General features: G+C 72.4%; 38 protein-coding genes and 1 riboswitch (2 of these 39 running past the window's edge). Of the genes, 10 read left to right on the top strand and 28 right to left on the bottom strand.

The window, feature by feature from the left end:
- The 13 genes from ABZ463_RS00705 to ABZ463_RS00645 all read right to left on the bottom strand — a co-directional run.
- Window positions 1–2,337: the 5' portion of a phosphoketolase family protein gene (locus tag ABZ463_RS00705; protein ID WP_352009187.1), read on the bottom strand. Its footprint begins 3 nt before the window's first position; 2,337 of the gene's 2,340 nt are visible here — the first part of the coding sequence; its start codon is at window positions 2,335–2,337; its stop codon lies off the left edge, out of view.
- Between the two features lie 226 nt (window positions 2,338–2,563).
- On the bottom strand, window positions 2,564–3,031 hold the full coding sequence (locus tag ABZ463_RS00700; RefSeq protein WP_352009186.1) for a PaaI family thioesterase: 468 nt from the start codon (window positions 3,029–3,031) through the stop codon (window positions 2,564–2,566).
- The gene (locus ABZ463_RS00695; protein ID WP_362771710.1) at window positions 3,028–4,704 is read right to left on the bottom strand and encodes a beta-ketoacyl synthase N-terminal-like domain-containing protein; all 1,677 of its coding nucleotides are present in this window, start codon (window positions 4,702–4,704) and stop codon (window positions 3,028–3,030) included. The genes ABZ463_RS00700 and ABZ463_RS00695 overlap by 4 nt, the downstream gene beginning before the upstream one ends.
- A gap of 2 nt (window positions 4,705–4,706) precedes the next feature.
- On the bottom strand, window positions 4,707–5,792 hold the full coding sequence (locus ABZ463_RS00690; RefSeq protein ID WP_352009184.1) for a branched-chain amino acid aminotransferase: 1,086 nt from the start codon (window positions 5,790–5,792) through the stop codon (window positions 4,707–4,709).
- 24 nt (window positions 5,793–5,816) lie between these two features.
- On the bottom strand, window positions 5,817–7,061 hold the full coding sequence (locus ABZ463_RS00685) for a beta-ketoacyl-ACP synthase II (protein ID WP_362771707.1): 1,245 nt from the start codon (window positions 7,059–7,061) through the stop codon (window positions 5,817–5,819).
- A complete protein-coding gene (locus ABZ463_RS00680) occupies window positions 7,054–9,132 on the bottom strand; it encodes an FAD-dependent oxidoreductase (protein ID WP_362771705.1) in 2,079 nt (692 codons plus the stop codon). Before ABZ463_RS00680 ends, ABZ463_RS00685 begins: the two co-directional genes overlap by 8 nt.
- Window positions 9,125–9,928 (bottom strand): SDR family oxidoreductase, encoded by an 804-nt coding sequence (locus ABZ463_RS00675; RefSeq protein WP_362771703.1) that lies wholly within the window; start codon window positions 9,926–9,928, stop codon window positions 9,125–9,127. Before ABZ463_RS00675 ends, ABZ463_RS00680 begins: the two co-directional genes overlap by 8 nt.
- Entirely contained in the window at window positions 9,925–11,070 is a 1,146-nt protein-coding gene (locus tag ABZ463_RS00670; RefSeq protein WP_352009180.1) for an acyl-CoA dehydrogenase family protein, read from the bottom strand. The genes ABZ463_RS00675 and ABZ463_RS00670 overlap by 4 nt, the downstream gene beginning before the upstream one ends.
- Window positions 11,070–14,051 (bottom strand): 3-phosphoshikimate 1-carboxyvinyltransferase, encoded by a 2,982-nt coding sequence (gene aroA, locus ABZ463_RS00665; protein WP_362771701.1) that lies wholly within the window; start codon window positions 14,049–14,051, stop codon window positions 11,070–11,072. Before aroA ends, ABZ463_RS00670 begins: the two co-directional genes overlap by 1 nt.
- Before the next feature lie 76 nt (window positions 14,052–14,127).
- Window positions 14,128–14,946: an enoyl-ACP reductase FabI gene (gene fabI, locus ABZ463_RS00660; protein ID WP_362771699.1), complete on the bottom strand. Its 819-nt coding sequence runs from the start codon at window positions 14,944–14,946 to the stop codon at window positions 14,128–14,130.
- A 65-nt stretch (window positions 14,947–15,011) separates the two neighbouring features.
- Complete coding sequence (locus tag ABZ463_RS00655; protein ID WP_352009177.1) at window positions 15,012–15,287, bottom strand: acyl carrier protein; 276 nt, start codon at window positions 15,285–15,287, stop codon at window positions 15,012–15,014.
- A gap of 34 nt (window positions 15,288–15,321) precedes the next feature.
- Window positions 15,322–16,470, bottom strand: coding sequence for a radical SAM protein (locus tag ABZ463_RS00650; protein WP_352009176.1), 1,149 nt, complete (start codon window positions 16,468–16,470; stop codon window positions 15,322–15,324).
- Window positions 16,471–16,472: 2 nt separating this feature from the next.
- Window positions 16,473–17,120 carry a Phenylacetic acid catabolic protein gene (locus ABZ463_RS00645; protein WP_352009175.1) on the bottom strand — a complete coding sequence of 216 codons (648 nt, stop codon included), beginning with the start codon at window positions 17,118–17,120 and terminating at the stop codon, window positions 16,473–16,475.
- Window positions 17,121–18,089: 969 nt separating this feature from the next.
- Here ABZ463_RS00645 and ABZ463_RS00640 point away from each other — a divergent pair.
- Entirely contained in the window at window positions 18,090–19,913 is a 1,824-nt protein-coding gene (locus tag ABZ463_RS00640; RefSeq protein ID WP_362771696.1) for an AMP-binding protein, read from the top strand.
- A 44-nt stretch (window positions 19,914–19,957) separates the two neighbouring features.
- On the opposite strand, the gene metE is transcribed toward ABZ463_RS00640, so the two are convergent.
- Entirely contained in the window at window positions 19,958–22,258 is a 2,301-nt protein-coding gene (metE, locus tag ABZ463_RS00635; protein ID WP_362771694.1) for a 5-methyltetrahydropteroyltriglutamate--homocysteine S-methyltransferase, read from the bottom strand.
- A 146-nt stretch (window positions 22,259–22,404) separates the two neighbouring features.
- Window positions 22,405–22,580: riboswitch (cobalamin riboswitch) on the bottom strand.
- Between the two features lie 386 nt (window positions 22,581–22,966).
- Here metE and ABZ463_RS00630 point away from each other — a divergent pair.
- Together ABZ463_RS00630 and ABZ463_RS00625 are read left to right on the top strand one after the other, a co-directional pair.
- Window positions 22,967–23,395 (top strand): hypothetical protein, encoded by a 429-nt coding sequence (locus ABZ463_RS00630; RefSeq protein WP_362771692.1) that lies wholly within the window; start codon window positions 22,967–22,969, stop codon window positions 23,393–23,395.
- 447 nt (window positions 23,396–23,842) lie between these two features.
- On the top strand, window positions 23,843–24,100 hold the full coding sequence (locus ABZ463_RS00625; protein ID WP_352009171.1) for a dsRBD fold-containing protein: 258 nt from the start codon (window positions 23,843–23,845) through the stop codon (window positions 24,098–24,100).
- A 67-nt stretch (window positions 24,101–24,167) separates the two neighbouring features.
- On the opposite strand, the gene ABZ463_RS00620 is transcribed toward ABZ463_RS00625, so the two are convergent.
- Window positions 24,168–24,602: a CBS domain-containing protein gene (locus ABZ463_RS00620; protein WP_352009170.1), complete on the bottom strand. Its 435-nt coding sequence runs from the start codon at window positions 24,600–24,602 to the stop codon at window positions 24,168–24,170.
- 146 nt (window positions 24,603–24,748) lie between these two features.
- Here ABZ463_RS00620 and ABZ463_RS00615 point away from each other — a divergent pair, with 146 nt between their 5' ends.
- Together ABZ463_RS00615 and ABZ463_RS00610 are read left to right on the top strand one after the other, a co-directional pair.
- Entirely contained in the window at window positions 24,749–25,306 is a 558-nt protein-coding gene (locus ABZ463_RS00615) for a hypothetical protein (protein WP_362771690.1), read from the top strand.
- A gap of 582 nt (window positions 25,307–25,888) precedes the next feature.
- Window positions 25,889–26,596: a sigma-70 family RNA polymerase sigma factor gene (locus ABZ463_RS00610; RefSeq protein ID WP_362771688.1), complete on the top strand. Its 708-nt coding sequence runs from the start codon at window positions 25,889–25,891 to the stop codon at window positions 26,594–26,596.
- A gap of 71 nt (window positions 26,597–26,667) precedes the next feature.
- On the opposite strand, the gene ABZ463_RS00605 is transcribed toward ABZ463_RS00610, so the two are convergent.
- Window positions 26,668–27,783 (bottom strand): serine hydrolase domain-containing protein, encoded by a 1,116-nt coding sequence (locus ABZ463_RS00605; RefSeq protein WP_362771686.1) that lies wholly within the window; start codon window positions 27,781–27,783, stop codon window positions 26,668–26,670.
- A 195-nt stretch (window positions 27,784–27,978) separates the two neighbouring features.
- Here ABZ463_RS00605 and ABZ463_RS00600 point away from each other — a divergent pair, with 195 nt between their 5' ends.
- Complete coding sequence (locus ABZ463_RS00600) at window positions 27,979–28,689, top strand: MarR family transcriptional regulator (RefSeq protein ID WP_352009166.1); 711 nt, start codon at window positions 27,979–27,981, stop codon at window positions 28,687–28,689.
- Between the two features lie 147 nt (window positions 28,690–28,836).
- Here ABZ463_RS00600 and ABZ463_RS00595 read toward each other — a convergent pair whose 3' ends face one another.
- Genes ABZ463_RS00595 through ABZ463_RS00585 form a run of 3 tightly spaced genes read right to left on the bottom strand, consistent with a single transcriptional unit; the run spans window position 28,837 to window position 31,459 of the window.
- Window positions 28,837–29,841: a zinc-binding dehydrogenase gene (locus tag ABZ463_RS00595; RefSeq protein ID WP_362771683.1), complete on the bottom strand. Its 1,005-nt coding sequence runs from the start codon at window positions 29,839–29,841 to the stop codon at window positions 28,837–28,839.
- The gene (locus ABZ463_RS00590; RefSeq protein WP_362771681.1) at window positions 29,838–30,839 is read right to left on the bottom strand and encodes a Gfo/Idh/MocA family oxidoreductase; all 1,002 of its coding nucleotides are present in this window, start codon (window positions 30,837–30,839) and stop codon (window positions 29,838–29,840) included. Before ABZ463_RS00590 ends, ABZ463_RS00595 begins: the two co-directional genes overlap by 4 nt.
- Window positions 30,836–31,459, bottom strand: a complete 624-nt coding sequence (locus ABZ463_RS00585) for a polysaccharide deacetylase family protein (RefSeq protein WP_362771679.1) — start codon at window positions 31,457–31,459, stop codon at window positions 30,836–30,838. The genes ABZ463_RS00590 and ABZ463_RS00585 overlap by 4 nt, the downstream gene beginning before the upstream one ends.
- Before the next feature lie 124 nt (window positions 31,460–31,583).
- Between ABZ463_RS00585 and ABZ463_RS00580 the strand changes: the two genes are divergently transcribed.
- From ABZ463_RS00580 to ABZ463_RS00565, 4 genes are read left to right on the top strand one after another with little or no spacing between them, the layout of a single operon-like run.
- Window positions 31,584–32,342 carry a GntR family transcriptional regulator gene (locus tag ABZ463_RS00580; RefSeq protein ID WP_362771677.1) on the top strand — a complete coding sequence of 253 codons (759 nt, stop codon included), beginning with the start codon at window positions 31,584–31,586 and terminating at the stop codon, window positions 32,340–32,342.
- Between the two features lie 10 nt (window positions 32,343–32,352).
- Complete coding sequence (locus ABZ463_RS00575; protein WP_352009161.1) at window positions 32,353–33,726, top strand: extracellular solute-binding protein; 1,374 nt, start codon at window positions 32,353–32,355, stop codon at window positions 33,724–33,726.
- Window positions 33,723–34,637: a sugar ABC transporter permease gene (locus tag ABZ463_RS00570; RefSeq protein WP_362771675.1), complete on the top strand. Its 915-nt coding sequence runs from the start codon at window positions 33,723–33,725 to the stop codon at window positions 34,635–34,637. The genes ABZ463_RS00575 and ABZ463_RS00570 overlap by 4 nt, the downstream gene beginning before the upstream one ends.
- A 4-nt stretch (window positions 34,638–34,641) precedes the next feature.
- Entirely contained in the window at window positions 34,642–35,673 is a 1,032-nt protein-coding gene (locus ABZ463_RS00565) for a carbohydrate ABC transporter permease (RefSeq protein ID WP_362771673.1), read from the top strand.
- Between the two features lie 39 nt (window positions 35,674–35,712).
- Here the strand turns inward: ABZ463_RS00565 and ABZ463_RS00560 are convergent, their stop codons facing one another.
- The 9 genes from ABZ463_RS00560 to ABZ463_RS00520 all read right to left on the bottom strand — a co-directional run.
- The gene (locus ABZ463_RS00560; protein WP_362771671.1) at window positions 35,713–36,492 is read right to left on the bottom strand and encodes a class I SAM-dependent methyltransferase; all 780 of its coding nucleotides are present in this window, start codon (window positions 36,490–36,492) and stop codon (window positions 35,713–35,715) included.
- Window positions 36,493–36,660: 168 nt separating this feature from the next.
- Window positions 36,661–37,956: a cytochrome P450 gene (locus ABZ463_RS00555; protein ID WP_362771669.1), complete on the bottom strand. Its 1,296-nt coding sequence runs from the start codon at window positions 37,954–37,956 to the stop codon at window positions 36,661–36,663.
- A 436-nt stretch (window positions 37,957–38,392) separates the two neighbouring features.
- The gene (locus ABZ463_RS00550) at window positions 38,393–39,448 is read right to left on the bottom strand and encodes an iron chelate uptake ABC transporter family permease subunit (RefSeq protein WP_362771667.1); all 1,056 of its coding nucleotides are present in this window, start codon (window positions 39,446–39,448) and stop codon (window positions 38,393–38,395) included.
- Window positions 39,445–40,509, bottom strand: a complete 1,065-nt coding sequence (locus ABZ463_RS00545; RefSeq protein ID WP_362771665.1) for an iron chelate uptake ABC transporter family permease subunit — start codon at window positions 40,507–40,509, stop codon at window positions 39,445–39,447. Before ABZ463_RS00545 ends, ABZ463_RS00550 begins: the two co-directional genes overlap by 4 nt.
- A gap of 110 nt (window positions 40,510–40,619) precedes the next feature.
- Window positions 40,620–41,588, bottom strand: a complete 969-nt coding sequence (locus tag ABZ463_RS00540; protein WP_362771663.1) for an ABC transporter substrate-binding protein — start codon at window positions 41,586–41,588, stop codon at window positions 40,620–40,622.
- Between the two features lie 109 nt (window positions 41,589–41,697).
- The gene (locus ABZ463_RS00535; protein WP_352009153.1) at window positions 41,698–43,374 is read right to left on the bottom strand and encodes an ABC transporter ATP-binding protein; all 1,677 of its coding nucleotides are present in this window, start codon (window positions 43,372–43,374) and stop codon (window positions 41,698–41,700) included.
- Window positions 43,367–45,022: an ABC transporter ATP-binding protein gene (locus tag ABZ463_RS00530; RefSeq protein ID WP_362771661.1), complete on the bottom strand. Its 1,656-nt coding sequence runs from the start codon at window positions 45,020–45,022 to the stop codon at window positions 43,367–43,369. The genes ABZ463_RS00535 and ABZ463_RS00530 overlap by 8 nt, the downstream gene beginning before the upstream one ends.
- Before the next feature lie 2 nt (window positions 45,023–45,024).
- Complete coding sequence (locus ABZ463_RS00525; protein WP_352009151.1) at window positions 45,025–45,234, bottom strand: MbtH family protein; 210 nt, start codon at window positions 45,232–45,234, stop codon at window positions 45,025–45,027.
- Window positions 45,231–57,671: the 3' portion of an amino acid adenylation domain-containing protein gene (locus ABZ463_RS00520; protein ID WP_362771659.1), read on the bottom strand. 2,988 nt of this gene lie beyond the right edge of the window; 12,441 of the gene's 15,429 nt are visible here — the last part of the coding sequence; the start codon falls outside the window, past its right edge — the gene reads right to left on this strand; its stop codon occupies window positions 45,231–45,233. The genes ABZ463_RS00525 and ABZ463_RS00520 overlap by 4 nt, the downstream gene beginning before the upstream one ends.

Here is a 57,671-nt window from a genome sequence, read left to right as displayed (position 1 = left end):
GTACGGCCAGGCCCAGTCACGCACCTCCGGCAGGTCCTCCCCGTACTCCCGCGTGTGGGCCCGCGCCCGCAGCCGGGTGTCGGCCATCCGCTGGCGCAGCCACGCGGCCCTGACCGCCAGCCCGGGAACCCGGTCGATCACGTCCATCACCAGGTGGTAGCGGTCGATGTCGTTGAGCATCGCCATGTCGAACGGGGTGGTCGTCGTGCCCTCCTCCTTGTAGCCCCGCACGTGCAGCCCGGCGTGGTTGGTACGCCGGTAGGTGAGCCGGTGGATCAGCCAGGGGTAACCGTGGAAGTTGAAGATCACCGGTTTGTCCGGGGTGAACAGCGCGTCGAACTCCGCGTCCGGCATCCCGTGCGGGTGCTCCGACGGCTGCTGCAGGCGCATCAGGTCGACCACGTTGACCACCCGGACCCTCAGCTCGGGCAGGTGCTCGCGCAGCAGCGCCGCCGCGGCCAGCGTCTCCAGGGTCGGCACGTCCCCGGCGCAGGCCAGCACCACGTCCGGCCCGGCCTCGGCGGCCGTGTCCTGCTGGGGCCGGTGCTCGGTGCCCGCCCACTCCAGGATGCCCAGCCCCCTGGTGCAGTGCGCGATCGCCTCGTCCATGGGGAACAGGTCGAGTACCGGCTGTTTGCCCGCCACGACCACGTTCACGTAGTCCCGCGAGCGCAGGCAGTGGTCGGCGACCGACAGCAGCGTGTTGGCGTCCGGCGGCAGGTAGACCCGCACCACCTCGGCCTTCTTGTTCACCACCACGTCGAGGAAGCCCGGGTCCTGGTGGCTGAACCCGTTGTGGTCCTGACGCCACACGTGCGAGGACAGCAGGTAGTTCAGCGACGCGACCGGCGCCCGCCAGCCGATCTTCCTGGACGACTCAAGCCACTTGGCGTGCTGGTTGAACATGGCGTCCACGATGTGGATGAACGCCTCGTAGCAGTTGAAGAGGCCGTGCCTGCCGGTCAGCAGATACCCTTCGAGCCAGCCCTGGCACAGGTGCTCGCTGAGCACCTCCATCACGCGTCCGCCGGGGGCCAGGTGCTCGTCCGTCGGCAGGATCTCGGCCTCCCAGACCTTGGCCGTGGTCTCGAACACCGCCGACAGCCGGTTGGAGGCCGTCTCGTCCGGCCCGAGCAGCCGGAAGGTCTCCGGGTTGGCGGCGATCACGTCGCGCAGCCACCCGCCGAGCACCCGGGTCGGCTCGGACGACTCGACGGCCGGGGACTTGACCTGCACCGCGTGGTCACGGAAGTCGGGCAGCGTCAGCGGGCGCAGCAGCACACCGCCGTTGGCGTGCGGGCTGGCGCTCATCCGCCGCTCGCCCTCCGGCACGGTGACGGTGATCTCGGCCACCGGACGGCCCAGCTCGTCGAACAGCTCCTCCGGCCGGTAGGAGCGCATCCACTCCTCAAGCATCGCCCGGTGCCCGGCGTCGTCGCGGACCGCGGCCAGCGGCACCTGGTGCGCCCGCCAGGTGCCCTCGACCGGCAGCCCGTCCACGACCGCGGGTCCGGTCCATCCCTTCGGGGAGCGCAGCACGATCATCGGCAGCCTGCCGCCCCGGTCCTCCTTGTAGGCGGCGATCTCGTCGAACACCGTCTCCATGGTCGCGGCCATCAGCTCGTGCATGGCGGCCGGGTCGTCCCCGGAGACCAGGTGCGGGCGGTAGCCGTACCCTTCGAGCAGCTTGACCAGGTCACTCTCGGGAATCCTGGCCAGGACCGTGGGGTTGGCGATCTTGTAGCCGTTCAGGTGCAGGATCGGCAGCACCACCCCGTCGCGGACGGGGTCGGTGAACTTGTTGGAGTGCCAGCTCGCGGCGAGCGGGCCGGTCTCGGCCTCGCCGTCCCCGATCACACAGGCCACCACCAGGTCCGGGTTGTCGAAGGCCGCGCCGTGGGCGTGGGCCAGGCTGTAGCCGAGTTCGCCACCCTCGTGGATCGAGCCGGGGGTCTCCGGGGCGACGTGGCTGGGGATGCCGCCGGGGAAGGAGAACTGGCGGAACAGCCGCCGCATCCCGGCCTCGTCACGGGTGACGGCCGGGTAGCGCTCGGTGTAGGTGCCTTCAAGCCAGGCGTGCGCCACCGCCGCAGGCCCCCCGTGCCCGGGTCCGGCGATGTAGATCATGTCCTGGTCCCTGCCGGTGATGATCCGGTTGAGGTGGGCGAAGCAGAAGTTCAGGCCGGGGGTCGTGCCCCAGTGCCCGAGCAGCCGGGGTTTGATGTGCTCCGGAGCCAGGGGCTCGGTCAGTAGGGGGTTGTCCAGCAGGTAGATCTGCCCGACCGACAGATAGTTCGCCGCCCGCCAGTACATGTCGACTTCCCGCAGCGTGTCCATGTCCATGAGCATTTCCGTCCTTCACGTGGTCGGCCAGGGACCTTGGTCCCCTCTTGCGCCCTCTTCCGTACCGCGCCCCTACCCCGTCATCCGGGTCGTACGGCCCTCGCGGGGAGATCCCCGTGGCCGGACGCACGACGACACCGGGCGGCCTGGGCCGCACACCGGTCGGGAAGGGCTGGAGCGGCTCGTCCGGAGCTCCGCCACCACGTCGGTCCGCGCCTCCTCAGGGACCGGGGCTGAGCACCTGCCGGGAGGGCAGCGCGAACTGCATGGTCGTCACGGCGATCAGCCCGCCCTCGGCGTCGCTGATCCGCCCGTTCGCCACCGCCGTCCGGCGGCCCAGCCTGACCACCTCGACGACGACCGTGAGCGGGCCGGGTTCCGCCGCTTCGAGCAGGCTGACGCTGCCGTGCGTCAGCACCCCGGTCAGTACCCTGCCCGCGTAGGCGTTTATCGCCAGGAAGGACGACAGGTCGGCCGCCTTGAAGATCGCCGGGCCGGACAGGGTGCCGCCCGGCCTGCACTCCAGCCCCTCCGGTCCCGCCGTGACGACCACCCGGTACGGCGAGACCTCGCTCACCCACAGCCCGGAGTCCGGCCAGAACTCCGTGACCAGCCCGCGCACCTCGTCGAGGGAGAGGCGCGGGCTCAGGGGCGCGTGCTCCCCCACCCGTTCCTGTGGCCGTGTCATGCCTGTCCCCCGTCCCTCTCGACGACGTGCCGGACGTGCTGCCAGGGATAGGACGGCAGCGACGCGACGACGCGCGCGCCGGCCGGGGCGGGCCACGGTGCCGGCTCGTCCTCGGCGAGCGGGCGCACGGCCGGATGGTCGAGGCCGTGCGCGAACGCCTCGGCGGCCTCGCACGCCGCCGCCGCCGAGTCCGCGCCGACCCACACCGTGCGGGCGTGGCGTGTCCTGCCGTGGGTCGCGGTGTGGGCGAAGGCCGGGTAGCCGTCCTCAGCGAGCCCCGCCAGGTGCTCGCCGTACCGGCCGGCGAGTTCCCCGAGCGCGGCCGGGGTGCGGGCGGAGATCGTGAACCCGGGCACGGGACCGGTGTCCCGGGCGGGGACCGGGCCGGGGGCGGGCGCCGCGGAGAGCACCGCGTAGGCGTTGGTTCCGCTCATGCCGTACGAGCAGACCGAGGCCCGCGCGCCCGCCTCCGGGCCCCAGGGCAGGGCCCGTCCCGGGACGACCACGCCTGTCCCCGTCAGGTCGATGCGCGGGTTGAGCGTCTCGAAGCCCGCCTGCGGGGGGATCAACCGGTTCTCCAGGCACAGGACGGCCTTGACCAGCCCCATCACCCCGGCTGCGGACTCGGTGTGGCCGAGGTTGGCCTTGACCGAGCCGACGTGGAGAACACCTCCGCCGGTGCGCAGCGCGGTGGTCACGGCCCGCATCTCGACCGGGTCGCCGAGCTGGGTCCCGGTGCCGTGCGCCTCGTGGTAGCCGATGTCCGCGCCGGTCAGGCCGATCCTGGCCAGCAGCGACCCGATGAGCCTGGCCTGGGAGTCGCCGTTGGGGGCGGTGAAGGTGGCCGAGCGGCCGTCCTGGTTGATCGCGCTGCCGTCGATCACCGCGTGGACGCGGTCACGGTCGCGGAGCGCGTCGTCCAGCCGTTTGAGGACGACCGCCCCGCACGCCTCACCGCGCACGAACCCGTTCGCGGCGGCGTCGAACGGCCGGGAGACACCGTCCGGGGACAGCGCCCCGGTCCTGCCGACCTCCCTGGTCGTGCGGGGGGACAGGACCAGGTTGACCCCGGCGGCGACGGCCAGGTCGCAGTCGCCCGCGGTGAGGGCCCGGCAGGCGGTGTGGATCGCGACGAGGGAGGAGGAGCAGGCGGTGTCCATGGCGACGGCGGGGCCGCCCAGGCCCAGCGTGTGCGCGATCCGCCCGGCGGAGAAGCTGTGGCCGTTGCCGACCGTCCAGTACGAGTTGGGCTCCCCGGACAGCCAGTGCCGGTAGTCCTGGCCGGTTATGCCCACGAACACACCGGTCTCCTCCGCCCCTGCGCCCGGCGGTGTGCCCGCGTCCTCGAACGCCTCCCAGACGACTTCGAGCAGCAGCCTGTGCTGGGGGTCCACCGTGCGGGCCTCACGCGGCGACATGCCGAAGAACCGTGCGTCGAAATCGAAGGGATTGTCCAGGTAACCACCTCGGGTCACCACGTCATCCCATTCGGCGCCGAAGGCCTCGCGACGGTCGGCCGGTAAGTCACCGGTCAGGTCGCGGGCCCGGACAATGGCGTCCCAATATGACGCGGTGTCCGTCACGCCACCCGGCGCGCGTATTCCGATCCCGATGACGGCGACACGTCCCGAGGGCGCATTCTCCGTTTCCCGGCCCGATAAGGCGGACGCCACCTTTAAATCACCCGGCGAAGCCAGTTGCGGGTGTCGGGGGCCAGGCCGTACTGAATGTTCAGAATGTGATTCCTCATACTTGTCGTCACTTCCCCGGGAACGCCGCCGCCGACGGTCTGCTCGTATTCTCTTCCCTTGAATCCGAGAATCGGGTTGATGACCGCGGCGGTTCCCGAGGCGAACATCTCGGTGATCGCCCCGCTCGCGCAGCCCTCACGCAGCTCGGCCAGGCCGACCTGCCGCTGCGCCGGCTTCAGGCCGTGCTCGTCGGCCAGTTCGAGCACGCTGTCCCTGGTGACGCCGTCGAGGATCGTGCCCAGGCCCGGCGTGACCAGCTCGCCGTCGGCGGTGACCAGGAAGAGGTTCATCGTGCCCGACTCCTCCAGGTAGCGCTCCTCGTCGTCACTGAGGTAGAGCACCTGGTCGCAGCCCTGCTCCTGGGCCTCGACCTGGGCGGCGAGGCTGGAGGCGTAGTTGCCGCCGCACTTGGCGGCGCCGGTGCCGCCCTTGCCCGCCCGCGCGTAGTTCTCGCTGACCCACAGCTTGACGCCGCTGAGACCGGAGGAGAAGTAGGAGGCCGCGGGGCAGGCGATGACGCCGTAGGTGACGTGCGCGGCCGGGCGCACCCCGAGGAAGGCCTCGGAGCCGAACATGAACGGCCGGAGGTACAGGCTCCGCCCGCCCTCGTACGGCGGCACCCACGCCTCGTCCGCGCGCACCAGCGCCTCGACGCTGGCGACGAAGAGCTCCTCGGACAGCACGGGCAGGGCCAGCCTCCTGGCCGAGTTCACGAAACGGCGCGCGTTCAGGTCGGGCCGGAAGAGCCAGATGCTCCCGTCGTCGTGCCTGAATGCCTTGAGGCCCTCGAAAATCTCCTGGGCGTAATGCAGGACGGCCGCGCCGGGGTGCATTGGAATTGGTTCGAGAGCGGTTACCCGAAAGTCATGCCAGCCGGTCTCCGGCGTCCACGTAGCGGAGGCCATGTGGTCGGTGAAGAAACGACCGAAACCCGGAGCAGCGAGGATTTCCTCCCGTTCGGCCGCGGGAAGGGGATGTGTTGTGCGAAGGAGCTGGAAACCATCGTTCATGAATGCCTCCTGTCGGGTGTCGACTTATTCTAGGCCGCTGAACACGGCCACGCAGTTCTGCCCCCCGAACCCGAAGGCGTTGGTGGCCGCGACGCGGACCGGTGTCCGCCGCGCGGCGCCTGGCACGTAGTCGAGGTCACAGGCGGGGTCGGGCACCTCCAGGTTGATGGTCGGCGGCACGACCCCGTCGCGGATCGCCATCGCGCACACCATCGCCCCCAGGGAGCCCGCCGCCCCGATGAGGTGGCCGACCATCGACTTGGGGGCGCTGACGGCGACCCGGTCCGCGGCCGAGCCGAGCGCCGTGCGGATGGCCCTGGTCTCGGTCGCGTCGTTGGCTGCGGTCGAGGTGCCGTGCGCGCAGACGTAGTCGAGGTCCCCCGGCTGGACCCCCGCGCGCCGCAGCGCCTGGCCGATCGCCTCCGCCGCGTGCCCGCCGTACGGGTCGGGCGCGCTGATGTGGAAGGCGTCGCAGGTCAGCGCCCCGCCCGCGACGGCGGCGTACGGTGTGACCCCACGTCCTGCGGCGTGCTCGGCCGACTCGACGACCATGATCACCGCCCCCTCCCCGAACACGAACCCGTCCCGGTCCGCGGAGAAGGGCCTGCTGGCGCCCCGGGGGTCGTCGTTGCGCTCCGACATCGCGCCCATGCCGACCAGGCCCGCGAACATCACCGGGGTGATCGCGGCGTCCGTCCCCCCGCAGACGACCGCGTCCGCCTCACCGGAGAGGATGAGCCGCCGCGCGTCGAGCAGGGCGTACAGGCCGCTGGCGCAGGCCAGCGCGCTGGCGTTGACCGGGCCGTGCGCGCCGAGGTCGATGGCCGTCTCGCAGGCGGGCATGTTCGTCAGCGAGGACGGGACGAAGTAGCTGTTGGGCGTGACCGGCGAGGGGGACAGCAACCCCCTGGTCGCCGTCTCGACCGTGTCGAACCCGGCGACGGCGGCGTTGACCACCACCCCGACCCTGGCGGCGTTGTCCCGGCCGATCTCCAGTTTCGCGTCGGCGACGGCCTCGCGCGCCGCGGCGACCGCGAACTGGGAGAAGCGGGCCGAGCGGCGGACCCGTTTGGCGTCGAGGTAGGCGGCCGGGTCGAAGCCCTTGACCTCCGCCGCGATCCTGGTCGGCAGCCCGCTCGCGTCGAACGCGGTGACGGGGCCGACGCCGGAACGCCCGGCCAGCAGGTTGCGCCAGGTCTCCTCCCTGCCGATCCCCACCGGGGTGACCGCGCCGATCCCGGTTATCACCACCTCGTGCCCGTTACCCATTGACAGTCCCTCCACGGTTTCCCGGACCGGCGGGCTCAAGCGCGCCCGGTCCCCGCTCGTCGAACTCGGCCGCGGCGGCGAACCCCTCGGCGAAGGCCCGCACCGCGTCGAGCCCTTCGGCGTCCCTCGCCCCGCCGGCGAGGCGGTGCCACACCCCGGCGTCCCCGGCGAGCGCGGGGACCGCCCGGTCGGTGACCTGGCCTGCGGCGACGACGACCGTCTCGGCCTCGACGAGCCGTTCGGCGCCGTCCGGCCCGGCGATCCACACCCCGGCCGGGGTGATCCGCAGGCAGGCCGTCTCACGCAGGACGCGCACGCCCTGTTCGCGCAGCTCCGCCAGCACCGCCCACCGGGTCGACCTGCCGGTGCGCCCGGCGGTGCGGGCGCCGCGCTGCACGAGGGTGACCTCGGCCCGCGCGGTGACCGGCACGGGACCGGCGGCCAGGCCGTGGCGGCGCAGGAAGCGCTCGTCCTCCCCCAGCGGGCCGTGGCCTCTGCTGAGGAGGTGGGCCAGGTCGGCGGCGACGCCGCCACCGCCGACGATCGCCACCCGCCCCTCCAGGCCCTCCCGGGCATGGCGGGCGAACGCCTCGGGGTAGGTGAGCACGTTCGGCAGGTCGGCGCCGGGGACGTCCACCCGGCGGGGGCGGGTGCCGCTGGCGACGATCACGCCGTCGTGGGAGCGCAGCAGGCCGAGGTCGGCGGCCCCGATCGCGCGGCCGAGGTGGACGCGGACGCCGAGCCGGGCCAGTTCCGCGGCGAAGTAGGCGATCGTCCCGCCGTAGTCGGCCTTGCCCGGCACCTGGCGCGCCATGCGGAACTGGCCGCCGAGGGCCTCGGCCGCCTCGTAGAGCTCGACCCGGTGCCCGGCCAGCGCCGCCCTCCTGGCGGCCTGCAGCCCGGCGGGCCCGCCGCCGACGACCGCGACGGTGCGAGGCCGTACCGGGCGGACGGACCACCGGGGGACGGACTCCCGGCCCGCCCTGGGGTTGACCATGCACGACACCTCGCGCTCGGTCAGCGAGTGGTCGACGCACGCCTGGTTGCAGGCCAGGCAGACGTTCACCGGCCGGCCCCGCCGCGCGGCGGAGACCAGGCCGGCGTCGGCGAGGAAGGGGCGGGCCATGGAGACCAGATCGATCGGGGTCCCCGCGAGGATCGCCTCGGCGGTCTCCAGGCGGTTCACCCGGTTGCCCGCGATGACCGGAAGGTCGCCGACGACCTCCTTCACCTGGACGGCGAACGGTGTCCACACCCCGGGCGGCACGACGGCCTGCACGCTGGGCACCGGGGACTCGTGCCAGCCGACGCCGACGTTGAGCGCGTCCGCCCCGGCCGCGGCGAGCGCCCTGGCGAAGGCCAGGACGTCCTCCTGCGGGGTGCCGCCGTCCATCAGGTCGATCCCGGTGAAACGGACGACGACCGGGAAGTCCTCCCCCACGGCCGTGCGGACCGCCCGGGTGACCTCGGCGCCGAAACGCCCGCGCCGTACGGCGTCGCCGCCCCACTCGTCGTCGCGGAGGTTGGTCAGCGGCGAGAGGAACTGGTCGACCAGGTATCCCTCGGACCCCATCACCTCGACGGCGTCGAACCCGAGGTCACGCGCGAGGGCGGCGCCGCGTGCGAAGTCCTCGACGGTCCCGCGGACCCGCTGCGGGGTCATGGCGTACGGCTCGCGCCCCGAGAAGCGGCTGTGCACGGCGGACGGCGCGACCGGCGGCGGCCCGGAGGGCGCGGGCCGCGCGTAACGGCCCGCGTGGAACAGCTGCAGCGCGATCAGCCCGCCCTCCCGGTGCACCCGCCGGGTGACCCGCCGCAGCCGGGCGTGGAAGGCGGCGTCGCCGAGCACGCCGTACCCGGGGCCTCCCGCGCCCTCGGCGCTCACCGCCGCGCCGCCGGTGACCATCAGCCCGGCGCCGCCCCTGGCCCGTTCGGCGTAGAACGCGGCCAGCGCGGCGCCGCCGTCGTCGCGCGCCTCGAAGCCGAGGTGCATCGCGCCCATGACGACGCGGTGCGGGAGTTCGAGCCGCCCGATCCGCCCCGGGGACAGGACGTGCCGCAGGTCAGTCATCCCAGGCCAGCGGGGGTGTCAGGTCCTCGTGGAAGGGCGGCGCGATCACCGAAAGGCCGCCGTCGACCACGAGGGTCTGCCCGGTGACGTACTCGGAGGCGGGCGAGAGCAGGAACGCGACGCAGTCGGCGACCTCCCGCGCGGTTCCCATCCGCGCCTTGGGGATCTTGGACAGCACTCCGGGCAGCGGCGCCATGCCGGGGATGTTGTAGAAGTACTCCGAGGAGTCGGACTCGATGATGCCGCCGTTGACCGCGTTGACGTTGACGCCCTTCGGCGCGAACTCCACCGCCATGTAGCGCACCCACGCCTCGATCGCCGCCTTGGCCGCGCCGAGGTTGGCGTAGGTCGGGTAGGCGCGGATGCTGCCGTAGCTGGACAGCGCGACGATCCGCCCGCCGCCGGTCATCAGCCGTACGGCGTGCTGCGCGCCGAGCACGAAGGAGCGCACGTTCATCGCGTAGGAGCGGTCGAGGTGGTGCTGCCTGAGGTCGGCGATGTTCTTGAACGCGCTGGCCGCCGCGTTGCACACGAAGTGGTCCAGCCTGCCGAAGGTCTCGCCGACCGTGCCGAAGAGCCTGTCGATCTCCTCCGGCTGCTCGACGTCGGCCCGCACGGCCAGCGCCCTGCCGCCCGCCTGCTCGATCTCCTTGCAGGTCTGCTCGGCCAGGGCGGTGTTCTTCTTGTAGTTGACCACGACGGTCGCGCCGCCCGCGGCGAGCGTGAGCGCCAGGGCCCGCCCGATGCCGCGCGAGCTTCCCGTGATCACGACGATCTTGTCCTGATAGATGCTCAATTTCCCGCCCTCAGTACGTCCCTGGCGATCACGGTCTTCTGGATCTCGTTGGTGCCCTCCTCGAACCGCTGGGCCCGGGCGTCCCGGTAGACCCGTTCGATGGGGCTCGACTCCCAGTACCCGATGCCGCCGTGCACCTGCAGCGCCTTGTCGGTGACCCTGGTCAGCATGTCGACCGCGGTGAGCTTGGCCATCGACGACAGCGTGCCCGCCCGTTCGTCGCCGTCCTCCCACCGGCGGGCCGCGTACAGGGTGAGCTGGCGGGCCGCCTCGATGTCGGCGGCGTTCTCGGCGAGGGCGAACGCGATCGCCTGCCGGGCGGCGAGGGGCTTGCCGAAGGTGTGGCGTTCCCGCGCGTGCTCGGCCGCCAGTTCCTGCGCCCTCCTCGCCAGCCCGACGCAGGTCGTCGCGACCGCGATCCTGCTGGGGGTGAGGAATCCGCCGAGCGCGACCTCCAGCCCCTGGCCCTCCTCGCCGAGCCGGTTGGCGACCGGGACCGGCGTGCGGTCGAAGGTCAGCCTGGCGTGGTCGGTGCCGCGCACGCCCATGGTGTCCGGCATGGCCTCGACCGTCACGCCCGGCGCCCCGCGCTCGACCAGCAGCGCGACCGTGCCCTCCTTGCCCGCGGTGCCCTCAAGGCGCGCGAACAGCAGCCAGTAGTCGCAGCTCACCCCGAAGGTGATCAGGTGCTTCCTGCCGGACAGGAAGTAGGTGTCCCCCTGCCTGGTCACACTGGCGCGCAGGTCCGCGCCGGTTCCCGCGTCCGGTTCGGTCAGCGTGAAGGCGACCCTGATGTCCCCGGCGATCTGCGGCAGCACGAACTCCTTGCGCTGCTCGTCGGTGGCGAAACGGTCCATGGACCGCCACACCCCGTTGCACACGTGCACGATCATCCGCACCGAGGCGTGCGACATGGAGATCAGTTCGAGGACCTCCAGGTAGCGGGAGAAGGGGACGCCGCGCCCGCCGTACTCCACCGGCGCGGCCAGGCGCAGGAAGCCGCGTTCGCGCAGGTCCTCCCAGAGCCGCGCGGGGACGGCGCGGGTCCGTTCGATCTCGGCCGCGTACTCCTCGCCCGGGCCGCGGACGAACGCCTCGGCCTCCCTGAGCAACGCCGGGAAGGCGCTCTCACCGCTCCACATCACCCATGCACCTCACTGTCGACACCGTCAAGCTGTCTCGCCCGTTCGCGCAGCAGGAACTTCTGCACCTTGCCCGCGGGGTTGCGGGGCAGTTCCCCGACGAGCTCAAGGCGTTCCGGCCAGTACTGCTTGGCCACCCGGCGTTCGTCGAGGAAGCGCCGCATCTCGCCGAGGTCCACCTCGCCGGTCGCCACGACGTAGGCGCAGGCCCGTTCGCCGAGCCGTTCGTCGGGCATCGCGACGATCGCCACGTCGCCGATCGCCGGGTGGGTGTGCAGCAGCTGCTCGATCTCGGCGACGGGCACCTTCTCCCCGCCCCGGTTGATCACGTCCTTGACCCGCCCGGTGATCCGGACGAACCCGGCCTCGTCGATCACGGCGAGGTCGCCGCTGCGGTACCACCCGTCGGGGGTCATGGCCTGCGCGGTCTGCTCCGGCTGGTCGAGGTAGCCCTCGAACAGGCATTTGCCGGTGACCTCGAAGTTGCCCTCCTGGCCGGGGCCGAGGACCCGGCCAGCGTCGTCGGTGACCCGGACGCGCACCCCGGTCAGGGCCCGTCCGTCGGTCCCCCACACCAGGGCCTCCTCGTCGCCGGGCGCCGACAGGGTGCCCAGGCCGGTCTCGGTCGTGCCCCACGCGCCGCACACCGCGGCGCCCAGCGTCCGGGTGGCCCGTTCCGCCAGCGCGCGCGGGACCGCGGCGCCGGTCGCCACGAAGATCCGCAGCGCCTCCGGGCGTCGTCCGGTCTCCTCGACCGCGCCCAGCAGGTCGCCGAGGAACGGGGTCGCCGCCTGGGTGAAGGTGCACTCCCAGCGGCACAGCGCGTCCAGCGCGGCCCGGCCGTCCCAGACGGGTTGCAGGACCTGCGGGACGCCCAGCGCCATCGCCAGCCACATGCCGTAGAGGAACCCGGTCTGGTGGGCCAGCGGGGAGGGGACGAAGACCCGGTCCCGCCGGGTGAGGCCAAGGTGCCTGACCTCCATCATGGCGGCCCTGGTCAGCGCGTCCATCCGGTGCAGCACCCCCTTGGGCGTGCCGGAGGTGCCCGAGGTGAACAGCAGCTGGGCCAGCGCGGTCGGCGCGGGCCCGCGCGCGTCGATCACGGCGCGGCCGGGGGAACGCCCGGCCGTCGCCTCCTCCCAGCGGTGCCACGCGGTCGTGCCCGTGCCGTACGGCAGGGGCCCCTCGCCACCGGCCACCACGACGTGGTCGAGCCGTGGCGCGCCCGGCAGCGCGAGCAGCCCGGCGATCTCGGCGGCGTGGTCACGCCCCCGGAACCGCTCCGCGACGACGAGGACCCTCGCCCGGGAGGCGCCCAGCATGAAGGACATCTCCCGCTCACGGAAGATCGGCATGAGCGGGCAGCACAGCGCCCCGACGCGGGCCGTCGCCAGGGCCAGGACGGGGAACTCCGCCCAGTTCGGCAGCTGCCAGGCGACCGGCTCGCCCGGTTCGACGCCGAGGTCGAGCAGCAGTGCGGCGGCGGCGTCGGCGCGCTCGTCGAGCTCCCGCCAGGTGAGGACGCGCTCCCCGCGGCCCTCCGAGGCGGTCTCGACCACGGCGACGTCGTCCGGCCGCTCCCCCGCCCTGCGGCGCACGAGCGCGCCGACGGTCGTGGCGGCCATCCTGCCGGGATCGACCCGGGGAGTCCGTGTCTCCTGTGTCCCCTGTGGCCCCCGTTCCGGGGCCTGCACCGTCATGGACATGCCGACCGTGTTCATCTCGTTGAGGAAGCGCGGGTAGGAGATCCGGTAGGCGTTGGGGTAGGTCAGCCTGCTCTCCCCGTCGGCCCTCGACGCGGCCACCGCCAGCGCCATCAGCACCCGGTGGTCGTTGAAGGAGGACAGGTCGGCCGCGGCGAGGCTCTCCACCCCGTGGCAGACCAGCCGTTCGCCGCGCAGCCCGAGCCGTGCCCCCATCCGGTTGAGCTGCAGCATCGCGGTCACCCGGTCGGACTCCTTGAGCCGCACGTGGGCCACGTTCTCCAGCACCGAGGTGCCCTCGGCGTGGCAGGCGAGGGCGCTCAGCACCGGCAGCGCGTCCGGGACCGTACGGCAGTCGACCGTGACGGGGGCAAGGCGCAGCCCGTCGTGACGCACCCGCACGAACCCGCTGTCCGGGTCGCGGAGCAACGGCACCCCCATGCGGGTGAGGATGTCCAGCAGGTCCGCCTCCGGGTGGTCGGTCTCCGCGGCGCTCGTCGTGCGCAGACCGCGCAGCAGCACGTCCGACGGGTGCAGCGCGGTGGCCGCGATCCCGAAGGCGGCCGAGCCGATGTCCGGCGGCAGGGTGACCGTCGCGGGACGCGCCCGCTGGCCCGGTTCGACGGCGAAGGCGCGGCCGTCGTCGCCGACCTCGACGGTCAGGCCGAAGGTCCGCATCATCGACACGGTCAGGTCCACGTAGGAGCGTTCGTTGAACGGCCCGGTGACCTCGATGAGGCTGGGGCCCGTCGCGAAGGGCGCCAGGAGCAGCAGGCCGGAGATCCACTGCGACAGCGTGCCCGGCACGCTCACCCGCCCTCCCGAGGGGCGGTGCGGCAGGACCGAGATGGGCGGGCAGCCCGTCGGCGCCTCGACGGTCACGCCGAGCGCGGCGAGCGCGGCGAGCAGCGGCCTGATCGGCCTGCGCCGGAAGTAGCGCTGCCCGGTGATCGTGACGGGCGCCTCGGCCAGGCAGGCCAGCGGGGTCAGGAAGTACAGGGTGGTGCCCGAGCTGCCGACCGAGACCACGCCGTCCCTCGGCCGGTACGGCCCGCCCTCGACGACGAAGGTGTCCCCCTCCACCCTGATGGACGTGCCGAGACTCCGCAGCGCGGCGACGGTGTGCCGGACGTGCCCCGCGTCGGTCAGGCCGTGGATGCGGCTGGTCCCCGGCGCCAGGGAGGCCAGGATGAGGGCGCGGTGCGCGTGATATTTCGAGACCGGGATGTCCAGCTCCCCGGCGAGCGGTCCGGCCGTTCCCTTGACGAGGAGACGCATGCCGACCTCCTTCAACCAGTCGTGGCGGCCGACGCCCCGCGACCGGTCGTCGGTGGCTTCGGCCCGTGTGCGGCGCTCACCGCCGCCCGGAGGGGTCCGCGGGGCCGGGGACGCCGACGCCGCCGGTCACCGCGTGCATCCCGCCGTCGGCGTACAGCACCTGTCCGGTCGTGTACCTGGCGAGGTCGGAGAGCAGGAACAGCACCGCGCCGACCACCCGCGACGGGTCGTTGCGGTCCCAGCCGAGCGGCGCCCACCGCTCGTAGTGGTCGGCCAGCCGCCCGAAGCTGCTCACCCCCGAGGCCGAGACCGTCTCGACCGGGCCCGCGGCGACCAGGTTCACCCGGATTCCCGACGGGCCGAGATAGAGGGCCAGGTACTGGGCGACGGACTCAAGGGCCGTCTTGTAGACGCCCATCCAGTCGTAGCCGGGCAGCGCCCTGCCGGTGTCCACGGTCATCCCGGCGATCGCGCCGCCGTTCTCCGCCCGTGCGAGCACGGGGGCCAGGGCCTGGGCGAGCTGCTGCAGGGAGTAGGCGGAGACGCGGAAACCGTCGAGCGCGCTGGCCGCCGGGGTGGTCAGGAAACCGGAGCCGAGCGCGTCGGCGGGCGCGTGGGCGACGCTGTGCAGCACACCGTCGAGGCGGTCCCACTCCGCGGCCTCCTCGGCGACCGCCTGGAAGTGCGTGTCGTCGGTCATGTCCAGTTCGAGGACGTCCGCGGGCGACGGCAGCAGGGCCGCCGCCTTGCGGGTGACGCGCAGGGCACGCCCGAAGGAGGTGAGCACGACGTCCGCGCCCTGCGCCTGCAGCGCGGCGGCGACGTGCCAGGCGATGGACTCCTCGTTGAGCACTCCGGTGATGAGGTACTTCCTGCCCGTGAAAAGTCCGGACACCTGCATGTCTCCGTTCGGGGGTTCTCGTTCTCCTGCGCGCCGCCGGTGTCCTCACCCGGTGCCGGTCACCCCGCCTCGGCGGCCTCCTGCACGGCCGCGGCCCGCTCGGAGACGACGCGGTCGACCAGCTGGCCGAGCGTGATCCCGACCAGGTCTCGGCGCGGGATCACGACGCCGTAGTCACGTTTGATCGACGTCATCAGGTCGGCGACGTCGAGGGAGTCGATGTCCAGTTCGTCGAACCTGGCGTCGGCGTCGAGCGCGTCCTCCTCGACCCCGAGGTCGACGAGTTCCTTGTTGATGAAGTCCCGGATGGCGGACGGGGCGGCCTCACTCGTCATGCCTGTCTTTCCCTTCTGTCTCACTGGGCCTGTCTCACTCGGCGGATGCGGATGCGGTACGGCGCGCGAAGTTCGGCGAGTGACGCTGCGACCAGTACCACTGCCGCCAGTAGGCCTCGGCCAGGCCGGTCCACGTCTCCAGCCGCTCGGGGCTGTCCAGGAACCGGTTGAGGCTGACGACCAGCCAGGTGTAGACGGCCTGGCTGTCGCGGCAGCCGCCGCAGTCTCCCGAGGTGCAGCAGAACTGCAGCGTCTTGTAGTCGGCGCCGTAGACCGCGAACCCGTCGATGACCGGGTGGCCGTTGCCGACCCGCGCGGCGTGCTCGGGCAGTTCGACGCTGATGCTCGGGCAGACGTCGTAGCCGAACCGGCCTCCCCAGTGGGTGCGCCCGGTGATGAGGGTCTCGATGAAGTAGGGGTGGGAGACCACGGTCTCCGGGAACAGCTCCTTGACCCGCAGCGCCTCGGCCAGGGTTCTCTTCTCGTTCTCGATGCGCAGCGGATGGTCCGTGCCGTGCGCGCTGTAGAAGTTGAAGGTGACCTGGTTGCCGTTGTCGGCGATGGCCCGCACGGTCGGTTCGACGTGGCGCAGGCCGTCCTCCGACAGCGCGAAGACGAACGTCACACGCGGGTCGTCCCGGTAGTGCCCGAGCGCCTTGTCGAAGAGGCCGGTGAACGTCGAGCCGTTGGGCCGGTGCGCGCGCAGGTCGTCGTCGAGCGGGCCGCCGCCGAAGAGGCTGATCGCGACGGCGACGTTCTCGAAGCCCTCCCTCGGCAGCGGGCGCAGCCCGTTGGTGGAGATGGTGATGTACGGCAGCAGCTCGACGAATGGCTGGACCCGGTTCAGCACCAGGGTCGGCTCGCCACCGATCAGCGTGGCCTGGGTCACCCCCGAGGCGTCGAGCCGTTCGACGAACGCCCTGATCAGGCCGATGTCGGAGGTCTCGGGCACGGCGGCGTCGAAACCGCCCTCGAAGTACCAGCACCCCTTGCAGCGGATGTTGCAGGTGGTGGTCAGGTGGACCTCGCAGGCGCGGACCCGGCGTCCCATCTCACGGATGGCCTGGACACGTTCGGCGAGGTCCGGCCGGTCGGCGAGCAGTTCGCGCAGCCGTACCTTGGCGGCGCGCCGTTCCGGCTCCGGAGGGTTGTAGGGAGCGAGGGTGAGCGGAACCGTGGCCATGGTCAGCCCGCCTGGGTCGTCGGTACGCGCAACCCGAGGTTGATCGCGCGGGCCGAGACGGTCTTGATCCACTGGTCGCGGGCCTCGGCGTTCGTGGTCTGGCGCAGGCCGTACCTGATGGCCAGTTCGGCGCGTTTGGAGTTGGGGTTGCCGAAGACGCCGATGAAGGTGGGCCACAGCCGGTCGAGCGCGGCCTGCAGCTGCTGCCTGCCCTCCTCGGTGGTGGCGAGGTTCCTGCACACCCGGGCGCCGTGGGCGATGTGCACCTTCTCGTCGAGGATGATGGTGCGCACCGCCTCCGCCCACGGTTTGTAGCTGCTCTCGGCGAACTCGCGGATCATCAGCAGCGCCGCCTCCTCGCCGATGTAGGAGAACACGCCCCGCTCGGCCCAGGTGGTGCAGGTGTGCAGTCCCTGGTCGGCGAACAGGTTGCGCTCGTCGAGCGACTGCTGCTCCATGTAGGTGGTGTCGACGCCGATCTCGGCGAGGATCCGCTTTCCGATCTTGTAGTGGTCGTACTCCTCGACCGCGCGCTCGGCGCAGACCTGGCGTTCCTCGGCGTTCGGCGCCAGCGGGAGGAAGACCATGGTGTAGTCGTCGCCGCCGGACAGCTCACCCTCTGTGTTGATCATGACCTGGCTGATCAGCATCTTCTGATAGTCGCCCGGCGCACGATGGAATTCTTCGGGTGTTCGCACCACAAGCAATTCGTCGTCCAGAACCGCGACTTTCCGGGTCACCGTCACCCTCCAATGCCGAAACAGGCCTGATGCTTTCTCCAGAAAAAGTACGCGAGCGGTAATTCTTACGACACAGGAAACCGAACCGACCAGCCGGCGTCCTCGCGGTCAACGGCCATAAAATTCCCTTACAGGCCTTTAGTCGGAGGAATGCTAACACACGGTCAAGACCGATACCAGGGAGCGCCCAAAACCGTCGTACGGTGCTCGATCCGTCACGGAATACCGAATCCATCAGGCCACTCTGGTAACACACGTTTCACAGGTAACACAAAAAGCCGGGGATTCCGGGACCCCTGGTTTCGGGCGGCTTTTTATTCCGATATTCGGCTCCGCCTTTTCCGGTCCGCCCCGGGACCGGAATTCCCGCCCCGCGGACCCGGACCCGGCGGGCGTCGGGTACGACGGGGTGTCAGGCGCGCGGCGGGCGCGCGATCGGGTTCGCCGGAACGGAGGAGGCCGGCGCAGGCGGGATAAGGACCCGCCGTGATCTCCGGCGAGAAGGGGTCGAAATCGCCGCCGAGCGGTGCCGTGGCCATTACCCCGTCCCAAGGTCGAAATGGTCCTCGTGTCGGCCCGTACCCCTGCTCCCCGGATTTCACCGGCCCGGCGTACCCCATGCGGAAAGAAAGAAACGAAAACCCGAATCAGCACCGCGGGAACTGTTCCGTCGTTGACAGCGGGCCGTTTCGGGCGCATTCTCCGAGGGCGGTGTGACACCGCCGCGAAGAACCACCGCACATGATCCCGGTTATCCGCGGATCATCGCGACGTCACTTCTGACCGTCCGTGGGGCGACGGATGGATATCACCGCGGGAGAGAAAAGGGGACCGGCGCGGCGGCAGAACGGTCCGTGAATTGAACGGAGGCGTTCTTCGGTGGCCACGACCGATCTTGAGGCGCGGGTGACCTCCATCTGCGCCGAGGCCCTCAACCGTTCCCGTCTCGGTCCCGACGACGACCTCATGGAAGCCGGGATGGACTCACTGGCCGCCGTGGAGATCGTGACGCGCCTCGAACTGTCCTTCGGCGCGGACGTCGTCGACGTCGTCTTCGAGACGCCCACGGTCAGCCACCTGTGCGCCGCCGTACGACGTGCCCTGCGGGAGGGGTCCCGGAGCGTCGCCCTGCCCGGACCCGCCCCGCCGGCCGTGACCGGGCCGTCCCTCCCCGCGGCGACGACCCTGCTCGGCCTCGTCACCTCGGCCGCCGCCAGGTACGGCGAGCGCCCCTACCTGCTGCCCGTCGAGCCGGAGAGCCGCGTCTTCTCCTTCGCGGACGTCCTGACCTTCACCAGGGGATGCGCGACCCTGTTCGAGGAACGCGGCGTCCCCGCCGGGGCGCGGGTGGCGACGGTCATGCACAACTCGTCGCTGGCGGCGCTGCTTTTCCTCGGCGTCGTCGCCTCAGGGCGGGTGCTGGTGCCGCTGAACCCGAAGGCGGGCGCCGCCGAACTCGAAACGCTCCTGACGCACTGCGGGCCCGCGCTCGTCCTCGGCCGCGAGGCCACGGCCGTGAAGCTGCGGCGACGCCCGGAGTGGATCGGCACCGACGACGAGGAGTCCCTGCTGACCGGCCTGCTCGCGCGGGGTGAGGCGTACGGCAGGCGGCCGATCCTCTCCGGCGGTGACGGCGCGGCCGACGCCGAGATCGTCTACACCTCCGGTTCCACCGGCACCCCGAAGGGGGTCGTCCTGTCGCACAGGAGCCTGCTGTCGGGCTCCCGGTCCCTGGCCGGATGGGCGCGGGCGGGCCAGGACGACGTCTTCCTCAACGTGGGCCCGCTCTTCCACGCCGGCGGGCAGGTCTTCCCGACGCTGACCCCGCTGTGGTGCGGCGGCCGTACCGTGTGCGTGCGCCCGGAGGCGGCGCTGGCGCGGTTCTGGACCTACGTCGACCGCTACGAGCCAACGTGGACGCTTGTGGTCAACGCCTACCTCGCCCACCTGGTCGAACGGCCGGAACGACCGGTCGCAGGCCGGTTGAAGGGGGTCCTCGCCGGAGGCTCCCCCCTCGCCGTCGAGCTGATCCACCGCTTCGAGGCCACCTTCGGCCTGCCCGTCCACCAGGTGTACGGCATGACCGAGACGGCCTCGATCGCCACGGTCGAACCACGCGGGAGAAAGAGCGGCGACCCCAGGAGCGCCGGGCTGCCCCTGGACTGCTCCCGGGTCCGCGTGGCCGGCCGGGACGGGCGGGACGTCGCGACCGGTGAGAGCGGCGAGGTGCTGCTGAGCGGGGACAACGTGTTCACCCGTTACCAGGACGCCCCCGGCCTCACCGGGGAGCGGATCGACGACGGCTGGATACGCACCGGCGACCTGGGACGCCTCGACGAACGCGGGGAGCTGTCGATCGTCGACCGCCTCGACGGCATGGTCGTCGTCAACGGCGAGAACCTCTACCCCGCCGAGGTCGAGAACGTCGTCCCGCACCTCGAAGGCGTCGAGGACGCCGTCCTGGTGGCGCTGCCGCACCCGGTGACGGGGGCCGAGCCGGTGCTCGTCTACACGCTGCTGCCCGGTGCCGTCGCCCGCGTCGACGGCTGGCGCGCGACGCTGCTGAGGTTCGTCAGCACCTTCAAGGTGCCGCGCAGGTTCGTCCCCGTCGAGGACCTGGGCCTGGACGCCTTCCCGAGAACCCCGCTGGGCAAGATCGTGCGGTCTGAGGTGCGGCGGCTCGCGGCCGAACGCCTGTCGTGACCGGGAGCCTCCGGGCCCGGCGCGCGCCGGGCCCGGAGGAGGGGTCAGCCGGCCTCCGCCCTGACCACCCGGGCCGCGGCGACCATGTTGTCCAGGGAGACACGGACCTCGCCCCAGCCACGGGTCTTCAGGCCGCAGTCGGGGTTGACCCACAGCCGCCCGGCCGGGACGCCGCCGAGTCCCTCGCGCAGCAGGGAGGCGACCTCCTCGACGTCCGGCACCCTCGGGGAGTGGATGTCGTAGACGCCCGGCCCCACCTCGCGGGGATACCCGGCCCCGGCCAGCTCGCCGGCGACCCGCATGTGGGAACGGGCGGCCTCCAGGCTGATCACGTCGGCGTCGAGGTCGTCGATGGCGGACAGGATCTCACCGAACTCGGCGTAGCACATGTGGGTGTGGATCTGGGTGTCGGCCCGCACCCCGCTCGTGGCCAGGCGGAAGGCCTCCGTCGCCCAGGCCAGGTAGGCGGGCCGGTCGGCCGCGCGCAGCGGCAGTGTCTCCCGCAGCGCGGGCTCGTCCACCTGGATGACGGCGATGCCCGAGGCCTCCAGGTCGGCGACCTCGTCGCGCAGGGCGAGGGCGACCTGGCGGGCGGTCTCGGCCTGCGGCTGGTCGTCGCGGACGAAGGACCAGGCGAGCATGGTGACCGGGCCGGTCAGCATGCCCTTGACCGGGCGCCCCGTCTGGGACTGGGCGTAGGTCGTCCAGCGCAGCGTCATCGGCCTGGGGCGGGAGACGTCCCCGGCCAGGATCGGCGGGCGCACGTAGCGGGTGCCGTACGACTGCACCCAGCCGTGCTGGGTGGCCAGGTAGCCGTTGAGCCGCTCGGCGAAGTACTGGACCATGTCGTTGCGTTCCGGCTCTCCGTGCACCAGGACGTCGATGCCCGCCCGCTCCTGGAAGACCAGGACCGAGCGGATCTCCGAGGCGATCAGCTCGTCGTAGGCGTCCTGGTCGATCCGCCCGGCGCGCAGGTCGGCGCGGGCCGCCCGCAGCCGCCCGGTCTGCGGGAAGGAGCCGATGGTGGTCGTGGGCAGCTCCGGCAGGCCGAGGCGGGCGCGCTGGGCCGCCGCCCGCTCACCGTACGGCTGGGGCCTGCGGGTGTCGGCGGGGGTGACCGCGGCGGCGCGGGCCCTGACCCCGGGGTCGTGGGTGAGCGTGGAGGCCTCGCGTGAGGCCAGGTCGGCCCGGTTGGCGGCCAGCCGTCCGGCGACGGCCCCGGTTCCCTCGCTGAGCCCGGTGGCCAGGGTGACGACCTCGGCGACCTTCTGCCTGGCGAAGGCGAGCCAGCGGCCGACCCGCGGGTCGAGGCCGTGTTCGAGCCCGAGGTCGACGGGGACGTGCAGCAGCGAGCAGGAGGGCGCGACGTCCACCCGGCCGGCCAGGCCGAGCAGGGTGGCCAGGGTCGCCAGCGACCCGCCCAGGTCGTTGATCCACACGTTGCGGCCGTCCACGACACCGGCGATCAGGCGCTTGCCGGGCAGACCGCCCGCGCGGGCCAGGTCCTCCAGGTTGGCCGCGGCCGGGCCGGTGAAGTCCAGTCCCAGGCCCTCGATCGGCGCCCTGGCCAGGACCGGCAGCGCGTCTGCGAGCCGGTCGAAGTAACCGGCGACGAGGATCTTCGGCCGGTCGGTCAGGGCGCCGAGCTCACGGTAGGCGTGGGCGGCGGCGTCGAGCACCGCCCGGTCGCGGTCCTGCGCCAGCGCGGGCTCGTCGAGCTGCACCCACTCGGCACCGGCCGCGCGCAGGGCGGCGAGCACCTCGGCGTAGACGGGCAGCAGCCGGTCGAGCAGGCCGATGGGTTCGAAGGCCGGGTCCGCGCCGGGGGCGGGCTTGGCCAGCAGCAGGTAGGTGACGGGGCCGACGAGCACGGGGCGCGCGGTGTGCCCGAGCGCGACGGCCTCGCGCAGTTCGCCGACCTGTTTTGCCGGGTCCGCGGCGAAGACGGTGTCAGGTCCCAGCTCCGGCACCAGGTAGTGGTAGTTGGTGTCGAACCACTTGGTCATCTCCAGCGGGGCGACCTCCTGGGTGCCCCGGGCCATGGCGAAGTATCCCGCCAGGGGGCCTTCCGTCTCCACGACGGCTCGGTGACGCGGGGGGACGGCGCCGACCATGACGGTGGTGTCGAGGACGTGGTCGTACAGCGAGAAGTCGCCGGTCGGCACCTCCCGCACCCCCGCCTCCGTCAGGTGCCGCCAGTTGCCTGCGCGCAGCCCGGCCGCGACGTCCAGCAGGTCACGCTCGGTCACCCGGCCCGCCCAGTGGCCCTCGATCGCCTTCTTCAGCTCACGGTCCGGCCCCTGACGGGGGTAGCCGTACACGGTGGGGGAGGAAGTCTCGGTCACGGAACTCTCCTTCGCGAGTCACGAAAGGACTCCGGTGCCCCGAGGGGAGAGACGAAGGAGAGGCGGGCGCACCAGGCCCGTCCCATGCCGCCGACCCACCCGCGAGGTCACCGAGGTCACCGCGTGCGTGGTCGCACGCGGGCAGTGGCAGGTCTTCGGACTCGCGGGCACGTCCGGGCCGTTGTCTCGCCCTGACACCTAGTGGCCGTCGCTTCCCGGACCCGATCTGCCGGATCCAGTGCGTTTGACGGCGGTCGTTCCCACTCACCGCTGCGGGGCAGTCCCGGAGTCACACCGGGTTCCCTCTTACGACGCGTCTGCCTGGCGGGCAGGGCGAACCGACTGCGTCCCCAACCCTACGCGCATCCGATGGCGGAGCGACAACCATATTCGGGCCCGCCGGCGGGTTCGCGGGATCGTTCTCCCATCGCCCCGGGCCGCCTGAAACCGTACGGGGGAATTCGCGGGTCGCGGGAAAGTCTCCGTCCCCCGCTTTGGCGACTCAACAACCGTGACCTAAGACCCCATTTCCTACAATTTCCGAAAGAAAAGGGCAGGCTATATTAGACCCGGCAAACCCCCCAGCCATCGGAGTTAACCATGTATCGGACTAAAGGGTCACATCTCCATCAAGGGCGTATACCAAGCGCCCTAACCGATGTCAAGTCGCGAGTCGCCGCCATTCTCCACCGGCGTTTCCCGGTCATCATGCGAGGGACGCTCGGCCTGGTGTTCCTGTGGTTCGGCGTGCTGAAGGTGGCGAACGTCAGCCCGGTCGGCGCCCTGGTCGCCGACACCCTGTCCTTCGTGCCGCTGCCCGCGTCGTTCGTGGTGCCCGCCCTGGGCGTGTTCGAGGTCGCGGTGGCCCTGGCGCTGTTCACCGGCCGGTGGCTGCGCCCGTTCCTGCCCGTGCTCCTGCTCCACCTCGTCGGCACGTTCCTGGTCCTGGTGCTCCACCCGGGTGTCGCGTTCAAGGACGGAAACCCGCTCATGCTCACAATGGAGGGCGAGTTCGTCGTCAAGAACGTCGTCCTGATCGCCGGGACATTGGTCGTCGCCGCGACCCTCCCCCGGCGCGAGGGGCACGAGGAACAGCGGGAGGAGTCCCGCCTGCCGGTTTCCACCACCTCGCGTTAGAGAACTCACGACGGGCCCGTCGCGGGCCCGTGGAGAACGAATGCCGGGAAACGGGAAACGGGATCGCCCCGTTTCCCGTTTTCCCAAGGGCACGACGCCCCGCCCAGGACCTGTTTTGTGGATCTTCGCCGTGGCGAGGATCGTCCAGGTGGATGCCCCGCGAGGCGGAGGAGGAGCTCATAACGGAGTTATGGGCGACAGATTCTCCCCGGGCCCCGCGGCAAACGCGGAGCGTTTTCGTGGGGTGGGGCGACAACGCGGCGGGGCGCCGCCTGGGCGACCGCGGCAGGCGGAAAGATCCGCAAAACGGGTCCTAGGGAAGCCCGTCCCCCAAGGGCGGGACCTTCGTCCCTGATGGTCACGCCGTACGGCTCCGACAATGGAGATGACGGCTTCGCGCCCGGAGAGCGGGCGCCGCCACCGTCACGAAGAACGGGGGTTCAGATCATGCGATCCAAGCAGTGGGACGTCCGGGTCTCCATCACCGAGGACGGCGACGAGACCTTCGCCAGGGCGGTCCTGCCCATCGCGGGTGCCGGGGAACTGGCGGGGATCGGCCGGGCACGCCGCAACCCGTCCGACGATCCGGTGGCCGAGATCGGCGACGAGCTCGCCGCCGCCAGAGCGCTGGCCGACCTGTCCGGCAGGCTGATGAGCGTCACCTCGGCGGACATCGCCCAGCTGACCGGCCCTACCTCGTGGTGAGGGGGCCCCGCGCACGGACCGGCCCGCCCGCCGTCGCCCTCACGGACTCCGGCGGACGGGCCCCGGTTCACCGCCGGCCGTAGACCTGGTGGACGAACTCGGCGAGCTTGTCGTCGGGCAGGCCCTTGGCCAGGTCGGCCTCACTGATCATGCCGACGATGCGGTGGTTCTCGATCACGGGCAGACGCTTGATCCGGTGCCGTTCCATCATGGTCAGCGCCTCGTCGACGCTGCCTTCGACGTCGATCCAGATCAGCCCCTGGGCGAGCTCACTCGCCGTCGTCTCGTCGAGGTTCCCGCCCTCTGCGCAGCACTTGATCACGATGTCACGGTCGGTGATGATCCCCTTGAGCCGGTCGTCGTCCCCGCAGACCGGCAGCGCGCCCACATCCAGGTCGCGCATCATCCGCGCGGCCGTACGCAGACTGTCGTGTTCACCGACGCACCGCGCGTCCGGGTGCATCAGGTCCCGGACCGTCCTGCCTGTCTCCGTTCTCGTCATCGTCACCCCTCCTGACGGTAGGTTTGTGGGCCTCTATAGCCCTATGCCCGATAAATTCGGATTCAGTGGGGCGATTCTGGAGAGAAAGGCTGTGATCCACGATCACGGCCTTCTCGGCGGGCCACCCGGATGTCAGGATGTCGGGTGTGACCCTCGCGGCGTCGGCGCTTCGCGTGCCACGTGCCATCGTCTTCGCGACGCTGTGCACCGTGGTCTCCGCGGGCGGCCACGCCCTGGCCGGAGGCGGTCTCGTCCCGCCGTTCCTCGGGATTCTCGGCGTCGTCGTCTCCTTCTGCGTCGCCTACCCGCTCGGCGGCCGTGAACGCGGCCCCGAGGTGGTGCTCACGGCCACCGGTGGCGTGCAGCTCCTGCTGCACGAGCTGTTCAGCCGGGCCGCGCACGGGCCGCACACCACGATCCTCGGCGACCACGGCCATCCCACCTCCGGCATGACCGTGGTCCACCTGGCCGTCGCGCTGGGCACCGGCTGGTGGCTGTACCGCGGTGAGAGCGCGGTGTGGCTGATGATCCGCCTGTACGGCCGCCGCCTGCCGGTGATCCGGCTGCTCCTCACCGTCCCCACCGAGGTGGTCGCCCCCGTCCGGCGGCCGGTGACCACCCATGAGGCCACGCCGTACGGCGGGCGGGACGTCCTTCCCGCGCTACGGCGCCGCGGCCCACCCCTGCCCGCCCCCACCGGCTGAGCCCCCACGGCCCCGGGCCTTCCCCCCTGTCACGACCGGAGTCCTCCCCCGACCGGAGGTTCTCCCGCCCTCTCATGACCGGCGCGCTCCCCGCTCCTTCGCGATCGGGTGTCCTCGCCGGCCCTTCGTGATCGGGCGCTTCCCCGGGCCCTCCGGGACCGGACGTCCTTCGGGGCCGGACGCGTTCCCCGGGTCCTCCGTGGCCAGGTGCCCCCCGGCTCCGTGACCGGGTGGCCCCGCTTCCCTCACCGAAGCCGCGGGGAGCCAGGGGGAGCCGGGGGGAGCCGACACCGCCGCCGAGCCCGTCCACGGCCCGGCCCACTCGTCACAGCCGGGTGCACGGCGCCCCGCGCGTCGTGCCCGGGCGTGTCCCCGCTCCCCGTGGCCGGGCGTGGCCGCGTCCGGGGTGCTCCCTGTCGCGCCTGGACGTGTCCGGGCACTTCACCGTGCCCGGACACGTCCGCCCCCGCCTCCGGCATGCCCTTTCACCCGGCCGGATCCCCCTAAGCCGTCGATCGGCCCGCCCGGCGAGCACGCCCTGACGCCCGCGGCTCCGTCTCGACCAGCGTCGAAGGAACCCCCATGCCTCCTGCCGTACCCGCCGTCTCCTCGATCTCAGCGGACCTCCCCGCCTCCCCCGCCTCTGTCGGCTTATCCGAACCCTCCGCCGCCTCCTGCCCTTCTGTCATCTCCGGTTCCCCCGGGCTCTCCGGGCTCTCCGGGCTCTCCGGGCTCTCCGGGCTCTCCGACGAGCAGGTGACGGCGCTCGCGCTGGCCGCGCGTGCGGGGGCGCCCGACACCGTCGAGGCCTTCGCCCGCGCCGTCTACCCGGACGTACTGCGCTTCGTCGCCCACCTGGCCGGAACCCACGCGGCGGAGGACCTGACGCAGGAGACCTTCGTACGGGCCCTGCTCGCCCTGCCCCGTTTCGCGGGCCGCTCCTCCGCCCGGACCTGGCTGCTGTCCATCGCCCGGCGGGTCGTCATCGACCGCTTCCGGTCCGCGGCCCGCCGTCCGCTCCTCGCCGACCTCACGGACTGGCAGTCGGCGGCCGAACGCCGTCAGCCCCTCGGGCTTCCCGGACGCGAGGACGGAGTCGCCCTGGCCGACCTGCTGTCCAGGGTCCCGCGTGAACGCCGCGAGGCCTTCGTGCTGACCCAGCTGGTCGGGGTGCCGTACGGCGAGGCCGCCGAACTGATCGGCTGCCCGGTCGGCACCGTACGCTCCCGCGTTGCCCGCGCCAGATCCCAGCTGATCGCCTCCCTGACCGCCGCCGACCGGGCCGCCTGACCCCCGCCCCGAACGATCGTCATGCCCTGACCTGCGCGAGAAGGCCAGATCCCCGGATGACGGCGGCGGGCTCACCGGGACCCGACCGGGCAGAACTCGGCCGACAGGACGTCGGCGAAGACGTTCAGCCCGCTCCAGTCGCCGTTGATCTCGGTGGCCAGCATGTGCCTGCCGTCTCGCCGCCCCATGGCGTACGTCCACGATCCGTAGGTGGCACCGGCGTTACCCCAGACCCACGTGCCGCACGACAGTCTCTGGGTGAAGACGCCGAGTCCGTAACGGGTGCCGGGGATCCAGGCGGGCCCGCCCTTGGTCTCGACGGTGGTGAACATCTCCTTCTGCTGGGCGGCGGGCAGTAATCGGCCGCCCAGCAGCGCGCCGAAGAACCGGTTGAGGTCACCGACCGTCGAGACCATCCCGCCGGCCGACCAGGCGGCGGACTGGTTCATGTCGCCGGCGTCGTAGATCGCCGGGTTGGGTTCCTGGGAGAACAGGGTGGAGTAGTGCACGGGGTGCGGACCTCGGATCCTCGCCTCCGTTCCGGGAAGGTATGTCCCGGTCAGGCGCAACGGCCGGATGATCCGCCGGGTCACCTCGTCACCGAAGGTCCTGCCTGTCGCCTTCTCCACGATCATGGCGGCCAGGATGTAGTTGGTGTTGGAGTAGGCGAAGCCCCCGCCGGGGGCGAAGTACGGTGGGTTGCGCAACGCGATCCCCACCAGTTCCTCCGGCGTGACGACGTCGTAGCGGTGCTCGAACCACGCGGCGCCCCGCCCCTTGGCGAAGAATTCGGGGTCGTTGCCGTAGTTGAAGATTCCGCTGGTGTGGTTGAGCAATTGCCGGACGGTGATCCTTCCGCCGTCGTATCCGTTGCCCCGCACCAGTCCGGGCAGCCAGTGCTGAATACGGTCGTCCAGGCTCAGCCTGCCCTCTCCGGCCAGTTGCAGTACCACGGCGGCGGTGAACGCCTTGGTGGCGCTGCCGATTCTGAAACGCTCGTTCGGGCGGCGCCCGCGAGCCGTTTCGGTGTTTGAGAACCCCGCCGAACCGAACCACCGTTTGTTCCCCTCGCGTACCTCGGCGGCGATGCCGGGTGCCCCGTTTTCGGATACGGCCCGATCGAGGGCGGGCTGTACCTGGGCAGGGCTCGCCACGAGCGCGGCGGCGAGAAGGAGGGATGCGATCACATCGAACTCCGATACACGAGACAGCGCGTATTTTACAGACACAAAAGCTAGTTTGCATTCAGGGCGCCGTCAATAAAATCCGAGACATTCACCCGGCATTTTGCAATGACAATGAAGGTGAATGCAAAATCCCTACTTGCAATGAGCTGCCAGCGAATGCAATATTTGTTTTCAACGGGAGGAGGCGCAGCGCCGATGCCAGGCGGCAGACTGACATACGAGGAACGCCGGGAAATCGCCAGGGGACTGGCCGAAGGGCTCACCTACACCGAGATCGCCAAATGCCTCGGACGCCCGATCTCCACCGTCACCCGCGAGGTCATCCGCAACGGCGGGGCCGGCGGTTACCAGGCCGACCGGGCCCACCACGCGACCGGGATCCGGGCCCACCGCAACAGGTCCGCCGAGTCCCAGCCGGCGCCGGCGGTCAGAGACGGGCAGGGACGGAATCCGGAGACGATCAGGCAACTGGAAGACGACTTCAGCACCATGCTGGTGGACACCGGACTGCCCCGCATGACCGCTCGGGTGCTCGCCTGCCTCTACACCACCGACAGCGGCAGCCTCACCGCCGCCGAACTCGTCCAGCGGCTCCAGGTCAGCCCGGCCTCCGTCTCGAAGGCCGTCACCCAACTTGAGCAGCAGCGGTTGATCCGGCGCGAACGCGATTCCCGGCGGCGTCGTGACCGCTACGTCATCGACGGCGACATCTGGCACCGGTCGTGGCTGGCCAGCGCCCGCAGGAACGCCCGACTCGCCGAGGTCGCCGACGGCGGTGCCGAGGTCCTCGGTCCGGCCACCCCCGCCGGTGCCCGGCTGAAAACCATGGGCGCGATCCTCAACCGGCTCAGCGACGACATGATCCGCGCGGCCGAGCGCCTACGCGGCGCCGGCGGCGATCAGTGAGCTCCGACCGCCGGCACCCGCCTCCTCCCCACCGCCGCCCGAGGCGTCGACGGACCCGGTCGCGGCCGGGCCGAACCGGGTTCACGCGCGAACGTCCGGCCCGGCCGAAGGGAAGGGACTCACCGCCGGCCGGTCACCGTTCCTCCTTCATGCCGTCCAGTCGAAGCAGAGCGCTCCAGCCGGTGCTCCGCCGTCTCGCAGGCGCGCGTAGACGGACTCCGCGTCCACGGGGGACACCCGTTCGGAGATCATCGCGGCGGTTCTGAACGTTCCCGAGGCGAGACGGCGGAAGTACAGCTCGGTCACCGCGTCACGGTTGAGCGGGCCCGCCGACGGGTCGTCGGAGACGAGGTCGGCGTGCGCCCCGAGGATGGTCAGCGAGTTGCTGACCACGCCGGGACCGAGCGTCTGCCGGGACGGTGTGGGCGTGTCACCGAGCAGGACGACACGGCCCAGCGTGCGCGCCAGCCGTACCGCCTGGGAGAGCACGGCGGGGTTGCCGGTGACGTCGAAGACCACGTCGGCGAACCGGCCGCCGGTCAGGTCGGCGACGGCGGAGAGGGCGTCGGCCGCGGTGCCCGCGAGCAGGTCACTCGCCCCGCTCGCCCGCGCCAGGTCGAGCCGCCTGGCGTCGGTGTCGACGGCGACGACGCGGGAGGCTCCGTGCGCGACCGCGTACTGCACGACCAGCTGGCCCACCGGGCCGAGCCCCAGCACCACGACGGTCTCGCCCATGGTGATCGCGGCTCTGGCGGCGCCCGCCGCCGCGGTCACGACGAGGGGGATCCACACCGCCTCCTCGTCCGTCACGCCGCCGGGCAGCGGCCGGGCCTCGCGCTCGGTGAGGGTGACCAGCTCCTGGTGGGGCGCGTAGCTCTGCACGCGGTCGCCAGGCCGCAACGTCGTGACGCCCTCGCCGACCGCCTCCACGACCCCGGCCATGCTGTAGCCGGGCCGGAACGGGTGACGCACCCACTCCTCCCAGTTGGTGCCCGGGTCGAACTCCCCGCGCAGGCAGGCCAGCTCGGTGCCGGGGCTGATCAGCGACAGCGTGGTACGGCACAGCACCTCGCCGGGGCCCGGAGGGGCGACGTCCTCATGCGCCACCCGCACCTCGCCCGGACCCGGGAACTCCACGAACAACGACCTCATCGGTCCCTCCCAAGATGTACGGTCCGCCCGTGGGCGGCGCTCTGGTACGCCGCTTCGATGATCCGCATCGAGGTGACGCCGTGCGACGCACCGGGGGTGGGGTCGGCCCCGGCCAGAGTGTCCAGGAACGCACGCATCTGGGCGTCGTATCTGCGCTGGAGCGCCGCTTCGGTGAGCTCGCCGGGAAAGGTCTCCGCGCCCGGCTGCCCGGCCCGTACCAGCGTGCCGGGGAAGGTCTGCGCGTACGCCTCGGTGCCGGACACGCGCACGCTCCCCGTCGGACCCGGCGTGTGCGGATGCCACCAGCCCGACTCCACGCCGGAGGTGACCCCGTTGTCCCAGACGATCGTGAGGATCGCGGTGTCGTCGACCGGCAGGTCGCGGTAGTGCGTCCCGCAGTGCGCGCTCACGCTGACGGGCTGGGGGTCGCCGAGGATGTGGCGGGTGACGTCGATGGCGTGGACGCCGAGGTCCATGAGCGCGCCGCCGCCCGCCAGCGCCGGGTCGGTGAACCAGCCCTCGGGGCCGAACCCGGCGTGGACGGCGTAGGCGGTGGTGTGGACGGGCCTGCCGAGTGTCCCGTCGCGCACCAGGTCGCGCAGCCAGCCGACCTGCTCGTCGAAACGCAGGCAGTGGGCGAGCATCACCCGGGCACGCGGGCCTTCCGCGGCGGCGATGGCCAGGGATTCGGCGACGCTCAGCGCCATCGGCTTCTCCAGCAGCACCGAGACCCCGGCCCGCAGCGCCTTGACCGCCTGCTCGGCGTGCAGGGAGTTGGGCGTGGCCACGATGAGGCCGTCCACGTCGCCGTCCGCCAGGAGACGGTCGAGGTCGAGGTAGCGGCGGGCGATGCCGTACCGCTGTGACAGGGCGTCGAGGGACTCCGGCCGGTGGTTGACCGCGGCGACCAGCACGGCGCCGGCGCCGGCGGCGGCGCGTGCGTGGTAGTCGGCGATGTAGCCGGTCCCGGCGATGGCCAGGCGCGGTGGGCGGTTCATGCGAGTTCGTCCATGCGAACGAGGCGGGCACCGGCGGCGCGCAGACCGTCGATGACCAGCGGCAGGGCACGGCCGGTGGCCTTGGTCCACGGATGGAGCAGCACCACGGCGCCGTCGCCGTGCGCGACGGCCTCCTCCACGACCAGGCGGGCGACGCCCGGCCCGGTGGCCTTGCCGCGCCAGTCGAACGGGTCCACGTGCCAGCTCGTCTCCCGGTAGCCGAGCCGGTCCAGCGCGGACCGGATCGCCGGGTCATCGCTGCCGTCGCCGAACGGGCAGCGGAACCAGGGGCTCGGGTCGTGGCCGGTGGCGCGGCGGATGGCGCGTTCGGCGAGCCGTACGTCCTGGTCGAAGGCCTTGGGCGACAGCCAGCTCATCGGCGCGTGGTGGTGGGAGTGGTTGCCGATCAGGTGACCGTGGGCGGCCAGGTCCTTGGCCAGCGCGGGGTTCGCCTGGGCCCAGCGCCCCTGGATGAACATGGTCCCCACGGCCTCGCGCTCGGTGAGCGTCTCAAGCACGTGCCGGGTGCCGTCCGGGTGGGCGGGATGGTCGCCGTGCTCGACGTCGAAGGTCAGCGCCACTCGCCAGGGCGCCGGTTGGGTTCGGGGTGACTCCGTCACGCCTTCTACCTGCCTCTGATTCGGGGGGTGCCGCCTTGACAGAGGTAGCGGCCGTGATCAGTATTGCTGACAACATTATAAGCAATCAACCGCTCGGCAGATTTCGGAAGGAAGCGAACTCCCGATGGCCCGCTATCGGCTCGAAGCCGGTCCGATCCCCCTCCACCACCAGGTCTACCTGGACCTGAGCGCCGCGCTCGACGAGGGGGAATGGCAGGCGGGAGACCGTCTGCCGCCGGAGAGAGAGCTTGCCCGCCGCTACGGATGCAGCCTCATCCCGGTACGGCGGGCCCTGGCCGAGCTGGCCCGCGAGGGCCGTCTGGAGCGCACCCGCGGGCGCGGCACGTTCGTCCAGCACTCCCGGCTCGAAGTCGATCTGGGCACCAGCCAGAGCTTCGCCGACCTGATGAACATGCACGGCCTGGACCCGGACACCAGACTGGTCGCCTCCGGGATCGAGATGCCGGGAGAGATGGTCGCCGCCGCGCTGGCCCTGGCCCCCGGCGCGCAGGTCGTCTATCTCGAACGTCTGCGCATCGCCAACGGCGAGCCGTTGATCCTGGAGCAGGTCTACCTACCGGCCGGCCGCTTCGCCGGGCTGCTCGACCACGATCTTGAGCGCAACTCCCTCTACAGCCTGCTCGGCGCGCACTACGGCGCCAGGGTCGTGCGCGCCCGCGAGGTCATCGAGCCGGTACGGCTGCGCGCCCACGAGGCGCGGCTGCTCGACCAGCCCGTGGAACGCCCCGCCATGCTCGTCGAGGGGGTCGCCTTCGGCCCCGGCGACGAGCCCATCGAGTTCACCCGCAGTTACGTGAGAGGTGACAGAGCCCGCCTCTCTTTTGAGCTCTCCATCACCCGCCCCCCGGACCCCCCAGCCTAGGGAGAGACACATGAATCGGTTATGGCACACCCTGGCCGCGATCTTATTGGCCACGACGCTGGCCGCCTGTGGAGCAGACGCCCCTCCCGGCGGTGACGACGCGGCTGTCGAGCTGCGCTGGTACTGCTGCCTCGGCACCGGTGAACAGGCCGAACAGGTCAAGGCGCAGCAGAAGGTGATCGAGAGGTTCAACGCCTCCCAGCGCCGGATCAAGGTCAAGCTGGAGGTCGTCACCTACGACTCCGCCCGCGACACGCTCGCCACCCAGATCGCCTCGGGCAACGTGCCCGACCTCGCCGGTCCCGTGGGGGTCGGCGGTGCGGCCGCCTTCCACGGCCAGTGGCTCGACCTGGCCCCGCTCATCAAGTCCAGCGGCTTCGACCTCAGCCCCTACGCCAAGGGCAGCGCCGACCTCTACCGGATCGGCTCCGTTCAGGAGGGCGTCCCGTTCGCGATCTACCCCTCGACCCTGTACTACAAGGCCGACATGTTCGAGGAGGCCGGCCTGGCCGAGCCGCCGCACAAGTACGGCGAGAAGTACACCTGGCCCGACGGCCGCCAGAGCGAGTGGAACTACGACACGCTCAGGGAGCTGGCCCTCAAGCTCACCGTCGACAAGAACGGCAAGGACGCGACCCAGGAGGGCTTCGACCCCGGCCAGATCGTGCAGTACGGCTTCGAACCGGCCCGTGACGACCTGCGCTACCAGGGCGCCGCCTTCGCCGCCGGATCACTGGACACGGGCGACGGCAAGACCGTGAAGATCCCCGACGCCTGGGCCGACTCCTGGCGCTTCTTCTACGACGGCATGTGGAAGGACCGGTTCATCATGACCGGCCCCGTCTTCCAGACCGAGCAGTTCAACGGGGACGGCGCCGCCTTCTTCTCCGGGCACGTCGCGATGAGCGTCAACTTCCTGTGGTCCACCTACGGCGTGGCAGGCGCGGGCGACGACTGGGACCTGGCGGCGATGCCCTCCTACAAGGGCAGGACCACCTCACCCACCAGCGCGGACACCTTCCGGATCCTGGCCGGCAGCAAGCACCCCGCCGAGGCCTTCGAGTTCCTGAGCTACCTGGTCGGCCCGGCCTCCCAGGAACTGCTCTCCGCGTACGGCGCGATGCCCGCCCGCACCGCCGACCAGGACGCCTTCTTCGCCAAGCTGGCCGGGCAGTTCCCCAACAAGGTCGACTGGCAGGTCGCCAAGGACAGCGTTGCCTTCGCCGACAACCCCCACTCGGAGTCGTACACGCCCAAGTACAACCAGACGCTCACCATCCTCGGCACCTACAGGAGCCGCTGGATGACCCAGGGCGGGCTCGACATGAACGCCCAGCTCAAGGCGATGCGCGAGGAGATCCAGGACGTGTGGAACCGCTCATGAGGAGCGAGACCACATCCTGGGTGGCCCGCAGGGAGGCCCGGTACGGGCTCCTGTTCGTCCTTCCGTGGATCATCGGGTTCCTCGCGTTCACGGCGGTCCCGATGGCGGCCACGTTCGTCTTCACCTTCCTCAACATCTCGCTGACCGAGCGGGAGCCGCTCATGTTCGTCGGCCTGGCGAACTACCAGCGGCTCTTCGCCGACCGGCAGGCGTGGGCCTCGCTGTGGGTGACCGCCCGCTTCGCCCTGCTCTGGCTGCCGCTGGTCGTCGTCCTGCCGTTCCTGCTCGCGGTCGCGGTCAACAGCAGGTACGTGCGCGGCACCGGGCTGTTGCGGGTGCTGTTGTTCATGCCGTACGTCGTGCCGTTCGTGGCCAGCGCGCTGATCTGGCAGAACATGCTGGTCGACGACGGATGGATCAACACCGCGCTGCGCGTGCTCGGCGTCGGCGACGCGCCGAGCTGGCTGAGCGACCCCAGCTGGGTGATCCCCGGACTCGTCATGATCGGCCTGTGGGGGCTCGGCTCGGGCATCATCATCAACCTGGCGGGGCTGCGCGGCATCCCCACCGAGTTGTACGACGCCGCCCGGCTCGACGGTGCCGGATGGTGGCGCCAGCTGTGGCACGTGACGGTCCCGATGATGTCGCCGGTGATCTTCTACACGATGATCCTCGCGGTCGTCGAGGTCATGCAGTACTTCCTCATCCCGCTGGTGCTCTTCGACGGCAGCGGCGACCCCGGCGGCGCGACCCGCTTCTTCAACCTCTACCTGTACCAGACCTTCTTCACCTACCAGGAGATGTCCTACGGCTCGACGCTGGCGTGGCTGCTGTTCGTCATCACCCTCGTCGTGACCCTGGTGCTGTTCCGGCTGTCCAGGCACTGGGTCCACTACACGAGTGAGAGGTGACCCGGTGACCCCGTACGCCGCCCGCCGCATCCGGACGGCGCTGATGACGATCGTGATGTTCGGCATCGTCGTGGCGTTCCTGTCGCCCCTCGTCCAGATGACGCTGTCGTCGCTGAAGAGCGAACGGCAGGTCAGCCAGGCGCACGCGCCGCTGCTGCCGTCCGACCCGCGCACCTTCACCCATGAGGGCCGGCAGTACGACGTGTACCGGGTGCCGCTCGACGGCGCGGTCCGCGAACTGGCCCTGGTGAAGAAGGGGCGCGCCGAGAGCGAGTTCCTCGACCCGGCGGCTCCCGAGAGGGGAACCGTCGTCTGGCGCGGCTCCTGGCGCACCCTGGAACCCAGCTGGGTCCTGGCGCCGCAGTGGTCGAACTACGCCGCGGTCTGGAGGCTGATCGACTTCCCCCGGCTGCTGCTCAACACCATCACGCTGGCGGTGATCAGCACGATCGGGACCGTCCTGTCGTGCACGCTGGTCGCCTACGGCTTCGCCCGGTTCCGCTTCCCCGGCCGCGGGCCGCTGTTCACCCTGCTCATCGCCACGATCTTCCTGCCAACCGCGGTGACGCTGATCCCGACATACACCATCTTCGTGCAGATCGGCTGGGTCGGCACCTGGCTGCCGCTGCTCGTACCGACCTTCTTCGCCAACGCCTACAGTGTCTTCCTGCTGAGGCAGTACTTCCTGACCATCCCGCGCGAGATGGACGAGGCGGCCTCGATCGACGGTGCCGGACCGCTGCGCACGCTGCGTTCGGTGATCGTGCCGCAGGCGTGGCCGGCGATCACCGCCGTCATCCTGTTCAACTTCGTCTACACCTGGAACGACTACTTCACCCCGCTCGTCTACCTTTCCGGGCGGCCCGAGCTCCAGCCGCTGCAGGTGGGCCTGGCCGCCTTCAACGGCCTGTACTCGACGAAACCCGCCTACATCCAGGCCGGCGCCATGATGACGATCGCCGTTCCGGTGATCCTCTTCATCTGTTTCCAGCGCACGTTCGTGCGCGGCATCATGAGCACCGGAGTGGAGAAGTGACCGTGGCGGCCGAGGGCCGGGGAGGCGGGTCGGCGGGGTTCAGCCGAGACGGCGGGCCGCGTACAGGATCCGGTCGTGACTCTCCTCGTCGGCCGGTTCCCGCGCCGAGGTCTCCACCAGTCCCCGGGTGGCGACGACGCGCAGCCCGGCCCGTTCGGCCGCCCGGCGTACCGTCCGGTCGGAGTGGTGCCGCTGCACGTGCCGCATCGAGACCCGCCGCCAGGTCGTCCCCGACCGCTCGAACAGGTCGAACCGGGTGACCACCACCGCGTCGGCCTCGATGGGCGGGGACTCCGCGAACCACGCCACGTACCGGTCCCCCCGGTCGACGACCGTGGGGGCGCCGAACGCGCGCCGATAGTAACCGATGGTGTTCATGTCGAAGACCAGCACCCCGCCCTCGGCGAGCTGGTCGCGCGCGGCCGCCATCGCCCGGCACAGCCGGTCCTCCGAGGTCAGGTAGGTCATCGGCACGTCCACGCAGGTGACCGCGTCGAAGCCGGTCAGACCCGGCGGGGGTTGCTGCAGCCGTCCCACCAGGAACCGGATCCCCTCGGCTCCTGGGCGGCGCCGGGCCGCGGCCACCATCGCCGGGGACAGGTCGTAGCCGGTCACCTCGAACCCCCGTTCGCGGAAGGCCACGCTGCTGCGGCCGGTTCCGCAGCCCGCGTCCAGCAGCCGCCGTCCGCCCGGGCCGTACCGGTCCACCATCTCGACGTAGCGCGCCACCAGCCCGGTGGTGTCCGTCCCCGCGTTCAGCTCGTCGTAGCGGGGCGCGATGCCCTCGTACGCCGCCAGCGTCTCGTCCACGTGTGACACGCGCGCCTCCGGTGAGCCGGGCCGGGAGGCCGCGCCGGACCGTCGGTCACGGCGCGGCCGGTGGGGGACCTACCAAACGCGCCACGCCTGCCGGTTGACCCGGCGGCCGGTGACCCGGCGCATCAGCTTCCTCATGGACTCACCTCCTCTTCTGGTGACCGTCGGCGGTCAGGGCCTGGTGGGGGTACGGCGCAGCCGGAATCCGGGAGGGGTGATGATGCCCGCGACGTGGGGACGTCCCCGGCCGCCGCGCACCTCAAGGCGGGCGCCGTCGGTCACGGCGGAGAGCAGGTCGACGGCCAGGGTCTGGGCGACGGAGGCCCCGGCGCAGGCGAACGGGCCGCCGCCGAAGGGCAGGTAGGGTCCGTGGGGGCCGGAGCCGTCCCAGCGGCCGGGCCGGAACCGGGTGGCCTGCGGCCAGTGCCGGTCGTCGCGGTGCAGCAGGTAGGAGCAGACCGACACGCTCTCCCCCGGTTCCAGGAGCACACCGCCGACCCGGTGGGCGCGGCGCACCGGGCGGCCCAGCAGCCACGCCACGGGCCACAGCCGCAGCGACTCCCGTACGGCCGACTCCGCGGGCACCTCCGCCAGGTCGACGCCCTCGGTCGCGGCCGCCAGCAGCGCCCAGGCGACGACGTGGCCGACCGGTGCCACCGAGGTCCGGAACAGCAGCAGGTAGACCTGGGCGACCTGGGTGGCGGGCGTGCCGGGCGGGGTGGCCCCGAGTACGGCGTCCAGCAGGTCGCCGGGCGGATCCGGCCGCCGCTCCGGCCGGGCCCGCCGGGCGCGCGCCTCGTCGGCGACCGCCCGCACCACGCGCGCCCACAGTGCCCGCTGCGCCGTACGTGCCAGCGGGCCGCCGAAGCGGATCAGGACGCCGCGCCGTACGACCCGCGTCATCAGTTCCCGCAGCGCCGCCGGGCTGTCCGGGCTCAGCAGCGCCTCGTCCAGGAACCGGTACGCGGCGACGCGCCCGGCCGAGGGCCACTCGCTGTCCTCCCCCAGCTCCGCCACGACGGCGGGCAGCCGTTCGCGGCCGGCGGTCAGGTGGGCGCGCAGCGTCGCGCGCGCCGCCCGCCCGATCGCGACCTGCGTCGCCCGTGGCCCCAACCGGCCGCCGCGGACGTGGAAGAAGTCGGACACCTCGTCGTAGTCGCCCTCGGGGTCGTGCAGGATGCGCCGGGCCTCGACCGGGTCGGCCACGCACAGCGACCCGTCGTCGGGAAGCCGGAACATCGGGCCCCGTTCGCGGGCCGCCCACTCGACGAACCCCAGCGGGTCCCGGCGGTACCACCGCGCCGCTCCGCCGGGCGGGCCCGGCGGCCGTCTCCCGTCCCGGGCGGACTGATCCGGTTCGCCGACCGCCGTCATTCCCACCTGCCCACGCCGTCCGTGATCTCGGATGTCCGCGCGGGTGGTGCCGTCCGCGCCCTGCCGGGAGAGCCGCGTCGCCTGCCATCCCACCGGGTCTACCGAACACGGCAAAGATGGAAAGACAACACCAAACCAGGAACAGTCGCAGTTTATACCCATAGATCACCCATATTGGTTGTTGAGTGAAAAATGAGAAATATCGATACTTGACGGAATGTCATGGCGGACATATCCCAGGAAAAGGTCACCCGATTCGAGCCGGAGAAAGACCCGGTGAGCCCAGGCAACGGGGCCCTTCCAGGGGTTTTCCGGCGACCGCCCGTCCCGGTCCGGCGCCGAGTGAACGAGTGGCTCAAGGATATGAGGCCGCGGATCGGACGCGTTTCCCGTCCGCCCCCGGGAAACGCCGGGAAACGCCGGGAAACCGGCCGTACGGGTGACTCCGGTGAGGGAGTGCCGGGCTTACCTGTGCGGCCCGCGCTTCGGACCCCCAGCCCTGGCGCGGGCCGCACAGGAGACCCGGCGGTCAGCGTTTGCGCCAGCCGGAGACGAGGACCCAGACCAGGTAGACACCGCCGAGGGAGCCGGTCATCACCCCGACGGGAAGCTGGGTCGGGGCCAGCAGGCGCTGGGCGGCCATGTCACCGGCGACCAGCAGCAGCGCGCCCATGAGGCCCGACAGGACCAGGACGGGGGCGGCGGACCTGGCGAGTCTTCGGGCCAGCTGGGGGGCGGCGAGCGCGACGAACGGGATGGGCCCCGAGGCGACCGTCGCCACGGCGGTGAGGGCGACCCCGAGCAGCATGAGCCAGAGCCGGGAGCTCTCCACCCGCACGCCCAGGGCGGTCGCCAGTTCGTCGCCGAGTTCCATCAACTTCAGCCGCCTGCCGAAGGCCAGCGTGACGGGGACGAGGACCAGGAGCGTGCCGACCAGCAGGTTCACATGACCCCAGCCGCGCCCGTTGAGGTTGCCGGTCATCCAGGTCGCCGCGACGTGGGCGTCGGCGAACTCGGCGCGGGCGATCAGGTAGATGTTGGTCGCCACCAGCCCCCCGTTGACGGCGATGCCGACCAGGATCAGCCGGTAGCCCTGTACCCCGTCCCTGAAGGCGAGGAGATACACGACGAGGGAGGTCAGCAGGCCCCCGGCCAGGGCGCCGCCCGCGACGGCGACCATCCCCCCGCCGAGCACGATGATCTGGATGAGCGCGCCGGTCGCGGCGCCCGTGGTGAAACCGACGATGTCGGGGCTGCCCAGCGGGTTGCGGGTGAGGCTCTGGAAGACCGCGCCCGCCAGGCCGAGGGCCGCGCCGACGAGCAGCCCGGTCAGCACGCGCGGCAGCCTGAGCGTCTCGACGACGAACATGTGGGCGCGCTGGCCGTTGCCCGCGAAGGCGCGCAGCACGTCCCCGGGGGCGATCGGGTACTGCCCGGTCCCGATGGCCAGGACGGTCAGCGTGGTCACGGCCGCCGCGAGCACGGCCCCGGTCAGCACGACCCGGAGGCCGACGCGGAAGGAGGCGCGACGCCCGGGGAGGGTGACCGTGAACCCGGGGCGCTTCGTGGTGTTGAGCGCGTTCACAGCTGGGCGATCCTCCTGCGGCGGACGAGGGCGAGAAAGACCGGCATGCCGACGAAGGCGGTGACCACCCCGGCCTCCAGCTCCGCGGGCCACAGCACCAGACGGCCCACGATGTCGGACACCAGCAGCAGCACGGGGCCGAGCAGCACCGAGTACAGCAGCACCCAGCGGTTGTCCTGACCGACCGCCAGCCGGGCGGCCTGCGCCACGACCAGGCCGACGAACCCGATGGGCCCGACGGCCGCGGTCGCCGCGCCGCACAGCAGGGTGACGGCGATGACACCGAGCACCCGGGTACGGCCCGGCCGTACTCCCAGGGCGCGTCCCGCGTCGTCGCCGAGCGCGAGCGCGTTCAGGGAGTTGCCCAGCGACATCGCCACGATCAGGCCGACGACCATGAAGGGGACCGTCCTGGTCACGACCGTCATGTCATGGCCGCTGAGGGCTCCGGTCCCCCAGTAGCGGTACTGCTTGAAGGCCTCGGGGTCGGTCAGCGCGATCGCCTGGGTCGCCGAGGCCAGGGCGGCGCTGACCGCCGTCCCGGCCAGGGCGAGCCGTACGGGGGTGGCGCCGGAGCGCCCGCTTGAGCCGATGAGGTAGACGACGACCGCGGCGGCGGCCGAGCCCGCGAAGGAGAACCAGACGAGGCCCCCCAGGTCCTGCAGCCCGAACAGGCCGATGGCCGCCGCGATGGCGATGACCGCGCCCGCCTCGACGCCCAGGATGCCGGGGTCGGCCAGCGGGTTGCGGGTCAGCGCCTGCATGAGCGCGCCCGCCAGGGCCAGGCAGGCGCCCACCCCGATCCCGAGCAGGGTCCTGGGGACGCGCAGGTCGTGGATGACGTGGGCCGCGTCCGAGTTGTCCGGGTGCAGCAGGAGCCTGACGACGTCTCCGGCCGGGATGGCCTTCGAGCCGATGGCCAGGCTCGCGAGCACCGCCAGGACCAGCAGCAGGAAGGCCAGCAGCGCGCCCGCGGAGCGCAGCGCCGTACCGCGCGCCCGGCCTCCCTTCGACCTGACCGGCGGGGGCGCCAGAAGTCCGACGCCCTCCCCGGCGGTCATGAAGGCGCCTTCGCGGACGCGGTGCGGGTCACCGATGGTAAGGGGAGGTCCACTCGGTCCTCTTCCTCCTTGTGAACGCTCCGGTGAACGTCCTTGTGAACTGACGATCCCTAGGCGAGCTTGGCGAGGATGGCTTCGAGCTGGCCGACGATCTCCAGGACGCCCTTGTAGCTGTACTGGTAGCCGTACTTGATCGGGTAGACGTGCCCCTCCTTCGCGGCGGGCAGCAGCTTCCACGATCCCTGGTCGAGCAGCTTCTGCGTCGCGGGGTCGACGCTGCCGTCGGGCTGCGCGCCGTACAGCAGGACGGAGGTGTCCTTGAAGCGGGAGATCTGCTCGTAGGAGAGCCGGACGCCACGGTTGGCGCGCTCGTCGGTCGCGACCTTGGAGAACTTCAGGCCGGTCTCCTCCATGAACAGGCCGGGCCAGGAGACCGGGGAGTTGGCGACGAAGCCCTCGGGGCCGCCCTCGACGTAGTCCCAGGTGGTCTTCTCCAGGACGGCGGAGTACTTGGACTTGATCTCGGCGATCTTCGCCTCGTACTCGGCGATCTTCCCGGCCATCGCGTCCTTCTTACCCAGCGCGTCGGCGATCTCGGGCAGGGCCTTGCGGACGTCGGCCGGGTTCTCCGTCACGAAGAAGGCGGTCGGCGCGATGGCGCTGAGCTTGTCGTAGCCGAAGTCCTCCTCCCTGCGCTGGGTGCTGACGATGAGGTCGGGCTGGAGCTGGGCGAGCTGCTCGTAGTTGATCGACGTCTCGTCGGTCCCGATGACGGGGATGGTCTTGACCTTCGCCCAGTCCTCGGGCGAGTAGTCGCTCTCGGCCTCCTGGAGGACCGCGATGGGGGTGATGCCCAGTTCGAGGACGGCCGCGGTGGTGTTGAGCAGGGAGACGACTCTCTTGGGCTCGGTGGGGACCTGGACGGCGCCGTGGACGGTCTGGACGGTCCTGGTGGCGGCGGGTGCCCCCGAGGGGTCGCTCGCCGAGCCCGGGGAGGGGGCCGAGGAGGGACCGCACGCGGTGGTCAGGGCGACCAGCCCGGCGGTGAGGAGGCCGAGAACGGCCCTGGTGAGATGCATCCCGCGTCTCCTGGATCACTATTGTTAGGTAAGGCAAACCTAAGTAAAGAGTCAGGTTTCCTTCACGTCAAGTCGAGGCCGCCCGTCACCCGGCTACGGGCGGCCCCGGTCAGTTCTCGTACCGGGGGTCGAGCGCGCCCGCGCGCAGCCCGACCAGCCGTGGCAGCAGCTCGATGGTCGCGGGACGGTGGGCGATGACGATGAGCGCGCGCTCGTCGCGCAGCCGGGCGAGCGCCGTCTCCAGGCTGCGGGCCGTGACCGGGTCGACGTCGGCGGTCGCCTCGTCGAGGATGAGCACGGCCGGGTCGGCGAGCACGGCCCTGACCAGCCCGAGGATCTGCCTCTCCCCCGCCGACAGGTCCCCGGCGGGGGTGTCCAGCCCCCGGGGCAGCCCTCGGAGGAACGCGCCGATCCCCAGGGTCTCGAAGGCCGCCTCCATCTCGGCGCGTCCCGGCTCGCCCCTGGCGAGGGCGAGGTTGTCGGCGACCGAGCCGGAGACCATGTGGACCTCCTGCGGCACGAGGGCGATGCGTCTGCGCACCTCCTCCGGCGAGGCCTCGCCGAGATCGACGCCGCCGAAGGTGACCCGCCCCGAGTCGGGCCGGTAGAGGCCGCTGAGGAGCTTGGACAGGGTCGTCTTGCCCGATCCGGTCTCCCCGACGAGCCCGGCGTGGGCGTTCTCTGCGAAACGCACCGAGACCCCGCGCAGCACCTCTGTCTCGTCCTCGTAGCGGAAGGTGACCTCCTCGGCCAGCAGCTCTCCCCTGGCGGGCAGCGGCCGGTCCCCGCCCGGCTCGGGGGCGCCCGCCGACAGCAGGTCGAGCAGCCGGGCCAGCCCGGCCCTCACGGTCTGCATCTCCCCCGCGAGCTGGGACAGGTCGCCGAACCCCTCGAACAGGTTGCGCCCGGCCAGCACGAAGACGACCGCGGTGGAGACGCTCAGATGCCCTCCGACGGCCAGCCAGGCACCGAAGCCCAGGAGCACGGCCATCGCCGCCCCCTCGACCAGGGTGATCGCGCCGATCCTGTTCTCCACCACGACCGTGCGGCGCTGGGTGAGGAGGGCGGCCAGGTTGTCCCGGTCGAAACGGGCCAGCCAGGCGGGCATGCCGCCCGCGGAGCGCAGTTCCTCACGCGCGTCGAGGGTCTCGGCGAAGGTGCCCGCCATGGTCGCCTCCGCCCCGGCGTGCGCGCCGAACGCGGAACCGGCGTCCTTGGCGAACCAGCGGGTGATCAGCAGCGCCGGGGGCAGGAAGACCGCGACGACCACGAGGGTCAGCGGCCAGGAGTAGCCGAGCAGCACGACGGCGGTGAAGGCCAGCGTCGCGGTGACGCCGAGCAGGTTCGGCAGCGCGGTGCGGACGAACATGGCCAGCTCGGCGATCTCCCCGGTGGCGCGCTGCAGCAGCGAGCCGTCGCGGTGCGCCTCGATGAAGCGCAGCGGCGCCCCGGCGAGTCGTTCCGCGGCGCGTTCGCGCAGTTCCCTGGCGACCCGCTCTCCCGCGTCGGCCAGGGTGGTCGCGGCGAACCTGGCCAGCAGCGCCTGCGCGACGACGAGCCCGGCCAGCAGCGCGACGGCCGTGAGCAGCCGGTCGCGGTCGCCTTCGGTCAGCGCCTCGACGGCCAGGCCGATGAACGGCGCCAGGGCGACCAGCGCGGCGCTCTCGGCCAGGCTGAGCAGCAGCGCGAGCAGGATCCTGCCCGAGTGCGGCCGCAGGTACGGCCAGGCGCGGCGCAGCAGCCTCCTGGTGGACGGCTCGTCGGACAGCATGACGACCTCAGCCATGGGAGACCTCCGCTCCGGTGAGGTCGAGCACACGGTCGGCGGCGTCCGCGACCGCGGCCCTGTGGGTCACGAAGACGACGGCGGTCCGCGGCGACCAGCGGCGCAGCCGGTCCAGGACGTGCGCCTCCGTCGTCTCGTCGAGGGCGGAGGTGACGTCGTCGAGCAGCAGCACGGCCGGTCGGCCGAGCAGGGCGCGGGCGAGGGCGAGCCGTTTCACCTGGCCGCCGGACAGGGCCCCGCCGCGCTCGCCGACCTCCGCGTCGAGAGGCAGGTCGATGGCCGCGGTGTGGCAGGCGGCACGCAGGTCGTCCTCGTCCAGGTCACGGCCGAGCCTCAGGTTGTCGGCGACGGTCCCGGAGACCAGCACGGGCCGCTGGGAGACCAGGACCAGGCTCGCCGCCACCTCGTCGGGGTCGGCGGCGCGCAGGTCGAGGCCGCCGTAGGAGACGGTCCCCTCCGAGGGGTCGGCGCGACGGCACAGCAGCCGCAGCAGCGTCGACTTGCCCGAGCCGCTCGGCCCGGTCACGGCCAGCAGCTCCCCCGGCTTCACCGAAAGCGACAGCGGGCCGAGCACCCGCCGCCCGTCTCGGACGACCGTCACGTCCTCGCAGGCGAGGACGGCGTCCGCGGGCAGCGGGAGGGGGTCGGACGGCCGGTCGAGCGCCGGGCGCAGCGCGAGGACCTCGGCGATGCGGCGGGCGGCGACGACGGCCTGGCCCCGGTCGGCGAAGCGTTCGACGGCCACGCCGACGGCCAGGGTGAGCGTGACCATCCACGTGGTGAACGCGACGAGGCCGCCGACGGTGAGGTCTCCGGCGAGCACCGCTATGCCGCCGAAGCCGATCCCGGCGACCACCGCCAGGCGGGGGATCATCGGCCCGAGCGCCGACCAGGTCGCCGAGATCCGGGCGGCGCGCATGGTCGTCTCCGTGACGCGGGCGCTGTGCGCGCGGTGCCTGCCGAGCAGGACGTCGGCGCCGCCGAGGCCGCGCAGCGCGCCGCCGACGGTCAGCAGGTCCGCGACGGCGTCGGCGCGGGCGGCGTGCGCGTCGGACAACTCGGCGAGCGCGGGCTCGAACCTGCGGGAGAACACCACGTTGACCAGGATCAGCGGCGGGATCATGGCGAGCGTCACGTAGAGCAGGACGGGTTCGAGCGTGGCCAGGGCGGGCAGCACGACCGCGAACGTGGTGGCGATGACCGCCCAGGTGGTCAGGCCGTGCACCCAGATGCGCACCAGGTCCACATCCCGGGTCACGCTCATGGCCAGGTCGCCCCGGCCGCCCCGCCCGGCCAGGTCGTCGTCGCCGAGCGCGGCGACGTGCCGGACCAGGCGGTGCCGCAGCGTGACGCCCGCCCGGGCGTCGGCCAGGTTCGCCCACCACTGCCAGCCGGCGAGCCCGGCCCACTGGACCGCGGCGGCGGCCAGGACGGCCAGCGCCCAGGTGATCGTGGTACCGACGTCGGAGCGGGAGATGCCGTCGTCGACGGCGCGCTGCACGCACCAGGGGATGGCCAGCAGCGCGACCTGCCTGACGACGGCCGAGACGACGGCGGCGGCCAGGGTGCGCCGCTGCGCCAGCAGGCACTGGCGCAGCAGCGAGGAGGGCCGGGGTGGCCGGGGTGAGGAGGAATCGGAGAGCGGCAAGCTCAGCCGCCCATCTCGGCGACGAGGCTCTTCGGGCGCATGTCGGTCCAGTTGGCCTCGACGTAGGCCAGGCAGTCAGCGCGGGAGGCCGGGCCGTGGACGCTCTCCCAGCCGCCGGGCACGTCGGCGAAGGCGGGCCACAGCGAGTGCTGCCCCTCGGCGTTCACCAGCACCAGGTAGCGGGCGTCGGCGTCTTCGAAGGGATTGGTCATCGGAGGTTCTCCTGTGCTGGTCTCGTGGTCTGGATCTCGTTGAGCGCGCGGTTCACGATGGGGCCGATCACGGTGAGCGCCCTGGGGGTGAGCAGTTCCGCGTGGGTGAAGTCCACGTCGTGGTTGACGATCTCCCCGTCCACGTGGGCGGCCCACTGCAGGTGGTCACCGGTCTCCACCCGGTCCTTGGTGGCGGTGACGACGAGCAGGTCGCCGTCGTAGCGGGCGTAGTCCGCGCCGAGCAGCAGGTCCATGCAGGCGCGGTGGACGGTCGCGATGGCCCGCACCGTGGCGTCGTCGAAGTCGGCGAGCACACCCGCCGACTCGCGCAGCCCCTGCAGGAACTCCTCGGTCTCGGCCCGGCTGAGCTCGTCCAGTTCCTGCGGGGTGCGGCTCGGCTCCTCCTCGGCGTCCATCGGGAAGGTGTCGAGCACGCCGAGGAAGGCGACCTCCTGCCCCCTCTCGCGCAGCGCCGTGGCGATCGCGTAGGCGACCTGCCCGCCGAAGGACCAGCCGAACAGGTGGTACGGCCCGGCGGGCTGGACGGCGGCGATCCGGTCGGCGTAGGCCCGGCCCAGGTCGCGGATGGTCGCCGGGGCGAAGTCCTCCCCGGTCAGCTGGGGCGCCTGGATGCCGTACAGGGGCCTGCGCGGGTCGAGGTGGGGCAGCAGCCCGCCGTACAGCCAGGCGAACCCGGCGGGCGGGTGCGCGCAGAACAGCGGCGGCAGGTCGCCCGAGGCGCGCAGTGGCAGGATCACGTCGAATCCGCCCGGCGCTCCCCCGGCCAGCCGTACGGCCAGCTCCGCCGGGGTCGGGGCGGCCATGACGGTGGCCAGCTTGAGCGGCGTGCCGAGCTCCGTCCTGATCCTGGCGGCCAGCCGCATGGCCAGCAGCGAGTGGCCGCCGAGTTCGAAGAAGCTGTCGTCGACGCCGACCCTGGGCAGGCCGAGCACCTCGGCGAAGACCCGGCACAGGGCGGCTTCGCGTTCGTCGCGCGGCTCGCGGGAGGAGACGGCGGCGGCGAAGTCCGGGGCGGGCAGCGCCTTGCGGTCGAGCTTGCCGTTGATGGTCAGCGGCAACTCGTCGAGGGTGACGAACGCCGAGGGCACCATGTAGCCGGGCAGCAGCTCCCGCAGGGACGCCGCCAGGTCGCCGGGGCCGTCCCCCGAGGGCACGACGTAGGCGACCAGGCGGGTGACCGGGCCCGGCTGGGCGACGACCGCCACCTGGCCGACGCCGGGTTCGGCGGCGATGACGGCCTCGATCTCGCCGGGTTCGACCCGGAATCCACGGATCTTCAGCTGGTCGTCGGCCCTGCCGAGGAAGTCGAGGTTGCCGTCGCCGCGCCAGCGCACGACGTCGCCGGTGCGGTACATGCGCTCGCCGTCCTGGAAGGGGTCGGCGACGAAGCGCTCCGCGGTGAGGCCGGGCCGGTTCAGGTAGCCGCGGGCCAGGCCGATCCCGGAGACGTACAGCTCGCCCGCGACGCCGACGGGGACCGGGCGCAGCCGGTCGTCCAGCACGTAGACGCGGGTGTTCCAGATCGGGCGGCCGACGATGGGGGTGACGCTGTCGCCGGTGCCGCCGCCGAGGGTGTTGATCGTGTACTCGGTCGGGCCGTACAGGTTGTAGCCGAGTGTCCCCTCCGTGGTGCGCAGCGTCTCCCACAGGGCGTGGCCGACGGCCTCGCCGCCGAGCAGCACCAGCGGCGGGACGTGCCCTTCGAGCAGGCCGTGTTCGACGAGTTGCTGGGCGTAGGAGGGGGTGACGTTGACGACGTCGACGAGGTGCTCGGCGCAGTAGGCGGTGAGCGACTGCGCGTCGCGGCGCATCTCCTCGTCCAGGACGTGCACCTCGTGCCCCTCGACGAGCCACAGCAGTTCCTCCCACGACATGTCGAAGGAGAAGGAGACGGTGTGCGCGATCCGCAGCCGCCGGCCCGCCGAGGCCACGACCGGGTCGAAGATCTCGCTGCGGTGGTTGAACTGCATGTTGGTCAGGCCCGCGTACGGCACGACGACGCCCTTCGGCCTCCCCGTCGAGCCCGAGGTGTAGATGACGTACGCCGGGTGGCTCAGCGGGAACTCCAGGCCCAGGTCGTCGCCGGGCAGCCCGTCCAGGCCGTCCAGGTCCCCGGGGCGCAGCACGCACACCGGCCCGGCGTCGTCGATCATGTGCTCGATCCGGTCGGCCGGGTAGTCCAGGTCGAGCGGCAGGTAGGCGGCGCCGGTCTTGAGCACCGCGAACAGCGCGGCGACCATGTCGGCCGAGCGCGGCAGCGCGAGCCCGACGATCCGCTCCGGCCCGGCGCCCCTGCCGACCAGCATCCTGGCGATGCGGTTGGCGCGGGCGTTGAGCTCGGCGTAGGTGTGGCGTTCCCTGCCGAAGACCAGCGCGACGGCGCCGGGGGTGCGCGCGGCCTGTTCCTCCAGGAGGCGAGCCACGGTCTTGTCCGGCAGCGGGTGATCGGTGGCGTTCCATTCCTGGAGTACCAGCCGTCGTTCGTCCGGCCCGAGCGGGTCGAGACGGCCGACGGGTGTCGTCAGGTCCCCGGCGATCTGTTCGAGCAGTCGGGTGAAGCGGGCGAGCATCGCCTCGGCGAGCGGCCGGTCGAACACGTCGGGCCGGTAGGCCAGCGACACCTTGAGCCGTTCGTCCGGGGTGACGACGAGGGTCAGCGGGTAGTGGGTGCCGTCCACGCTGTCCATCTCGGCGATGCCGTAGGAGGCGGTGACGCGCAGGCGTTCCTCCTCGTCGTCGCCGAAGTTGCGCAGCACGTACAGGGTGTCGAAGAGCTGGCCGAGTCCCGCCGCCCGCTGGATCTCGCCGAGCCCGAGGTGTTCGTGGGCCAGTACGGCGGAGCGGCCGCGCTGCAGGCGGGTGAGCAGGTCCAGGAGGGACTCGTCGGCGTCGAGGGTGATCCGCACGGGGACGGTGTTGAGGAACAGGCCGATGGTCGACTCGACGCCGGGGATCTCGGCGGGCCGTCCTGAGACGGTGCTGCCGAACACGACGTCGGAGCGGCCGGTGACCCCGGCCAGGACCATGCCCCAGGCGGCGGTCAGCAGGGTGCTGAGTGTCAGGCCGTGCCGTCTGGCCTGGGCGACCAGGCTCGGGCCGAACCCGTCGGGCAGTTCGGCCAGCACGGCGTCGGGCACGACCGCGGTCAGCTCGCCCCCGGTGGGGGCCAGCAGCGTCGGCTCGGCGAGCCCGGCCAGGGCCTGCTTCCAGGCCTCGAACGCGGCGCCGGTGTCCTGCCGCGACAGCCAGGCCAGATAGTCCCGGTAGGGGGTGACCCGCTCGGGCTCTCGCCCGTCGTACAGGTCGAACAGCTCCCGCAGGAACAGCCCCTCCGACCAACCGTCCCACAGGATGTGGTGGTGGATCATGACCAGCAGGTGGTGGTCGGGGGCCAGCCTGACCAGGGTGAAGCGCACCAGCGGCGGCCTGGTCAGGTCGAAGCGCCTGGCGCGGTCCTCGGTCAGGATCCGCGCGACCGCGTCCCGCTGCGCCGGGTCGGTGAGGAAGCCGAGGTCGATGCCCTCCGCCCGCGCCTCCTGCCCGGTGAGGGGCCGCCCGGTGAGGCCGGTCAGGTCGATCTCGGTCAGCGGCAGCTCCGCCGTCCTGGGCACGAACTGGACGGCCCGGTCGAGGCCGTCGTACCGGAACCCGGCCAGCAGGTTGGGGTGGCGGGCGGTCAGCCGCCGCCAGGCCTCGCGCAGCCGTCCGGCGTCCATCGGGCGGCGCAGTTCGAGGAAGTTCTGCACGGTGTAGACGTCGAGCGCGCCCTCGTCCACGGTGGCGTGGAAGAGCAGGCCCTCCTGCAGCGGCGCGAGCGGCAGCACCTCGGCCGTGCCGGGGGGCAGCTCGTCGATCTGCGCCTGGGTGAGGGAGACCAGCGGCAGGTCGGAGGGGGTCAGCGCGTCGTCGAGGGCGCCGGGGGCGCCGAGTTCGGCCAGCGCCGCCTCCCAGCGCCCGGCCAGACCGGCCAGTTCCGCGCCGTCGAGGACGGCCGAGGTCCAGGTGACCCGCAGCGTCGGCCCCTCGGGCCTGTCCTGGGTGACGGCGTCCACCTCAAGCCCGTACGGCGAGGCGCCGGTCCCGATCTCGGGGAGCGTCTCGTCGGCGATGCCCCAGTCCTCGGCGCCGCCGACGCCGAACCTGCCCAGGTAGTTGAACAGGATCTCCGGGCGGGGCGCGGCGGCGAGCACGGCGGCCGTCTGCGGGTTGAGGTGACGCAGCAGGCCGTAGCCGAGGCCGCCGTCGGGCACCGCGGCCAGCTGTTCCCTGATCCGCTTGAACGCCGTGACCGTGCCGGCTGTGCCGCCGGGGGCCCCGGGGTCGAGACGTACCGGGTGGACGGCGGTGAGCCAGCCCGCGGTGCGCGACAGGTCGAGTTCGGCGTGTTCGCGGCCGTGGCCCTCCAGCTCGACCAGGGCCGGGCCGTCGCCGGGCAGGGCCAGGGCGAGCGCGGTGAGCAGCAGCGCGTTCATCCCGCCCCTGGCCGAAAGCAGGCTCCGGGTGAGCGCGGTGTCCAGGACGGTCTCGTGCGTGGCGGGCGCCGTAGCGGACACCGGGGACGCCTGGGGCGTCACCGCCAGGCGGGTGGCGCCGGGGGCGACGGCCGCCAGCCAGTGGTCGAGTTCGGCGAGCCGCCCGGGGGTGTGCGCCTCCTCGCTCAGCCGCCGTGACCAGCGGCGCAGGGAGACGGGGACGGGGGCGGGGTCGCGGCCCTCGACGGCGGCTGCCAGGTCGGGCAGCAGGAAGCGCCAGGAGACGCCGTCCACCACGAGGTGGTGGGCGACGACGAGCAGGCGGCCCGGCTCCTCGCCGAGGTCGAACCAGACGACCTGGACGACCGCGCCGGTCGCCGGGTCGAGCCGTCCGACGGCGGCGCGGTACTCGGCTTCGAGACCGGCCAGGCCGGTGACCCGGCGCACCTCGAAGGGGGCCGCCTCAGGGGTGATCTCCGCCGACCAGATCGCGGGGTGCGGCCTGGCCAGGCGCAGCCGCAGCGCGTCGTGGCGGCGGGCGAGGACGTCGAAGGCGGCGGTGATCCGCTCGACGCCGAGCGCGGGCGGCACCCGCAGCAGCCTGGCCTGGTGCACGTCCTCGACCGGGACGCCCTGTTCGCGCAGCCAGTGCATGACGGGCAGCAGCGGCAGCGGGCCGCCCGCCTCCTCCTCGGGTTCCGCAGGCGCCGCGGCGGCGGGCTCCGCCGCCGTGGCGACGGCCGCGAGCCCGGCGACGGTCGGGTGCTCGAAGACGTCCTTGGCGGTGATCGTCAGCCCGGCGGCGCGGGCTCTGGCGACCAGGGTGATGGACATGATGCTGTCGCCGCCGAGGCCGAAGAAGTCGTCGTCGACGCCGACCGCGCCCAGGCCGAGCACCTCGGCGAAGGCGGCGGCCATGGTCTCCTCGCCGGGCCTGGCGGGCTTCGCGGCGGCGGGCGCCTCGGGCGCGGCGGGGACGGGCAGCGTGCGGCGGTCGAGCTTGCCGTTGACGGAGAGCGGCAGCGCGTCGATCGGCACGATCACCGAGGGCACGAGCTGGCCGGGGACACACGAGGCCAGTTCGGCGCGGAGCGCCGCCGGGTCGAGCGCACCGTCGGGGGCACCGTCCGAAGCACCGACGACGTAGCCGATCAGGCGGCCCTCGACGGCGGCCGCGGCGGCCTGCCGTACGCCGGGAAGGGCGCGCAGCGCGGCCTCGACCTCGCCCAGCTCGATCCGCTGCCCGCGGATCTTCACCTGGTCGTCGGTGCGGCCGAGGAACTCGACGGTGCCGTCGGGGCGCCGGCGGGCCAGGTCCCCGGTGCGGTACATGCGCTCGCCGTGCCCGGACGGGTCGGCGACGAACCGTTCGGCGGTCAGGCCCGGCCGGTTGAGGTAGCCGCGGGCGAGCTGGACGCCCGACAGGTACAGCTCGCCGGGGACGCCGACCGGCACCGGGCGCAGCGCGGCGTCCAGCACGTGGACGCCGGTGTTCCACACCGGGCGGCCGATCGGGACCGTGGCGGCTCCGGGGTCACCGGTGTACTCCTGGTAGGTGACGTCCACGGCGGCCTCGGTCGGGCCGTACAGGTTGTGCAGCCCGGCGCCGAGCGCCCTCCTGAAGTCGGCGGCCAGGTCGGCGGGCAGCGCCTCGCCGGAGCAGACGACGTGGCGCAGGCTCACGCAGCCGGGCACGCCGGGGTCGGTCAGGAAGGCCCGCAGCATGGACGGCACGAAGTGGGCGACCGTGACGGACCGCTCCCGGATGAGCCGGACGAGCCTGGCGGGGTCGCGGTGGTCGCCGGGCGCGGCCAGGACCACGGCGGCGCCCTCGCAGAGCGCCCAGAAGAACTCCCACACCGACACGTCGAACCCGGCGGGGGTCTTCTGCAGCACCCGGTCGTCCGGGGTGAGGCCGTACTCGGCCTGCATCCAGGCCAGGCGGTTGACGATCGCCCGGTGCTCGACCACCACGCCCTTCGGCCGTCCCGTCGAGCCGGAGGTGTAGATCACGTAGGCCGGGCCGCCGGGGGCCGAGGCGTCGGGGAAGGGCCGGTCCCCGCCCTCACGGGGGACGTCGGCGGCCGTCAGCAGCCGGACGGGGCGGGCGTCGTCGAGCATCAGCTCACGCCGCCGCGCCGGATAGTCGGGGTCGATCGGCAGGTAGGCCGCCCCGGTCTTCAGCACGGCCAGCAGCGCGACCATCAGCTCCGCCGAGCGGGGGACGGAGACCGCGACGATCGTCTCGGGACCGGCGCCGCCCTCGGCGAGTTCCCAGGCCAGCCGGTCGGCGCGCCGTTCCAGCTCGGCGTAGGTCAGCTCAAGCCAGGTCCTCCCCTCAGGCCCCTCGGGGGCGGCCACGGCCAGGGCGTCCGGGGTACGGCGGGCCTGGGCGGTGATGCGGCGGCTGAGCGTGCCGGAGGGCACCTCGCGGGCGGTGTCGTTCCACTCGCCGGTGATCCGGCCGCGTTCGGCGGGGGACAGCACGTCGACCGCGCCGACGGTCAGCGCCGGGTCGGCCAGCACCTGGCGCAGCACGTGGACGAGCCGGTCGCCGAGCAGGTGGGCGGTCGCGTCGTCGAACAGGTCGCGGGCGTAGATGATCGACAGGTGCGTGGCCTCGCCGTCGTCCACGGCGTTGAAGGCCAGGTCGAAGCGGGCGTGGACGCTCAGGTCGGGTTCGAGCTCGCCGAGGGCGACGGCGGGTTCCGCCCGGTGGTACTGGGTCATGACCTGGAACAGCGGGTGCCTGGCCAGTGACCTGGTGGGGGCGACGATGTCGACGAGCCGCTCGAACGGCAGGTCCTGGTGGGCGAGCGCGGCCAGTTCCGTCTGGCGCACCCGGCCGAGCAGCGTGTCGAACGACGGATCGCCCGACAGGTCGGCGCGCAGCACGAGCGTGTTGACGAACAGGCCCATGACGTCGTCGAGGGCCTCGTCGGGGCGGCCCGCCACGGGTACGCCGAGCGGGATGTCGTCCCCGCCGCCGAGCCTGCCCAGCAGGAGGGCGACGGCGGCCTGCAGCACCATGAAGGGGGTCGCGCCGCCGCGCCCGGCCAGCGCCGCGACGCCCCGGTGGACGTCGTCGGGCAGGCGGAGCCGTACGGTCGCGCCCCGGTGGGTCGGGGTGTGCGGCCTGGGCCGGTCGTAGGGCAGCGCCAGCTCGTCGGGGATGCCCGCCAGCGCCTCCCGCCAGTGGCGTTCGTCCTCCTCGGTGGGGACGTCCCGGCGCCAGAGGGTGTGGTCGGCGTACTGCAGGACGTCGGGCCACTCCGGTTCCCGCCCGGCCAGCCTTGCCTCGTAGGCGCTCGCCAGGTCGCGCAGGAACACCCCCTCCGACCACTGGTCGCTGGCGATGTGGTGGAAGACGGCCGACAGGACGAGCCGTCCGTCGCCGAGGGTGAACAGCGTCCCGCGCAGCGGCGGCTCTGCGGGCAGATCGAAGCCGTACTCCTCGGCCTCGGCGAGGTCGTCCGCCAGCCGCTCCGCCGTGCTCGCCACGGTCGTCAGCGGCGGCCGGACGTCCAGGACCACCTGGTACGGCGTGCCTTCGGCGTCCGGGTAGACGGTGCGCAGGATCTCGTGGCGGCCGGTCACGTCGTGCCAGGCGGCGCGCAGCGCGGCGGCGTCGGCGCCCGGCGTCAGGTGCAGGCGCAGCGGGATGTTGTAGACCGGGCTCGGGCCTTCCAGGTGGTGCAGGAACCACAGGCGGCGCTGGGCGGCCGAGAGCGGCACCCGTTCCGGGCGCGACATGCGGGTGAGCGGCGCGCGGGCGGCGCCGCCGAGCCTGGGCATGAGCCTGGCGACGGTGCGCGCCTCGAACAGGTCCCTGATCGCCAGGCCGGTGCCCAGGGCGCGCCGGATGCGGTTGACGGCGCGGGCGGCCAGCAGCGAGTGGCCGCCGAGGGCGAAGAAGTCGTCGTCGGCGCCGATCGCGGGCACGCCGAGCAGGTCGGCGAGCACGCCGCGGACGAGTTCCTCCCGTTCGTCCCTGGCCGCGCGGCCCGCCGTACGGCTCACCCCGGGGGCGGGCAGGGCGGCGCGGTCGAGCTTGCCGTGGACGTTCATCGGCAGCGCGTCGAGGGTGACGACGGCGGGGACCATATAGGCGGGCAGGCCGAGTGCGCCGGGGTCGACCGGCCCGTCGGCGACGACGTAGGCGACGAGCCGGTCGTCCCTGACGATCACGGCGGCGCGGGAGACCCCGGGCTGTGCGGTGAGCGCGGCCTCGACCTCGCCCAGCTCGATCCGGTAGCCGCGTACCTTCACCTGGTCGTCGGTGCGGCCGAGGAACTCCAGGGTGCCGTCGGGCCGCCAGCGGGCCAGGTCCCCGGTGCGGTACATGCGCTCGCCGTACCTGAGGGGGTCGGCGACGAACCGTTCCGCGGTCAGGCCCGGCCGGTTCAGGTAGCCGCGGGCCAGACCGGCCCCGGCGATGTACAGCTCGCCGGGGACGCCCGGCGGCACCGGGCGCAGCCTGCGGTCGAGCACGTAGACGCGGGTGTTGGCGATGGGCCGTCCGACGACCGGGGCGGGGCTGTCGGCGAGGTCGGCGCCGAGGGTGTCCACGGTGTCCTCGGTCGGGCCGTAGTAGTTGTGCGCGAGCACGCCGGGGGTCTCACGCAGGCGGCGCCACAGCGCGTCGGGCACGGCCTCGCCGCCGAGCAGCACGAGCACGGGCCGGTGCTCACCGTCGAGCAGGCCGCAGTCGAGCAGCTGCTCGGCGAAGGTCGGGGTGACGTCGAGGGTGTCGATGCGCCGTTCGGCGACCAGCGCGACGGTCGCCTCGGCGTCGCGGCGGGTCTCCTCGTCGAAGACGTGCAGCTCGTGGCCGCACAGCAGCCACAGCAGCTGCTCCCAGGAGGAGTCGAAGGAGAAGGACGCGGTGTGCGCGGCGCGCAGCCGCCGCCCGCCCGCCGCCTCGACCGCCCTGGCGAAGACGGTGTCGCGGTGGTCGCGGTAGAGGTTCATCAGGCCGTGGTGGGCGATCTGCACGCCCTTGGGGCGTCCGGTCGAGCCGGAGGTGTAGATGACGAAGGCCTGCTGCGCGGGGTCGCGTTCGACGACGGGGTCGGTCTCCGGGCCGTCGTCGGTCTCCGGGAGCTTGGTCAGGACGAGCACGGGGCGGGCGTCGGCGAGCATGAGCCGCCGCCGCTCCTCCGGGTAGTCGAGGTCGATCGGCAGGTAGGCGGCCCCGGTCTTCAGCACGGCCAGCAGCGCGACGACCAGGTCGGCCGAGCGGGGCAGCGCGAGCGCGACCAGTGTCTCCCGCCCGGCGCCGAGCCCGGTCAGGGCGTGCGCGAGCCGGTTGACGCGCCGGTTGAGCTGGTCGAAGGTCAGGGCGGTCGTGCCGGAGACCACCGCGGTCGCGTCCGGGGTCGCGGCGACCTGCGCCTCGAAGACGTCCACGACGGTGCCTGCGGGGATCTCCGCCTCGGTGGCGATCCAGTCGCCGAGGACGCTCTCGCGTTCGATCAGCACGTCGATCTCGCCGACGACGACCTCCGCGGTGAGCTGCGCGAGCACCCGGGCGAAGCGGGCGGCCACGACCCGGGCCTCGTCGTCGCCGAACGCGTCGGGCCGGTACTCCAGGACGAAGCGGGGCCCGCCGCCGTCGGGGCCGAGCACCGGGTTGCCCGAGGGAAGCACGAGCAGCGTCAGCGGGTAGTGCGTGTGGCCCCGGTTGCCTGCGCCGGTCACGGTGACCTCGCCGCCGGGCACGCCCTGCCCGGCCGGGTAGTTCTCGAAGACGAGCAGCGTGTCGAAGAGCGTCCCGGCCCCGGCGAGGGCCTGGATCTCGGCCAGGCCGAGGTACTGGTGGTCGAGCAGCCTGGCCTGTTCCGCCTGGAGCCTGGTGAGCGCGGCGAGCGCCGCCTCCTCCGGGTCGAGCCGCACCCGGACGGGGACGGTGTTGCTGAACAGGCCGATCATGTTCTCCACGCCGTCGAGGTCGGCGGGACGGCCGGAGACGGTCGCGCCGAAGACGACGTCGTCGCGTCCGGTGAGCACGCCGAGCAGGATCGCCCAAGCCCCCTGGACGACGGTGTTGAGGGTCAGGCCGTGCCGCCTGGCGAACACGCCGAGCCGCTCCCCCACGGCGGCGGGCAGTTCGACGGCCACCTCACGCGGCGGGACGGGGGTTCGCGCGGCTTCCGCGCCTCCGACCAGGGTCGGTTCGACCGGCCCGGCCAGCGCCTCGCGCCAGGCCGCGGCGTCGGCCTCGATGTCCCTGCGGCCCAGCCAGGCCAGGTAGTCCCGGTACGGCGGCGCCGGTTCGGCGGTTCCCGAGACCAGTTCGCGCACGATGAGCGGGGTCGACCAGCCGTCGGCGACGATGTGGTGGCCGGTCAGCAGCAGCCGGTGGCGGTCAGGGCCGAGCCGTACGAGCAGGCAGCGCAGCAGCGGCGAGCGGGTGAGGTCGAAGCGGTGGGCCAGTTCGGCGCGTTCGACCTCGTCGAGGCGTTCCGGCTCGCCGGACAGGTCGAGTTCCCGCCAGGACAGTTCCGCCCGGGCCGGGATGACCTGGACGGGCCGGTCGAAGCCGTCGGACAGGAAGACCGCGCGCAGGCTGTCGTGCCGGGCGAGCAGCCGTTCCATCCGCCCGCGCAGCCCGTCGACCGGCCCTTCGAGGTCGAGGTGGGTCAGCGAGGTGTAGACGTCGAGTTCGTCGGCGCTGGCGTGGAAGAGCAGGCCCTCCTGCAGCGGCGAGAGCGGCAGCACGTCGGCGGCGTCCCCGGGCAGGCGGTCGACCTCCCGCTGGGTGAGGGCGACCAGCGGCAGGTCGGACGGGACGAGCGCGTCGGGCGTCGCGGCCAGTTCGTCGAGGGCGGCGTCCCAGCGCGCGCCGAGGTCGTCCAGGTCGAGCACGCCGGGCGGGCTCGACAGGTGGACGGCCAGCGAGGGTCCCTGCGGCGTCTCGTGCAGGAAGGCGTTGACCTCAAGGGCGTACGGCGTGGGCATGGCGGGGTCGTCGGAGGCGGTGAAGGCGGCGCCCGCGGCGAAACGGCCGAGGTAGTTGAACAGGATCTGCGGCTGCGGCAGCCCGTCGAGCAGTCCGCGCAGGTGGCGCAGGACGCCGTAGCCGAGCCCGCCGCCGGGCACCGACCTGACGGCCTCCTTCACCCTCCTGAGGGTGCCGGCCGGGGTCGCGGCTCCGTCGAGACGGACGCGGACGGGGTGTTCGACGGTGAACCAGCCGACGGTGCGCGACAGGTCGAGGTCGTCGATCAGGTCACGGCCGTGCCCCTCGGTCTGCACCAGCAGTTCGTCCCCGCCGACGGCCCTGGCCAGGACGGCCAGCAGCAGCTCGTCCATCCCGGCGCGGCAGCGGGCCGCGGCGGCCAGCAGCGGCGCCGTACGGCCCGGCGGCACGGTGACGACGGAGCGCACGGCGGTGCCGACGGTGTCGCCGGGTCCCGGCCTGCGCGCGCCGAGCCTCGGTCCCGGCCGGTCGAGAACCCCGGTCCAGTAGGGCAGTTCCCCGGAGACGTCCAGGTCGGCCACGGTGGCCGCCCAGGTGCGCAGCGAGGTGCCGACCGGTTCGAGCGGCCGTCCTTCGAGGGCGGCCCGCAGGTCGGGCAGCAGGACACGCCAGGAGACGCCGTCCACGACGAGGTGGTGGACGGCGACGGTGAGCCGTCCCGGTTCGTGGGTGAAGGCGACCATGCGGCCCGCCGCCGGGTCGAGGTCGTCCCCGGGGCCGGCGGTCGTACCGACGACGTCGGCGGCGGCGACCGCGCCGGGGGGCCGGACGTCGAGGGTCCAGTCGGGGTTGAGGCGGGCGCGCAGCGCGTCGTGGTGGTCGAGCAGGGTCTGCACCGCCTGAAGCACCCGCTCGCCGGTGACCCCCTCGGGAAGGTCCACGGAGGCGGTGTGCCGGAACGCCGTGACCGAGCCGCCGAGGTCGCGCAGCCAGGCGACGATGGGCGTGAGCGGGACGGTCCC

Origin of the sequence: Streptosporangium sp. NPDC020145 (genome assembly GCF_040631275.1) — a bacterium.
Taxonomy (GTDB): domain Bacteria; phylum Actinomycetota; class Actinomycetes; order Streptosporangiales; family Streptosporangiaceae; genus Streptosporangium.
This window is presented reverse-complemented; position numbering and strand designations above follow the sequence as displayed.

Bases quoted from the DNA above. Each gene is read 5' to 3' on its own strand.
- ABZ463_RS00700 (WP_352009186.1), bottom strand. From the start codon at position 3,031: ATGACACGGCCACAGGAACGGGTGGGGGAGCACGCGCCCCTGAGCCCG.
- ABZ463_RS00690 (WP_352009184.1), bottom strand. From the start codon at position 5,792: ATGAACGATGGTTTCCAGCTCCTTCGCACAACACATCCCCTTCCCGCG.
- ABZ463_RS00685 (WP_362771707.1), bottom strand. From the start codon at position 7,061: ATGGGTAACGGGCACGAGGTGGTGATAACCGGGATCGGCGCGGTCACC.
- ABZ463_RS00680 (WP_362771705.1), bottom strand. From the start codon at position 9,132: ATGACTGACCTGCGGCACGTCCTGTCCCCGGGGCGGATCGGGCGGCTC.
- ABZ463_RS00670 (WP_352009180.1), bottom strand. From the start codon at position 11,070: ATGTGGAGCGGTGAGAGCGCCTTCCCGGCGTTGCTCAGGGAGGCCGAG.
- aroA (WP_362771701.1), bottom strand. From the start codon at position 14,051: ATGCGTCTCCTCGTCAAGGGAACGGCCGGACCGCTCGCCGGGGAGCTG.
- ABZ463_RS00655 (WP_352009177.1), bottom strand. From the start codon at position 15,287: ATGACGAGTGAGGCCGCCCCGTCCGCCATCCGGGACTTCATCAACAAG.
- ABZ463_RS00650 (WP_352009176.1), bottom strand. From the start codon at position 16,470: ATGGCCACGGTTCCGCTCACCCTCGCTCCCTACAACCCTCCGGAGCCG.
- ABZ463_RS00645 (WP_352009175.1), bottom strand. From the start codon at position 17,120: ATGCTGATCAGCCAGGTCATGATCAACACAGAGGGTGAGCTGTCCGGC.
- ABZ463_RS00630 (WP_362771692.1), top strand. From the start codon at position 22,967: ATGCGAGGGACGCTCGGCCTGGTGTTCCTGTGGTTCGGCGTGCTGAAG.
- ABZ463_RS00625 (WP_352009171.1), top strand. From the start codon at position 23,843: ATGCGATCCAAGCAGTGGGACGTCCGGGTCTCCATCACCGAGGACGGC.
- ABZ463_RS00620 (WP_352009170.1), bottom strand. From the start codon at position 24,602: ATGACGAGAACGGAGACAGGCAGGACGGTCCGGGACCTGATGCACCCG.
- ABZ463_RS00610 (WP_362771688.1), top strand. From the start codon at position 25,889: ATGCCTCCTGCCGTACCCGCCGTCTCCTCGATCTCAGCGGACCTCCCC.
- ABZ463_RS00600 (WP_352009166.1), top strand. From the start codon at position 27,979: ATGCCAGGCGGCAGACTGACATACGAGGAACGCCGGGAAATCGCCAGG.
- ABZ463_RS00595 (WP_362771683.1), bottom strand. From the start codon at position 29,841: ATGAGGTCGTTGTTCGTGGAGTTCCCGGGTCCGGGCGAGGTGCGGGTG.
- ABZ463_RS00590 (WP_362771681.1), bottom strand. From the start codon at position 30,839: ATGAACCGCCCACCGCGCCTGGCCATCGCCGGGACCGGCTACATCGCC.
- ABZ463_RS00580 (WP_362771677.1), top strand. From the start codon at position 31,584: ATGGCCCGCTATCGGCTCGAAGCCGGTCCGATCCCCCTCCACCACCAG.
- ABZ463_RS00575 (WP_352009161.1), top strand. From the start codon at position 32,353: ATGAATCGGTTATGGCACACCCTGGCCGCGATCTTATTGGCCACGACG.
- ABZ463_RS00570 (WP_362771675.1), top strand. From the start codon at position 33,723: ATGAGGAGCGAGACCACATCCTGGGTGGCCCGCAGGGAGGCCCGGTAC.
- ABZ463_RS00545 (WP_362771665.1), bottom strand. From the start codon at position 40,509: ATGACCGCCGGGGAGGGCGTCGGACTTCTGGCGCCCCCGCCGGTCAGG.
- ABZ463_RS00540 (WP_362771663.1), bottom strand. From the start codon at position 41,588: ATGCATCTCACCAGGGCCGTTCTCGGCCTCCTCACCGCCGGGCTGGTC.
- ABZ463_RS00535 (WP_352009153.1), bottom strand. From the start codon at position 43,374: ATGGCTGAGGTCGTCATGCTGTCCGACGAGCCGTCCACCAGGAGGCTG.
- ABZ463_RS00525 (WP_352009151.1), bottom strand. From the start codon at position 45,234: ATGACCAATCCCTTCGAAGACGCCGACGCCCGCTACCTGGTGCTGGTG.